This window comes from Shewanella sp. UCD-KL21 (assembly GCF_001957135.1).
GTDB lineage: Bacteria > Pseudomonadota > Gammaproteobacteria > Enterobacterales > Shewanellaceae > Shewanella.
Genome location: NZ_MPHK01000005.1, coordinates 57,672 through 115,342, shown reverse-complemented (window position 1 = coordinate 115,342; position 57,671 = coordinate 57,672). Strand labels below are relative to the sequence as shown.

Here is a 57,671-nt window from a genome sequence, read left to right as displayed (position 1 = left end):
CTAAAGGCATGGATATTGCCATTGTCGGCAATGTGCCACTGGGCGCAGGTATGTCGTCATCGGCTGCACTTGAGGTGGCCTTTGGCACTGCCATTAGCTACGCCAGTCAATTGCATTTATCGCCATTAGCCATTGCACAAATTGCCCAACGCGGTGAGCACAGGTTCATAAAATCAGAATCTGGCATTATGGATCAAACCATTAGCGCACTGGCAGTGGCCGATCACGCCTTATTGATTGACTGCTTAGAGTTAGACGGCCGCGCAATCGCGATACCTGACAGCTTAAGTTTACTGATTGTCGATCCTAGCATCGATCGCCAGCAGTTAATTAACCGCTTTGATGCCCGTAAACTGCAATGTAATCAAATTAATGAATTGCTTGGAGTTGAGTCACTCAGGGAAGTCAGCCTTGGCCAACTCAACACTGCTAAAGCCAGCTTAGGTGAGGAACTTTATCTACGAGCTAAGCATGTACTAACTGAAAACCAACGCACTGTGAATGCTGCCCGCGCCTTAGAGCAACAAGATACGGCCCGCTTCGGCCAATTAATGGCACAATCACAACAATCCATGTGCGATGATTTTGACATCAGCACCCCTGAGATTGATGCCTTAGTGAAAATAATTAAAGATATTATTGGCACCAAAGGCGGCGTCAGAATGAGTGATGGCTGTGTGGTAGCGCTTATTGATCATGAGCTAACGGATGCTGTGGTCAATGCCGTTGAGCAACAATATCCACAACAAACATCCTTAGAACCGATTATCTATTTATGCTCTGCCAGTGGCGGCGCAGGCAGAATTGAATAAGCAATTCTATTGCTATAAGAGGCATTAATGTTACAAATCACCACACTTGAACCATGGCAAGATCCTCGCGGAGGATGGGTAGAACGTATTCGAGTCGACAATGGCAAGGTTGCTATTGAAGTGTTAAGTCTAGGGGGAATTATTAATGCCTTATGGACTGAAGATAATCAAGGCCAGCGAGATAACATCGTTTTAGGTTGTGACAGCGTTAGTGACTACTTAAAACAGCCGGCTTATTTAGGCGCCATTGCTGGGCGATACTCTAATCGTATTGCTAACGGTAAATTGCAATATCAAGGCAATCACTATCAGCTCGATATAAACCAAGCGACCAACTGCTTACATGGCGGCGCTGAAGGCTTTCATTTAAAGCATTGGCATATGCAAGCCCTTGAAGACGGCGTGAGGTTAACCCTTGAAAGCCCTGATGGTGATATGGGCTTCCCCGGCAATTGTACGGTGCAATTAGATTATCGCTTGGCTGATAATAATTTGCTCATTGAAATGCAAGCAAGTGTCGATAAAGCCTGCCCTATTAGCCTCACCCAGCACAGTTATTTTAATTTAGAAGGCGCAGATAGCTTAACTAATGCTGAGCATGTGATCCAAGTGGATGCCAAGCAATATTTGCCGATGAATGAAGTGGGTATTCCAACTTCAATTGCAGCGACCACTGGCAGCGATTTAGATTTAGCCCAAGCCACCGCATTTGCAGTGCAAACTCAGCGACCGGCTCTTGCTGCCACCAATGGTTTTGATCATTGCTATGTGCTTAATAACGCCGAGCAAGTCAGCCGATTTGGTTGTCTTTCAAGCCCTAAAACTGGCCGCACCATGACGATTTACACCAATCAACCTGGGGTGCAGCTGTATGGCGCTAACTTCCTTGAAGGCGCAAAAGGCTTTGACGGCCGTATTTACCAGTCTCATCAAGCAGTATGTATTGAACCACAAATGCTGCCAGACTCACCTAATCAAGCCGATTTACCCGGTAAGCCTTGGGTAGAGCCAGGACAAGTTTATCGCCATGTGAGCCGTTATGAGTTTGGGGTTATTTAAGCCTAAGCGCTCACTGCAGGGCTGTTGATTCACTAACACTCAGCCAATAAAAATGGAGCTATGATTTATCATCATGCTCCATTTTTTATCTTTAGCGATTAGCTAAATTAGCCCTAAAAAATACCTAGCTGTGAGTGTTAGCGCTTAGGCTAATCGTCACTGTCATCACCGATACCGGCACCGAAGTCGGCATCAGCATCTTCAAATTCCATTTCACTGTCATCGACATCAATAATCTCATCCACCACTTCAACTTTTTTAGCTTTTGAGGCTGGCGCAGAGTCTGGCACAGAAGATAATTCGATATGCGCTTCATGTTTTGCCATAAACTCAGCTCTAGCAGCAAGCCATGCTGCTTCATGTTCAGCTTTGGCGGCTGTTAACTGCTGGGGTTCCAGCTCATGCAGGTTAACCTTAACGATATCCTCTACGTACTCGCCAATCGTGTTACGACTAACATTAAATAAGTAGATTCGACCAGGAGACGCATCGGGGAGTCGGTTGTCATGGACGACAATTGAGGTGCCACGTGGAGTACGAAGCTCACCATACCAAACTTGTTTTTTTGCAGTGTTATACATATATGCTAATGCCCTTAAATCAACACATACCTAACAAATGTGCGTTTTAACAGCACACAGTTTATTTACTAACCTCTACGCAGCGCGCATGATTATTGAGGATAATTAATCAAAAACTTATGAAAAAATCAATATATTATTAATTAACTTTTTCATATTTTTGCAATTTGTTGCGAGTGCCATATGGCCATAGTCTTTTGCTGTAAATCATCCAAGTTATGATTTTCCCAAGGCGTTATGCACCCAGTGTCATTTAGCGGCGCTGCAAGCTCTAATTTAGTTCAAATATGACAGCCTTCAAGTCAGCTATGATAAAAAGACTGTTTTGAATTTGATGCCTTACTATTGCCTAATTCTTGCTTAGGTTTTGTTTGTTTAAGCGTTGTTAGCTTAGGGCTTGTTTACTTAGACTTTGCTTATTGAGGTTTAAGCTTCGCCTAGCTGCAGAATAATCTTACCTCTATGCTGAGCTGACTCCATATAGTGATGCGCTTTTACCACCTCATCAAACGGGAACACTTTATCAACCCGGATCTGCACTTGTTTAGCATCCAGTAATGGCCATAGCTGAGCTAATAATCCAGCGGCGATGTCAGCCTTAGCCTCGACGCTTTGCGGCCTAAGCGTTGAGCCGGTCCATTGAATACGTTTGGCCATAATGCTAAAAATATTCACTTCTGCTTTAGCGCCGCGCTGGGTTGCCACTGACACCATGCGGCCATCAAAAGCCAATACCTTTAAATTACGGTTGATGAAATCACCACCCGCAATATCTAACACCACATCGACCCCTTTAGCGTGTGTTGCAGCAAGAATTGGCTCAACAAAATCATCTTTATGGTAGTTAACCGCCATACTCGCCCCTTGGTCGAGGCAATATTGGCATTTTTCATCGCTACCTGAGGTGACAAACACTTTAGCGCCTAGGGCTTTGGCAATTTGTATTGCTGTAGTGCCAATACCGCCAGAGCCGCCGTGGATCAATACGCTTTCACCGGCTTTCAGCTTGGCGCGATTAACCAAGTTTCCCCAAACCGTGAAACAGGTTTCCGGCAAGGCCGCCGCTTGCACAAAGCTGTAGCCTTTGGGAATAGGCAAGCAATGTGAGGCGTAAGTGATCACTTGCTCTGCATAGCCGCCACCTGGCACTAAGGCACAGATCTTATCGCCGATTTGCCATTGGCTGACATCTTTAGCCATGGCAATGACTTCCCCAGCCACTTCCAAGCCTAATATCGGGCTAGCACCTTTTGGCGGCGGGTATGCGCCTTCTCGCTGCTTAATGTCGGGGCCGTTCACACCGGCGGCGTGTACTTTTATGATCAGCTGCCCAGCTTTAAGCGTAGGTAATACTGAATGGCTAAAGTGCATCACTTCAGCGGCGCCGGTTTCATTGTAAGTCACATGCTTTATGCTGTTTACGCTCATTTGACTGTCCATATTATTTATTGCGTCACAAAAAAATTAACTTTTCGCTAGCAAACGGTCGTTTTAGGTTACTATATTTACTGCAAGTGGCTAGATTTAATTCAGCTAACTGAATTTAAGCAGGCGACTAGGTTTAACCAAGCCACTAGGTTTAAGTTAACCACTAGGTTTGAGCTAACCACTAGGTTTAAGTTAACCACTAGGCTTATTAACTGACCATAGTGCGGTGAAAACTAGCTAAGTAAGGCTGCGCCATTAGCAGTTATTCTATTGAGGCCAACGCTACCGTGAAATATATTATCTCTTTGCTACTACTGGTTTCTTCATCCCTTGCAGCTAAGCCTGTATTGATCGCATCAGATATTTGGTGCCCTTATATTTGCCAAGGCCACACCGGCTATGTCACTGAACTGACTCGGCGCTCATTTGAAGTCATGGATCAACAGGTGCACTTTATTGCTGTGCCGTTTAATCGCGCTTTGAAGGAGGTTCAAATTGGCAATATCGATGCCGTTCTTGCCGTTACGCCAACCCATATTGAACAATTTAATTTATATACCGACACACTGATTGTGGGTTATGCCAGCACCGATTTTTATACTCGCGCAGACGCTTCATGGTCATTTCAGCAATTAGACAGTATTGATGGTGTGCAAGTCGGGATTATCGGAGGTTATGACTACGGCGAGCAGCTCAATGATAAAATTAGCCGCTCAACCGACTTTTACGCCGCCACGGGGGAACAACCCATGATGTTGAACATTAAACGCCTCGCAAATGGTCGATTTGATGTGATACTGGGTAATAAAGTCGCCATTGAATATACTGCACACAAAAATGATTTAGCCGATCAAATCAAATACGCCGGATCATATGGTGAGCCAACGCCTTTATATGTCGGCTTTAATCCTAATCAAAGCCATGTCGCAGATTTGTATGCCCAAGGTATTGCTAAATTAAAGCGCTCTGGTGAGTTTCAACAAATTTTAGATAAATACCAAATTAAAGCACCTGAAAATATGCCGCCATTAAGCCTTTAATGATTAAGTTTAATCAAAGCCACTTTAAAAAACATACCATATAAACCATGCGCTTAGGTATTATCCAATAAGCATTTGGCTTATATTAGCCCGAGTAAATACCTGCCATGAGCCTCAACCATAGTCAGCTAATCAATTAGCGGTAACCGCGCTCAAGCTGTGGCCAACCTCCTATTCAACATTGAAAAATTTGATAATAGATTTTACTAATACTTTATATTGACCTATGGTATTTAATGAGTATTTGCTGTTAATGCCTGCTTATTTTCCGCGTATCAATGTTTATTAATGACCAACAGGCTAAAGTCACGTATCTGCTCAGCGTCATGCAGCTCAAGCCTGCATTTAAAACAGCTAGCAATAAAGGTATATAATAATGTTATGGATAATTATTGCTCTAATATGGTTTATCGCCCTTAGCGGCTTGTTATTATTCAATTTTCAAGCGTCAGCTAATCGAAAAAAAGAAAGCTATACCAATGTGCTGTTTAATGCCAAAAGCGGCAATGTCGCTATTCAACACTGCTTTTATTTAGCTGATGCCCAGCAAACAGCTAAACGCATCATTGGTGTTGATAGCGATTTAGTCAAAAATCCACAAAGCAGAAAAGCGTTTGCTGACTACGTGCAGACAAATTTTCAAATTGCAGATAACAACCAGCAATTACTGCCGCTTGAATACCTGAATTGTGAAATAAAAGGCCACTATCTATGGCTTTACCAACAAACCACGCTAGCCAAAAGCGTTATCGGCAACGACCCCAAGTCAGTGGGCTTCTACATAAAAATCGCCAATCAGTTAACATTGTGTCCCAGCCAATTGAACAATATTAATGTTGAGCACAACAAACAAGTCAAAGTCATGCATATTAGCGCCGATGATGAATGGCAACACTTAGCATTAGACACAGATGTCGCCTAAGTGAATCTGCTAGGCCTTATGCAGCACTCAACATTGACAAATTAATCGCTGATGAAAGAGACTTTATGGTCTCTTTTTTATTGGCAAAAAAGAAACTCTTTAACCTTAAAAACAGTTTATTACCCTTAAAAATTCCTTCAATAATACTCTCCTACTAGGATCTTTTTTAGACAAATTGATCTAGCTCAAAGATATTGTAACTTATGTTAATTTAATGTTGTTTTGCATTTGTAAACAGGCAAACTGGAACTAGCTAAAAACAATAAAGAAACCGTTTAGGCCAGCAAGTTAATACGCCGTTTGGCGGTTAGCATTTCGCCATCAAAGGAGAAGGAATGACAGGGTTAGTTAAGCTTTTACAATCCATGCTCGGCAGTTTTAAAGATCTTATTCCCATCATAGTCGTGGTGAGTTTCTTTGAAATATTTATCCTCCAACAAGCACCCGATAACTTATTTTCCATTCTTGTAGGCTTAGTATTTATTGTTCTTGGGCTAACCTTTTTTGTCTTTGGTTTAGAAATGGGGCTATTTCCCATTGGTGAATCATTGGCACACGCACTGGCCCGTAAAGGCAGTACCTTCTGGCTGGTGACCTTCTCCTTTTCATTAGGTTTCGGCACCACCTTAGCTGAACCCGCCTTAACCGCTGTCGCCGCTGAAGCAGCCCAAGTTGCAGCAGATGGTGGCGCTATCAAGGCCACTGAGGCTGCCATGGACAGCTATGCGATGGGACTGAGGTTAACCGTAGCGGTGTCGGTAGGTTTAGCGATTTTATTAGGGGTTATTCGCATTGTAAAAGGCTGGCCAATTCATTATTTGATCATTGGCGGCTACATCATAGTGATGGTGCTCACCAGCTTTGCCCCGGAGAATATTATTGGTATCGCCTATGACTCTGGCGGCGTAACCACCTCAACCATTACTGTGCCGCTGGTAACGGCTCTTGGCGTTGGCTTAGCCACAGTGATTAAAGGCCGTAATCCCATGCTTGATGGCTTTGGGCTGATTGCCTTTGCCAGTTTAACCCCGGTTATTTTTGTGCTGCTTTACGGAATGATCTTGTAATGGCATTGCTCTACAACCCTGTTTTAGCTGACGTTGTAATACATCAAAGCTGCGCCTACAAGGAGTATTATGGAGTGGATTAATCAGCTATTGGCAACCTTACTGCTTACCATGCGTGATGTGGTGCCAATTGCGACAATTTTATTTGGCTTTCAGCTGGGCGTACTCAAGCGCCCCATCGCTAATTGGAAAACCGTAGTCTTAGGTTTTGTGTATGTGATCTTAGGCTTAAGCTTTTTCCTTGTCGGCTTAGAGTTAGCGCTATTTCCCATTGGTGAAAACTTAGCGGATCAACTCACCTCCCCCAGTATTTTGCACCCTGATGGCTCCGCAGGGCCGTTTATTTGGCAAGATTACCTGTGGGTTTATGTGTTTGCAGCAGCCATTGGCTTTAGTACCACCATTGCAGAGCCGTCATTAATTGCAGTCGCGATAAAAGCCAATGAAGTCTCTGGTGGCACCATTAGTATTCAAGGCTTAAGAATTTCTGTGGCCATTGGGGTCGCTTTTGGGATCTCGCTAGGTTGTTTTCGTATTGTGGTTGGTGATCCTATTCATTACTACATCATGGCAGGCTATGTGATAGTGGTAATTCAAACCTTTTTTGCGCCGAAATCGATTATTCCTTTAGCTTATGATTCCGGCGGCGTCACCACTTCTACCGTAACAGTGCCGCTTGTGGCGGCGCTCGGTTTAGGGCTTGCCTCTAATGTTGAAGGCCGTAACCCTCTTATTGATGGCTTTGGCTTAATTGCCTTTGCCAGCTTGTTTCCCATCATTGCCGTCATGAGCTACGCCCAAATTGTAGCCTTTCTTGACCAACGAAAATCCGCCAAGGAGTAACCCATGCGATTTAAATTAATTGTCGCTTTTGTTGATGATATTAGTACCGAAGCGGTACTGGATGCCGCCAGAGAAGCTGGCGCCACTGGTGCCACTGTAATTAACCATGCACGCGGTGAAGGGCTAACTAAAAAGAAAACCTTCATGGGGCTGGGCTTAGATGTACAACGAGACGTCATTTTATGGCTGGTTGAAGAGCATATGAGCCGACATATTTTAGAAACGATCTGTGAGGTGGGCGGCTTTAATACCCATCCAGGTCAAGGAATAGCTATTCAAATTGATGTTGAAGATGCCGTTGGTGTTGCTCACCAAGTTGCAAAACTCACTGATGATATAAAGGATCAAATATGAAACCATCAACGCCAATAAAAAACCGTGATATTTTGATGAATGATTACGCCATGATTGATGGCCTGCTTACCGTCAGTGAAGCCATTAATATTGCAGTGGCAAAAAACGTCACTATTTTAGTGATTAACAAACGCCATGAGCATGATGAATACGGCATATTGTTACTCAGTGATATTGCCAGAAAAGTATTAGCCACTGATAAGTCACCAGAGCGGGTTAATGTTTATGAAATCATGATAAAGCCTGTAATGTCAGTATGCCCAGATATGGATATTCGCTATACCGCCCGCTTATTTGATCAATTCCAGATCAACAAAGCTCCTGTCATTGAACAAGGCAATATTATTGGCTTTGTCACCTATAACAATATTGTCTTAAAAGGCATGGTTAACAATGCCAGTTGATCGCAGTTTGTCATGACGACGGATGATTGCCACTAACGTAAATCGATTCCATAACCAATAAAAAACCCAGCAAATATGCTGGGTTTATAGTTTAATCTACATTCAAAATTTACTGTGAATTAAAACGGGATATCATCATCCCAATCGCCGCCTAAATCAGGTGTAGTATTTTGTGGCTGTGGCGTTGGCGCAGGGCGCTGTGCTGGAGCTGGTTGTTGAAAACCACCTTGCTGCGGTGCAGGAGCCGCTTGCTGATATCCACCCTGTGCAGGTTGCTGAGCTGGCGCTTGTTGGAAGCCACCTTGTGCTTGTTGAGCAGGCTGCTGAACTGGCGCTTGAGGCTTAGGCGTATAAGCAGGCTTTTGCGCTTGAGCTGGTTGTTGGAAACCACCTTGAGCTTGTTGCTGCTGACCATAACCCCCTTGTGCTTGCTGAGGAGCACTTTGTTGCGGCGCGTTACCGTAACCTTGGTTCATGCCACCTTGCTGACCACCACCTTGACCGCGGCTATCAAGCATTTGCATTTCCATCGCATTGATTTCAGTTTTATAGCGATCTTGACCTGTAGTCTGATCTTGCCATTTACTGGTTTGCAATTTGCCTTCTAAATAAACTTTAGAACCTTTCTTTAGGTATTCGCCTGCAACTTCAGCTAAACGACGGTACATGACGATATTGTGCCACTCGGTGCGCTCTTGCTGCTGACCCTGTTGGTCTTTCCAAGTTTCACTTGTAGCTACAGTAAAGTTGGCTACGGCATTACCGTTTGGCATGTAACGAACTTCAGGATCTTTACCTAAATTACCAACCAAAATTACTTTATTTACACCACGACTGGCCATCGAAAATCTCCTGCGATTTTATCTATTATCTAATCTAAATTACAAAACTGAGCGATCAAAACGATCTAATTGACAGAGCCTAACACAGCTCGCGCTTCACTCAAATCGAATTGATCATCAACTTTCAAATAAGCTGCTTTCTCTTCCATGACGACAATGGCTTCTGCTACCCCAGATAGCTGTGATAGCTGGGTTGCCATATCTTTGGCATGACTTCTATCTTTAACTTGTGCCTCAAGGGTATAGCTTTTTAGCAGTACGGGTTTTTCCATGCCTATGGTTAATAATAACCAAATAAACATCAGTCCAAGTGCCACATAAAATACCCCTGCAGCGCCAACCAGCTGATAAGCTCCGCCACCTAGCATACCGCCACAAAATGCCCCTAAAAATTGGCTAGTGGAATAAACGCCCATGGCTGAGCCTTTATCGCCCACCGGACAAAATTTAGCAATTAAACTGGGCAGTGACGCTTCAAGATAATTAAATCCAGTAAAAAATAACACCACAGCGGCGCTTAATACCCATAGGTTATCAGCATAAGATCCCATAGCTGCTAATGCCAGCATCATGATCATTAGTGATATTTGGAACATGGTTTTGGTGTTGTTACGTTTAACGCCAATAATAATTAACGGCACCATTAAGAAAAACGCCCCGATAAAGGCAGGGAAATACAGCATCCAGTGTTTTTCTTTGACTAAACCAGCGTCGACCAAATCCAGTGGCAAGGCCACAAACACCGCAGTCAGCACTAAATGCAGAATAAAAATCCCCGCATCGAGCCTGAACAGTTGCGGGTCCATTAACATCCGCTTTAATTTAGTGGGCGTAGCAACAGTATCGCCTTTAGGCGCTTGTGATACTGGGTTAGGCACCAACACCTGCACAATGATCATGCCTACCACCGCTAAGATAGCGGTTAAAAAGAATAGCCCTTCTAAGCCTGCATATTGGGCAACTATCGGCCCAGCAAGCAATGACAATGCAAACGAGAAACCAATACACATGCCAATAATGGCCATCACTTTAGTGCGTTGCTCATCACGGGTTAAGTCGGCGGCCAGCGCTAACACTGCTGCGGCAATGGCGCCCATCCCTTGAATGGCTCGGCCAAGCACAACGCCATAAATATGATCTGACATGGCAGCAACCACGCTGCCTATAGCAAACACCACCAGCCCAGCCAAAATAATCGGCTTACGGCCATATTTATCTGACAACATGCCCATGGGAATTTGTAACACCGCTTGGGTCAAGCCATAAGCACCGATAGCGATACCCACCCATAAAGGTGAAAAACCCTCTAAATGTTGGCCGTAAAGCGCGAATACGGGCATGATCATGAATAAGCCCATCATTCGTAAACCAAACACGCTGGCTAACGAAAACGCGACTTTCTTCTCAATGCCTGATAATCCATTGTTGGCCATTCAGTTGCCCTTAAATTGTGTATCTATAGAAAAATGCGAGTTGCGCATATTATCACAGCGTTCTAATTTAGCTCAAAAGGAATAATGAACCAAGATGCAACTGTTTGTCGTATTTGTTAATAAGGTTAAACAAACAGGTTATAATGTGTTTTATATCCCAGTCGTTTTATGTGGTTTCAGCTGCTAATAATCTGGCGTCCTGCGTACATTCAGTACCATTAACACTGTATAAAACACTGTATAAAACACTGTATAAAATACTGTATAAGCCAGTTGATTAACGATACACTAACGGCTATTTACTAAGCTAACTCAAATTTTGCTACTTTGACAAGGTAGCTAAAACAACCTGTAGAGTGATGAATGGATACCATTGAAATTCGCGGTGCACGAACCCACAATCTTAAAAACTTTGATTTAACCATCCCCCGAGACAAGCTTATTGTCATTACCGGTCTATCTGGCTCAGGTAAGTCTTCGTTAGCCTTTGATACCTTATATGCCGAAGGCCAGCGCCGTTATGTTGAGTCATTATCAGCCTATGCGCGCCAGTTTTTAAGTTTGATGGAAAAGCCTGATGTGGATCATATCGAAGGCTTAAGTCCTGCTATTTCAATTGAGCAAAAATCCACGTCCCATAATCCACGTTCAACCGTGGGTACCATCACTGAGATTTATGATTATCTTAGGCTGCTATTTGCCCGTGTTGGTGAGCCACGCTGCCCAACCCATGGTCAGGCGTTAACCGCACAAACGGTCAGCCAAATGGTAGATAAAGTATTGGAACTGCCTGAAGGCAGTCGCCAAATGCTATTGGCACCCGTGGTCAAAGCCCGTAAAGGTGAACATGTAAAATTACTCGAAAGTCTGGCTGCCCAAGGTTATGTGCGCGCCAGAATTGACGGTGAGGTTTGTGATTTATCCGATCCGCCAACCCTTGAGCTACATGTTAAGCACACCATTGAAGTGGTGGTCGATCGCTTTAAAGTGCGTGATGATTTAAAACAGCGCTTAGCAGAATCTTTTGAAACAACCTTAGAGTTATCAGGCGGTATTGCCATTATTGCCGACATGGCCGGAGAAGCCGACGAGCTGATGTTCTCGGCGAACTTTGCCTGTCCATATTGTGGCTACTCCATGGCAGAGCTTGAGCCACGTATTTTCTCATTCAATAATCCCGCTGGCGCTTGTCAAACCTGCGATGGTTTAGGTGTGCAGCAATACTTTGATGCAGAAAGAGTGATTGCCAATAGCGAGCTGTCATTAGCAGGCGGCGCCATTAGAGGCTGGGATAAACGTAATTTCTATTACTTCCAAATGCTCAGCTCCTTAGCTGAACATTATAAATTTGATGTCGAAACCCCCTTTGAACAGTTAAGCGCTAAAGTACAAAAAATTATTCTATCTGGCTCAGGTAAGCAAAATATTGCCTTTAAGTACATTAACGATCGTGGTGATGTGGTTATTCGTAATCACCCTTTTGAAGGCATCCTCAATAATATGGATCGCCGCTACCGCGAAACAGAAAGTAACTCGGTACGTGAAGAGCTATCAAAGTTTATTAATACCCAATCCTGTAAAAGCTGTGACGGCTCGCGTTTACGTGAAGAAGCCCGCAACGTATTTATTGGCGAGTTAAACTTACCGCAGCTGACTCAGTGGTCCATCGGTGAAGCCATGAGCTACTTCACTGAGATTAAATTCGAAGGGCAAAAAGCCCAGATCGCTGAAAAAATTCTTAAAGAAGTTGGCGATCGTTTAGGCTTCTTGGTCAATGTCGGCCTTAACTACCTAAGCTTAGATCGCTCAGCCGATACCTTATCAGGTGGTGAAGCTCAGCGTATTCGCTTAGCCAGCCAAATTGGCGCTGGCCTTGTGGGCGTGATGTACGTGCTGGATGAGCCTTCAATTGGCTTGCATCAGCGCGATAACGAACGTTTATTGCAAACGCTAATTCACCTGCGTGATCTCGGTAATACCGTGATTGTGGTTGAGCACGATGAAGATGCCATTCGCATGGCTGATCATGTGATTGATATTGGCCCCGGCGCAGGCGTTCACGGCGGCGAAATCATTTGTTCCGGCGATCTGCAATCGATTTTAGATTGTGAAGAATCCATCACCGGACAATACATTTCCGGTAAAAAACAAATTCATATCAGTGATAAACGCACCCCAATGGATCCCAAAAAAGTCATTGAGCTGTGCGGCGCCACGGGTAATAACCTCAAAAATGTCGACTTAACCATTCCTATTGGTTTATTTACCTGTGTTACTGGGGTGTCTGGTTCGGGTAAATCAACCTTAATTAACGACACCTTTTATAAAATTGCCCACAGAATGCTAAACGGCGCCACCATTGATGAACCCGCAGCCCATAAAAGCATTACCGGCATGGAGCAATGCGATAAGGTGGTTGATATTGATCAAAGCCCGATCGGGCGAACGCCGCGTTCAAACCCTGCCACTTACACCGGCATCTTTACTCCTATTCGTGAGTTATTTGCTGCAACGCAAGAGTCTCGTAGCCGCGGTTACTTACCGGGTCGTTTCTCGTTTAACGTTAAAGGCGGTCGCTGTGAAGCCTGTCAGGGTGATGGCTTAATTAAGGTTGAGATGCACTTTTTACCTGATGTGTATGTGCCTTGTGACTCCTGTAAAGGTAAGCGTTATAACCGCGAGACCTTGGATGTGAAATACAAGGGCAAAAATATTCACGAAGTGCTGCAAATGACCATTGAAGAAGCAAGGGTGTTCTTTGATCCGATCCCTGCTATCGCCAGAAAACTGCAAACCTTAGTGGATGTGGGCTTGGCATATATTTGTTTAGGCCAAAGTGCAACAACACTGTCCGGCGGTGAGGCCCAGCGGGTGAAACTGGCAAAAGAGCTATCAAAGCGTGACACAGGTAAAACCCTCTACATTCTTGATGAGCCCACTACTGGTTTGCACTTTGCTGATATTCAACTGCTACTCGATGTGCTGCATCGCTTAAAAGCCAAAGGCAACACCATAGTGGTCATTGAGCATAATCTTGATGTGATTAAAACGGCAGATTGGCTGGTGGATTTAGGCCCTGAAGGCGGCTCAGGTGGCGGCACTATTTTGGCAAGCGGAACCCCTGAAGAGGTGGCAAAACATAAAACCTCCCATACGGCGAGCTTTTTAAAGCCGCTATTGACCAAGAAGGCTGTTGCTAAAAAAGAGCTCGCTAATAAAAGTGGCGTGAAGAAAAGTCCACCAAAGAAGGCCACTAACGCCAAATAGCGATTACACTGTTAGTCATTGCACTATCCGTAGCTAATCTATTCGTCATTGCGCTATTTGTCATTGCACAGATAGCACCAACAGCGGTATTCGCACCATTGAGTTAGTTTACTCATCAAGCCAGAGGGATATAAATGGAATTTTACCAAAATACTCTGGCTTATCTATCCTCGGTAATAAAATCATTTCTGCAAAAATGTCATTTTCAAAAACCACCCTGTTTCACTGTATCCATGAGATTGACGCCTGTGGCATTGTGCTTATTGCTAAGCGGCTGCGCCTCGCAAAACTGTGGTAATGATACTTCCAGTCAATGGGCTGATAAAAATCAGCTCATCGAGGATATTCGCACATTAACCAGTGATGATTTTGCTGGCCGTAAAACCAATACCATAGGCGTAGAAAAAACCCGCCAATACCTAAGTGCGCGCTTTATTGAACTGGGGTTATCACCTTGGCAAAACGACTTTGCGGTGCCATTTATTTATCGGCAAAACTTTGCTGATAAACAGGGAATAAACCTCATTGCCACTATCCAATCAAAGCAAGCATCCCAGCGCTGGCGCATTATTACCGCCCACTATGACCATTTAGGCAGTCGTGGCAGCAAAGTCTATGCAGGTGCTGATGATAACGCTTCAGGCATTGCCGCCATGCTCGCGATTGCAAAGCAATGGCAGCAAGATGGCGATCCGGCGGTTAATTTAATGCTAGTGGCCACCGATGCTGAAGAACCGGGGTTATTTGGCTCATACGCGCTAGTTCAGCAACTGTTAAAACTGCCCGATATGCAGCTAGAAATGTCGCTAAACCTAGACATGATTGGCCACCCTTCTAGGCCCAAAGCCATCTATATTGAAGGTGAGCAAAATCTATCTCAATTTACGCAGATAAAACACCAACTCCAAAACGACAATAATCTATGTGTGAGGCAGAGTCGTTCAAGGCTAAATGATGGCAGTATGCTCAAAATTAATTGGCTGCGGGCATCAGATCATTACCCGTTTCACAAAGCCGGTATTCCTTGGCTCTATTTAGGCGTGCCAACCCACAAGCAATACCACACTGCAGAAGACACCATAGAGACTATCGATTTTGACTTTTTAGCCGCTGTCACTGAAACGGCATTCACGCTAGTTAAACTGGATAAACAGCGCATCATTACAAAGCGCTAGAAATTGAGCTCAGGGCGATTGCCGCCACAGCATTTTCGAAAAAGGCTTGTTTATCGGCGATAATATATCGATTAAATGAATCACGGCCATGAATAACCGGTTCTGGTTAATTACCTCAAAAATAACTTAGTTAATCGCTCAATAAGCACTACAATAATCAGGCCAATTTTAGTTATTTGTTAAAATTAGATAGTCAACGAGGCCAAAGCTTGCTATAATATCGCCCCTTTGACGCGGGAAATCGACACGGGGTTGATTTTCTGTCTGTGAAACTCTAGTACGAATGCCAATAACTTCGTACGCATCCACAAGGCTACAACTCAATGTCATCCGATGAAAGAACTTTCCGCGAACTTGGTTTATCCGAGAATTTGCTTCGTGCCCTTGACGATCTAGGTTACGAAAAACCAACTCCAATTCAGTCTGCTAGTATCGATCCTTTAATGGAAGGTAAAGATATTTTAGGCCAAGCTCAAACAGGTACAGGTAAAACAGGTGCTTTCGCACTGCCTTTACTGAGTAATGTTGACCAAAAGCTGAATGCTCCTCAAATCCTAGTGCTTGCACCAACACGTGAACTTGCTGTTCAGGTTGCTGAAGCATTTGGAAGCTACGCTAAACACATGAAAGGCTTCCATGTACTACCTATTTACGGTGGTCAAAGCATGCATCAACAATTAAGTGCGCTACGTCGTGGCCCACAAGTTGTTGTTGGTACGCCGGGTCGTGTTATGGACCACATGCGTCGTGGCACTCTTAAACTTGATGCACTACAAGCACTTGTTCTTGATGAAGCTGATGAAATGCTAAAAATGGGCTTCATCGATGATATCGAATGGGTTCTTGAGCACAAACCAAAAGACAGCCAACTTGCGCTTTTCTCTGCGACTATGCCAGAGCAAATCAAGCGCGTTGCGAACAAGCACTTAAACGACCCTGTTCATATTAGTATTGCAGCTAGCCATACTACTGTTGAGTCAATTGATCAGCGTTATGTTCAAGTATCACAACACAACAAACTTGAAGCGTTAGTACGTGTTTTAGAAGTTGAAAATACTGAAGGTATTATCATCTTCGTACGTACCCGTAACAGCTGTGTTGAACTTGCTGAAAAACTTGAAGCTCGCGGCTATGCATCTTCACCATTACACGGTGATATGAACCAACAAGCCCGTGAACGTGCTGTTGACCAGCTTAAACGCGGCAAGTTAGACATCCTAATTGCTACTGACGTTGCGGCCCGTGGTCTTGACGTTGAACGTATTGGTCACGTAGTTAACTACGATATCCCATATGATTCAGAAGCTTATGTACACCGTATTGGCCGTACAGGTCGTGCTGGTCGTACTGGTATGGCAATTCTTTTCGTTACCAACCGTGAAATGCGTATGCTTCGCACTATCGAACGTGCAACGAACAGCCGTATCTCGCCAATGAAAGTACCTAGCCCAGAAACTGTTGCTGAGCGTCGTTTATCACGCTTAGGTGAGCAAATCCAAGAAACCGTTAACGGTGACTTAGATTTCATGAAAAATGCAGTGGCTCAGTTATGTCAGCAGCTTGAAATTGACACAGACTTACTTGCAGCAGCATTACTTCAACAAGTACAGGCTGAGCGTCCATTACAACTTCCTGCGATTCAAGAGCGTCAACGTGATTCACGTGACCGTGATGATCGTGGTCCTCGCGACGCTGGTCGTGAGCGTCCTCGTCGTGATTCACGCGGCAGCCGTCCATTGCCAACAAGCTTTGGTAGCGCTGAAGGCCTGAAAGATAAGCCTGACGTTAAAATGTGTCGTTACGTAATCGATGTAGGTCGTGATAACGGTGTTGGTGTTGGTAATATCGTTGGCGCTATCGCTAACGAAGCAAACATTGACAGCCAGTTCATTGGTCAAATTCAATTATTTGATCAAGTTACTTCAATTGACTTGCCAGACGGCATGCCAAAAGATGTACTAGGCCATTTAAGAAAAGTACGTGTTTGTGGTAAAGCATTAAACATTCGTGAAGCGAGTGATGCCTCTTTCCCAGCTGAAGCACCACGTCGTCCACGTAGTGACCGTGCTCGTAGCGACCGCCCTCGTGGTGATCGTCCACGTAGTGACCGTCCTCGTAGCGACCGTCCACGTAAGCCACGCGACAGCGAGTAAATACTTGCAGTCCAACTAACGTTGGTTTGACGCATAAAAATGGAGCCTTGTGGCTCCATTTTTTATGGCTGAAAGAAAACTCACCCTATAAAGACTAATAACTCAAAAGCTATCACCATATAAGCTTTAGTCGTAAACGCTTTTCTCTCAAACGCTTTCACCTTCAACACGGGCTTGCCGCTTTCGCTTGTCGGCCACATACAAGGGCCATAGCTGCATGGTAAACACAGCGCCAACAATCAATACAATCCCCAGCAGCGACCACAGATCCATCACATCAGCCTTAAACACTGCAGGCCACCAGCCTAAATACACCACTAACGCGTTAACGCTAAAACTGAGCACTGGCGTCAGCGCGAGCATGGCGCTCACCTGCGCCGTCGGCCAATACTTCATCGCCTGACCAAAACAGCCATAAGCAATTAGGGTATTGATGGCACAAAAACCGACGATTAACCAATGGCTGCTATCCATAACCTCAAAGTGGCTAAACTCGCTAAACGGCGCCATCACAAAGATCCCTAAGCCATAAATACATAGCAACACATTATTGGGCGATAGCTTAGTGAACAGTGACTTTTGCAATAAGGCATAGCTCGTCCACGACAACACTGAAAACTGCACAATCAGCACCCCAAATAGAATTTGACTGCTATTTTCTGCCGATACATCAAGGCTGGGATGAAAGAACAGCAACACCCCTAATGCCAGTGCAGCAAAGCAACTTAACTGCACCGCCGTGAGCCGCTCTTTAAAAAACAGCGCGCCACCAAAGGCTAAAAAGAACGGCGCAGTTTGAAAGTTAAGTTGCGCAGTACCTGGGGATAAATAATCCAGTGAATACACAAAAGAGGTGTAATTGAACATCAGTAAAATGCCTGCAGCAGCAAGCTTTAGCCAATCAAGACCCTGCAGTTGACTAAATTGCTTTAAATTACCAAAGCGCCATAACAGGATAAATGTCACCCCAAAGGCCACTAAAAACCTAAACCAAGTTAAGGTCACCGGATCAATAAACCCTCCTGATAACTTAAGCGCTATGGGTAATATCCCCCAAAACACAATGGCAACGCTGACAAACATAAGACCTAAACGGGTATGGCTCACAAGTGATTCACTCTTTAATGGTAAACGTGCAGAAAATTCATTCTAAAGAGCTATGCCATTAAAGCCAATGGCTAATAGCGAGTTTAATTTGCCTCAGTATTCGCTATACAGGATTAAGAGTTTAGCCGCCTGATAAGCATGGAAATCTGCCTTAATACAGGTAAAATAGCCGCCATAAAAATACCTAACTATCCTTATCAATAAAGGATATCTCCCTACACTCAATTTCTTAAGGAATACTGGCCATGAGTCTTGCTGATTCAGTTCTCGCTATCAATAACGATTTGCCGATCCGAACCGATAAGCCAGTACACAGCGGTAAAGTTCGCAGTGTATATTGGTTAACTGAGGCTGATAGCCGCCGCTTGATTGCTGATAAAGGCTATAACGTGCCAGCTGACACCCCATTAGCGATAATGGTGATCAGCGATCGCATTTCAGCATTTGATTGTATTTTTCATGGTGAAGGTAATTTACAAGGCATCCCTGGTAAAGGAGCTGCCCTTAACGCTATCTCTAATCATTGGTTTAAGTTGTTTGCTGAAAATGGTTTAGCTGATAGCCATATTCTTGATATTCCACACCCATTTGTATGGATTGTGCAAAAAGCTCGCCCTATTAAGGTTGAAGCAATTTGCCGTCAATACATTACCGGTTCAATGTGGCGCGCTTACGCCAAAGGCGAACGAGAATTTTGTGGTATTACCTTGCCTGAAGGGTTAACCAAAGATCAAAAATTGCCAGAGTTACTGATCACCCCTTCAACCAAAGGTATTTTAACCGGTATTCCAGGTGTGCCTGAGCAAGATGATGTCAATATCAGCCGCGCCGACATTGAAGCCAATTACCAAGCCTTTGGCTTTGAAAAAGCTGAAGATATCGACTTATATGAAGTGTTATTAAAGCAAGGCTTTAAGGTCATCTCAGATGCACTAGCCACTCATGACCAAATGTTTGTCGATACTAAATTTGAGTTTGGCTATGTCAATGACAAAGACGGTAACTCAAAACTGATTTACATGGATGAAGTGGGCACACCAGACTCGTCACGTATTTGGGATGGCGCTGCCTATCGTGATGGCAAGGTTGTTGAAAACTCCAAAGAAGGCTTTCGTCAATTTCTGCTCAATCATTTTGACGATGCCGATATTTTGCTTAACAAAGACAGAATGCCTGAGCGTGAAGCCCTCGCCCGTGATAACGACTTACCATTAGATGCGATGATGAATGTGTCACGCACCTACACTGGCGTGGCAGAAAAGGTAACCGGCACTAGCATCTCGCTAGCTGACAACCCAAAAGCGGATATTATTAAGGTGTTAGCCGAGCAATATGACTTAATCGACTAATACTAAGACTAATTCCACATATAAAACGAAAAAGGCGCTTAATGCGCCTTTTTAGTATCTACTGATTAACCACAAGATTTTGGTTAAGCTAGTGCCTAAAAATACTTAATCCAGCCCTGCTTGCTTTGATGCTTATACTGACTAAACCACTTGGTTGGAAAGTATAAAAGCAGCGCCAATATCACTGTCACTACCCACACCCAGCTTATATCGGCAAAGCCATATAAATCGCCATAGTTAGGCCCAATAACATTAACGGCAAAACGGTACATAAACAGTAATACATATAAATGCACAATATAGAAAAACATTGGCGCTGAACCAAAGGTTGACAGCACTTTACCATAGCGTGGGTTCAGCTTTTCAAGCGCCCGTAAACACAATAAAGTGCCGCCAATAGTCACCAGTAAAAAGTCCAATGAAGGTGGGTATTTCGTTAAGTTAAATACCGACTTTAATGTCATTACTAGGGTTTCACCTTGCTGCCAATCAAGCGTTTCGCCGTAAATATTAAAGCCACGTAAGACAGCAAAAATCGCGAAACTGCTTAAGCCAAGCCCAATGAGCAGATTATGACGTTTGTTATCATCAAAGCTTGCGCTGTAAATCGGTGCTATCACATAGCCTAACAAAATAACCCCAATCCAAGGCAGCACCGGATAACTGGCTCTAATACCGATAAAGTCATTAGGTAAGATATTACCGCGGTCATGCAATATGGCCCATAACGTATAACCCCACTCCCCTGGCGAGAAACTAATAGGCGTAAGCATGTTATGGCCAAATACGATCACCAAGCCAATGAGCCCAAGCCAAAATCTTGGTAAGCCGATTAATAACGCTAGCGCCAACATACTGATACCAATTGCCCACATGACTTGCAGCCAAATCATCTCGTAATTACCCATCCACTGAAACGTAATCACTGTGCACTCTAATGCGATAATAAACAGGCCACGCTTGATTAAAAATGACCTTGCTGAGCGCTCTGGCCCAAATTGCGGATGGCTATACAACCAAGCAGATACTCCGGTTAAAAACACAAAAGTCGGCGCACAAAAATGCGCTGCAAATCGGCTTAAAAATAATCCGGTACTGGTGCTATCCAGTGTCATCGGATCGGTGACTTGCTCATGAAAGAAAAACCGTTCTCTCACATGATCCAGCAGCATGATGAGCATCACAATGCCACGCATAATATCGATACTATCAATGCGCTTTTTTAACATTGGCGCGGTTACGGTATTCAACTTTTCTACTCTCTTTAACACTTAAAAAACACAGCCAATTAATGGGGCAATTACTAGTATGACACTATAACAGGCGGTTTTTTTATCGCGGTGATTTAAAGTAAATTGCCTGCAAAGCAAGCACAAAGCGTAATAAAATACGCTCAAAAAATTTACAAACCACCACCGATTTTAAATGATAATGATTTCTATTAAATAATAGGTCAATTAGCTTTTACGGCGCAGGCCTAAAGCTGACAACAGTAATAAGCCTAAGTAACCTAAGCTGGCGCCATCATCTTTGGCTGTCGTTATAGACTCTGCATTTTTAGTATCCTGTACTGCGGGATATGCCAGTGCAATGATCACCGGATCGTGATCTGATGATGAATAGCCATTGTCAGACTTAGCTAAGTCGCCGGTGTATTTGCTACTGTATTCAAACAAGCTCGATTCAACCGCATTGATATGCCAGTCTTCAATCGCCACTAGCCGAGCCGCTAAGCTGCTATTACCTAAAGCGTGGTCTAAATTACCCAACTCACCAGCATAACTGTAGGAGTAAGTAGCCGCTCCATGTGCTTGGGTGTTTAAGTTAATTAGCCCATAGCCCTTATCAATCACACCTCCTTGTACATCATAGTCGGCGCCATTTAAACTGGTGTGTGAGGCGGTTTTTATTACATGTTCACTCAGGCTGGCATCATAGTCAGTGAGCACTGCTAACGGATCTTCTTTGCCATAGGCATTTAAATCGCCGATCACCAGCACATCACCGTCTAAGGCTGTTACCGACTCGCCGATCACCTTGGCGGCAGAAACCCGAAACGCATTACACTTGCCCTGTAAATCCTCTGGCTCTGAATCTTCATTAAAGCTTAACCAATCTTCGATACAACCTGAGCCTTTAGATTTAAAGTGATTAACCACAATCGTCAGCTTTTGACCATTAATGCTAAAGCTTTGCATTAGACTGTGGCGCTGATATTTATGGTAGCCAGGGTTTGTTTCTGTAACGCCCTCATTGATTCGGGTTAGCGCTCCTTCTGCCACGTGTTGCTCAGGGGTCGCGATGATTTGAGCTGCGTCAGCTAAAGCGACAACGGCGGGTCGATATAATATGCCAACCGCGATGGCATCAGTGCCGATGAAACCGTCATTGTCAGTGACTTCAACAAATTGATAAACCTGCTCAGGTGCCAGCTTGGCATTAAGGGCATCAACTAGATTTTGAATGGCACTTAACTTACCAAAGCCATTATTTTCAACTTCCATTAAGCCAATAATATCGGCATTCATCGCCGCCATCGCATTCACGATTTTTGTGCGCTGCAGCAGCATTTCTGACTCAAGCTTTGCCCCGCGGTTGTGGCCTAATGGATTTTTATCACCGCCAAACTCACTATTAAAGAAGTTCAGTACATTAAAACTTGCTACCCGTAAGTCACCTTGGTTAGCTACCGCTGGCGCCGCGGTGCGATCATGATGGCGAATAAAATCACTGGCATTAATGTCATTGGTTGGCATAAAGCGATATTGCTCATAACTATAGCCAATCACACCTTCAATATTGGTTAACTGATCGCCAACCCGAATATAGCCGTTATCGGCATTAAAACTTGGGAAGTACGGCACCTCACCATGTTCAGCTTTATAGTCTGACTCAACCACCAGCTGATTGGCGATATTGGCTTTGTTTAATGCTATCGCTGCTGCTGATAATGGCGCGTAAACCTGCGTGGCTTTCATCAATGGCGCTTGATGTGATAACACCATGTTGTTGCGATATGAGTCATAATCTAGGCTAAATGAACGGGTCACTTTCATATCACTGGCAGAGTCTAATACCACTTTCATGCCTTCAACACGCTCAAGCGCTTCGGCAAGTGATTGACCATCTGCAATACGTAACGGGGTTGCTGGCAACTCACCAACATAATTACCTAAGTGAAATTGTTGCTGCTCTTCAATATTAATTTGGGTAAAGCCGGCATATTGTTGCACTTTACCAGTGACGCAAATCTGCATCCCCGGGACGATTGCTGCTGGCGCAGTGTCTCCCCAATGAACAAAAATACCGTCAGATGCCAAAGGCGAGCCGTCACCTTGGGGATCTTGAATAAAAAAACCTTTATATAATCGTTCTGCCCGCGCAGTGACCACACCTTTAGTGGTCACTTCAAGAATGGATTCATCAGCGCCTGCAGCGATCAATGGACTCGTCGCACCAGCGCCTTGGATCTCATAGATAGGAATAGTGCTTTTGCCTTCACATGAAAACTCACTCGCGCTAGCGCCTTGTGACGTTACTGCTTTGGCCTGTGCCAGCATCGGCATAACCAATGTGATGGCTAACGATATTGCAGATAACTTGCTTACTCTCATTTAACACTCCAACTTATTCTTCTTTTTATTATTCTTAGTATGCTGATTGAAGCCATATTACAACGGATCATTTAATCGCTAATCCGTTGAATTATATTCTTAAAATCCCATTTTGCACGCAGCAATGTATTCGCATTCTTTATGCTGATTTTTATATCGAAAAAGGAGCCGTAGCTCCTTTTTAATCAATAGCTCAGCCGCCTAAAATCAGTGCGACTTTGCTACTTTTAAACATTAGCAGTTAATATTTTGCTGCCACATCGCCTTTTGGCAAACTGTTCTTAATAAACTCACGTAAGTCTTGATTCGATTGCTTTAAGTCTTCGGCACGTAAATACATCATATGGCCGCTGCGGTAGCCTTTAAAGCTAAGGCGTTGTTTCATTTTGCTGCTCGGATCTAGTTGCCACATGCTGTATTTGGCATCGAAGTAGTTCGTCGCGCCGTCATAGTAACCCGCTTGAAATAACACATTTAAATATGGGTTTTGCGCCATCGCTTGACGTAGGTTTTCACCGGTTTTATTTTCAGTGCGATCCCACGGATGCACATCACCCAGCATGTAATATTTCACATCGGTTTTGTAATTTAGCTCTTCACGCATGTAAGCATTAATTGCTGGGGTAAAGGAGTGCAACCAAGACATAAGCTCAGCGTTAAAGTCTGGGCTATCGCCAACGTCTTGCTTATCAATGCCGATATAACGTGAGTCTAAACGGCCAATGGTTTGACCGCGCTCACGCAGTAACTCTTTCCAAAAATAGCGAGTTGATACATCAAGGTTTGATTTCAAAATAACATCAACACTGAGGCCTGAATACAGCGCCACTTTCTCTGCAATTTTTTGCTTATGATCTGGAGCGATAAAGCCGCCCATGGCCAATGCAGGGATATATTCATTAATGGTAAAGGCTTCAACTTCAGGTAAAAATTCAGCAAGGTCAGCTTGTTGAAGTTCAGGGCTTAAGGCTTTGTGGAACCAAGCCGCTGCCGCGAAATACGGTAAGCGATTAGCTGATTTAACCGGGCCTTTACGTTCAATACCCATGTCTGTCGGCGAAACTAAAATCACCCCATTCACATACATCCACTGGCGATTTTGGAGCTCTAACGCCAAGCCTGCAACTCGAGTGGTACCATAGCTTTCACCAATCAGATATTTAGGTGAGCGCCAGCGTTCATTACGACTGACAAAGGTATTGACCCATTCTGCTAAATATTTGATATCAGCGTTAACCCCAAAGAACATCTCTTGCTGCTCATCTTTACTTGGCATCTCGCCGCCTTTATTAGCTAGCACTCTTGAATAGCCAGTATTAACTGGGTTTACATATACAATGTCGGCAATATCTAAAATCGAGTATGGATTGGTTTTCACCCCATAAGGTTGTAGCGGGTAACCTTCATCATCGACATTAATTGCACGCGGGCCGGTATAACCAATATCCATCCACACAGAAGCAGAGCCTGGGCCACCGTTAAAAGAGATTAACAGCGGTCGTTTGGCGGTGTTTTTTATATTATCTCGTTGATAATAGGTATAACTTAAAGTGGCAACCGCCTCGCCTTTTTTGTTCCAAACTGGCTGAGTGCCGACCGTTGCGGTATAGGAGAAGCTATTACCGTTCACCTTGGTTTTATGGTTAGTCACCACAGTGCTATCCACTGCGATGTTACGGCCATAATCTGTTTTTTTGCTCACTGCGGGCTCTTCAGCAATCGCGGCACTGGAAACAGAGCAAAATAACAATGCGGCAAGAATGCCTGTTCGACTGGCGGTGTTCATAGCTTCTCTCTTATTATTAATGTTCTAGATTGAGGGCTTAGGATTTACGATTTTACTTTGCTGCACATCATTCGGTTTAAGCAGCAAAAAGCGAATAAATCTCATTATTGGAGCCTATTTAATTAACATATCAGCTAAAGTGCAACATCACAGTTGTGCCTTTTCGTTACAGCTAGCGTAATACATTGTTTATTAAGCGATTTGCCGTTTATATAAATCGTAACTAAACGTACACCTTTATTTAACTGCGACACATGCTACCCTAAAAACAAAACCCCATAACAATGAATAAGATAATGTCACCTTCCAGCCAGCCCACTGGCGCTGATTTAGCCATGCAATTAACCAATGAACTAGCCAATGAAATAACCACAGCTAAAGCAGCTGCGGCAAAGCAAACCTGGCAATTACCAGACTGGCCTAAGAGCGCCAATGCATGGGTTAAGTCTGTATTGTTAGCTAATAATATTGAGCCCATTGGCGAGCTAGTAGAAGTAAAATGCTGGGCTCTGGGTCAGGTGCTAAAACATGCCACCACTGAAGGTGATGTTTATTTTAAAGCCACTGCCCATTTGCCATTATTTTCTAACGAATCACAAGTTGCTCAACGGCTAAGCCAGCTTTTTCCTCAGCACTCGGCTACTGTCATTACCATTGATGCTGACAAGCAATGGTTACTGGCCAGCGACTTTGGTGCAGCCTTGGAGGAGACAGTGCCTTTATCGGTGTGGGCCGATGCTTTTAACGCCTTTGCCAAGTTGCAAATAGCTAGCTCCCAGCAGCTTGATGCTTTATCTGCATCAGGTTGTTTAACCCGCGATATCAGTCAACTGCCACAGCAGTTAAGCACTATTTTTAACGATAGCAGCATCATGTCACGCTTACCTGAGTCAATAACTGCCCAGCCACAGCATTGCCATTCCGCTTTGATAGCCTTACAACAAGCCATTAGCGCATTGCAGCAGTACCATTTACCCAATACCTTAGTGCACAGTGACCTACATATTGAAAATGTCGCTCAGGTAAATGGCGAGTATGTTTTCTTTGATTGGAGTGATGCCTGCATTAGCCACCCTTTTATTGATGGCACTTACCTTTTTAGAATGCCGCCCAGTGCAGATAAACAACAAGTTATTGAGGCATATTTAGCTCAATGGCGCCAATTTCAGCCACTGCCAAAGCTAAAACAAGCTTGGAGCATGGCCGAAGTGGTTTGTTATGCCCATCAAGCAGTCTCATACGCCCAGATGATTAATCGTTTGCCGCAGCAGCATATTAAAGACTTACAAGCCGCCTTTGAAAATGCCTTTAGGCGATTGTTTGATAAGGCGTTAATGGCAACTTAAACGACATAAGCAATTGCTGGTAAAACTCGCAACGTGACTCAAATTTAAAGAAAAATGCCGATAATATTTATCGGCATTTTATTGGTTTACTGTTTTTATTACTCTCAATAACTAAAGCTGTACCAAGTTATACCCAAAAGAGCTGCTGCTATCTGGCATTAATACAAAGCTGTAATTACTTTCACCGTCAAAGCTAATAAAATCAGATTGATATAATAAGGTTTGAGTACCGGTATCTGACTCATAAACCACATTAATTTCATAATCATCATGGAGTAATACTAAGCTGTCTTGATCGGTAAAATCCAAATCCTTGATGCTATATTCTGCCGACTCAATGGTCTCTGAGCTGCGAACAAAATACACGCTTAAATCATCATAATCTTGCGATAAATTGACGATATCAACGTTGTTTTCAAAGGCTCTTGGGCGCAAATCATGTTCAATGACCATGCCTTTAATTGTGTCATCTTGATATAGCAATAAGGTTCGCACATCATCTTGGTTAAAGGTCACTAGTACATTATCTAACAGTATTTCTGCAGTGGCTGAATCAGTGACACTGACGCCATAATCATTGAAACCGGTTTGCTGGTAATCGCTTACTGTAAAAGGGGCGATATCCAGTAAGTAATGCGACTCAGCTTTACTGATCACATCGACATCTAAACTACGTTGCTCTAGGCCGTTAAAAACCCGAAAATCAGCAGTGGCATCGATGTTAGTGTAAGACGTTGGCGTTGTGGTTGAATCGACACTGTCGATCACTACTTTTAAATCACCTGAACCAAAACTGTTCTAATCATAAATTTATAAACAGTTTCTGTGGTTAGGCTCATACTGCTAGTGGTATAGACCACATTATCTGTACCCTTGTCGGTGAGATAAACAATATAGTCATCAGTGTCGAGCATCAATTCTGAGGTAACCCCACGGTAATCAACACTGCCAATCATAGTGGCATCGGCGTATGAATCAGTGTCGAGGGAGATATAAGCATCAAATGCCATTTCCTCTGCAGTCACATTGGCAACCAGAACCTGCATTTTACTGTATTCATTATCTTCATCGCTATTGAGGTCATCTATATCCGAGCGGTCATAAATAACTTTCAGTAGCTCCGGCGAGTGATAATCACCATAAAGTACAAATAAATGATTCTCTTCTTTATCTAAATCCATGTCCTCAGAATAAATACTGATTGAATCACCATTTTCATCTGAACCATAGATCTCCATGGTGACACTGCCAGTAGCGTAACTATAACGGGGCATACTGTCGCTAAACGCCACCGAAGTGTATTCATACTCGTCCATCACCAACGATGTGGCTGTGCTGTTAGCCGACGCATTATAAAACTGGATATAAGCACTATCAGTTTCACTGTCATCATCACTATCGGAAGAATCACAGCCCATTAGAGTTAAGGAGCTCAGTCCCAACATCATTAATCCACACATTTTCTTATCAAACATAACAACTCCATTAACGATTTAACTACATGTTAATGGATAGGACTAAGCTTGAGCGTAATCGATTGTCAAGAAGTGTAAAGCTCATAAAGGCTATGTAAATTAGAGGGTTCCATTACTCTTATAAAACAAAAAACACCGACAAGTCGGTGTTTTAAAGGTTAAGGCATTAAATGTATTACTGCAGTGTAGCGCTTAGCTACCAGCTATTTTCATTTCACTCAGTAAGATACCGCCAGTGCGAATAGATGAACGTAAATCTCTATCCTTAGCCACACCTTGAATGCCCATGAACATATCTCTTAAATTACCAGCGATAGTAATTTCTTCTACTGGGAACTGAATTTCACCGTTCTCAACATAAAAACCAGCAGCGCCGCGAGAGTAATCGCCCGTGACCATATTGACGCCTTGACCCATCACTTCTGTGACGATAAGGCCTGTACCCATGGCTTTAACCAATTCATCAAAGGTTTGGCCGCTATGACTTAAGGTCCAGTTATAAATGCCGCCAGCATGACCAGTATTGACTAAATCTAACTTGCGCGCAGAATAACTGGTTAGCAGGTAAGTGGATAAATGGCCAGCATCGATAATATTACGCTGCTGGGTAGCCACACCTTCACTATCATAGTTTGCACTAGCTAGAGCGCCGATAAGATGTGGGTTTTCCTCGATGTTAAACCACTCAGGAAACAGCTGCGTGTTAATCGAACCTTGTAAAAAGCTCGATTTGCGGTACAGACTACTACCACTTATGGCACCAATCAAATGCCCCATTAAACCAGTGGCGATTTCAGGCGAAAATAGTACTGGCAGCTTAGCCGTTGGAATTTTACGAGCATTTAGACGACTCGCCGTTTTGTTAGCGGCTAAAATCCCCACCGACTCAGGCGTCATTAACTCATTATATTTACGTGCAATGGTGTAATCATAATCACGCTGCATGTTGCCATCGTCTTCTTCACCGATCACCACACAACTTAAGCTATAGCGTGAGCTGCAATAGCCTTTTAAAAATCCGTGACTATTGCCATAAACCTTGGCCGCAGTATGAGCATTAGCGGTCGCGCCATCTGAATGCTGCACCCGACTGTCTACTGACAAACTGGCCTCTTCGGCGCGAATGGCTAACTGAGCTAGTTCATCAGGGCTAATATCTTGAGGATGGTATAAATCTAAATCGCGGATGGTTTGCGCCATTAATGCTTTATCAGCCAGGCCACTAAAAGGATCTGATGAGGTATAACGGGCAATATCATCAGCGGCTTTAACGGCAACAGCAATAGCTTCAGGGCTAAGGTCAGAAGTTGAAGAACTGCCCTTACAACCATCACGGTAAACCGTAATACCTAAAGCACCATCTTTATTAAATTCAACGGTTTCAACTTCTTTTTCACGGGTTGAAACCGACAAACCTTGTTGTTTGCTAATGGCAACTTCAGCCGCACTCGTGCCTAACTTTTTTGCATGCTCTAATGCGACAGCAACGGCATCTTGTAACGCCGTTAATTCAGTATCAATATTATTGGTAGACACAAATTTACTCTTTAGTTTCCATTGTTAGGCTTAGCATATCAAATTCAAAACTGTATTGATAACCATCAAAACAAGGATTTACCCACCACAATGGCGCTAAATAAACTAACCTTAAGTTAATCAGTGAGTATCATATTGAATTCTCGCAGATTGATTCTATGCAGCTGGTTGATAAATCGGTCTCTACAGGCATGCTCTTTTGGCAAGCTGAAGACGATGGTAAGCATCAAAGATTGACCAGCCTTAACATATTTAAAAAATATTCATCGGCTTAAGCTTGAAAACCCGTTATACAGTGGCCTACACCACCCTGAAAGTGCTATTATTCGCCGATATTTATGAGAGGTTTATTACTATGAAAATTGTCGGCGATTCAGATCACTTTAAACAGCCATATGACAATGACGATGAATACGTCAGCAGAACAGAATTTAAAAAAGAAAGCGAAGAAGCTCAAGAGCTTGGCATGCGCTTAATTGCATTAAGTAAAACGCAGCTTGATAAAGTCGAGCTAGAAGAGTTTTTATACGATGCAGTATTAAAAGCCAAAAATATTAAGCAAAAAACAGAAGCCTATCGTCGTCACTTACAATACATTGGCAAACTAATGCGTGGCTATGATCATGAGCCAATCATTAAATCAATCGATAATGTATTGAATAAAAACAATAATGAATCTGCACAGGTTCATAAAATTGAAAAGTTACGTGCCCGCTTATTAGAAAATCCAAACGAAGAAGTTGAAGTTTTACTGGCTGAATATCCGCTTTTTGAACGTCAAAAATTGCGTCAATTAATCAGACAAACCACTAAAGAACTCGCTAAAGGCCCTGAGTCAAAAGCGTTTATCGAATTATTTAAATATTTACGAGCTGGAATAACCGAATAAACACCACTTACAAGGATGTTGCTGATGCCACTAAAAACAATAATACGTGCGCTGCCTTTTTCTATTGCTTCACTATTTTTAATGACCGCTTGTAATGGGCCTTCTGATGATAACGATAATGGCAATGGAGGCGAAGGCAGTTACAGCATTAGCTTAAGCTACCAAAGTGTTGTTAATGGCCAATGTGCTGAAACCACTGATGAATTACGCTTTGATGTAACTGAGAGCTTTTGCGCAGTCGCCCAGTTAACACAATCCAATAGCAACGTCAGTGGCGCCATTGTCAGCTTCGCGCCAAGTTTTGGTCAAGCAAGCGTTGATAGCACCTTAACAAACAGCAGCGGTATCGCCAGCGTATTCATCAGCACCACAGATAATACTGTCGGCGCAGGTACCTTAGTGGTGTCTCATACCCCGACAGATAGTGAAACTGATGACAGTGTTTCTGCCTCACGTAATTTTGAATTTATAAACTCAGCGACCACGCCAACACCTGAAACTATCACAGTCAATGCCAGTATTACTCAGGCAGGGCAAACGGTAACCCGTTTTAAGATTGATCAAGCCGTATTGCTTACAGCAGCAGTTTTAGATGGCAGCAATCAACCAATAGCGGATCAATTAGTGAGCTTCCAGGCTGGCAGCGCCAGTTTATCGCCAAATACCGCCTTAACCTCTACTGATGGTATTGCGACTGTTAGCTACACCCCAAACAGCAGTGAACTTGGCGCTTATAGCTTAATTGCCACTACTGACTTTGATGGCACCACGGTTTCAGGTACGAGTGCTTATGAAGTGCTAAGTGGTGATGAAGTGATCCCTGAAGGTACAATTAAGTTTGGTTATATTGTTGACCCTGACACATTCATTGAAAGTAAGCTTGGTTCAACCTTAACTGCCATTAATGACACCTACACCATCGGTGCTGGGGCAAGTTTTGGCGTTTATGCTGATGTGATTGTTGAAGCAGCTGACGGTACATTCGAGCCATTACAAACACCTGTAAGTGTTTCGTTTAGTGCTGATTGCGTCGCCAATGGCGATGCGAGTCTTGATACTCCGGTTACGACATCCTCAGGCAGAGCCGACTCAACCTTTCAAGATAGCAGTTGCAGTGGCAACAGTATCCGCAGTCAACGAATTATCGCTGCAGCCGTTATTGGTAATGATACTTACAACGCCAGCTTCGATTTCTCTTTAGATCGCCAAACACTGGGGAGCTTAGGTTTTGTCTCAGCAGAGCCAACTCAAATCAGAATTAAAGGCGCTGGCGGTACAGGTTCTACTGAAAGCTCATTAGTAACTTTCTTAATCAGCAGCGCTAATGGTCAACCTGCAGCGCAGCAAAAGGTGACCTTTGGTTTAGATACCGTTATCGGCGGCTTAAAGTTTGCCAATGGTGATGAGGCTATTAGTAATGCCAACGGATTAGTCAGCGTTACGGTGCAATCGGGCACAGTGCCTACGCCAGTAAGAGTGTCAGCATCTGCAGAAGATGCAGATTCGGGCACCATCATTACCACACAATCAGAGCAGTTAACCGTTAATACTGGCCTGCCCCAACAACTGGGCTTTACGATTTCTCCATCTTTGTTTAACCCAGAAGCCGCTGATGTTAACGGTGTTGAAGTTACCATGACCGTTTTGGCCTCTGATAGCTTTGGCAACCCAGCACCTGATGACACCACCATTAACTTCACCGCAGAAGGTGGCCAAATTCAGCCGTCATGTTCAACTATCAATGGCAGCTGTTCAGTGGTTTGGACTTCAACCGCCCCTCGCCCTACAGATCATCGCGTCACTGTATTGGCTTATGCATTAGGTCATGAGACCTTCTTTGATACCAACGGTAATAATATTTATGATGAAGAATTTGATGGTGGCGCAATCGCTGAGGCATGTTTAAAACCAAATGGTGACAAAACCGTATGTACCGGCAATGGTATGGATATTGAAACTTATCATCAAGGTGGGTTTAGTGATTTAGGCGATGCCTTTAGGGATGATGATGAGTCAGGTGTTCGCCGTGAAGGTGAACCTTACTTCAACACCTCAGGTAAAGACTATAATAAAGACGGTGATACATTGTTTAACGGCCCACAATGTGAAGGCAGTAATTGCGGCACATTACAAGAGCAAAACAATAAAACCTACATTCGCGCTGCGACGGTATTAACGCTATCAGGCTCAACTGCAACTATTATTACTTCTGATGATAACGGTGCATTTGGTGATTCACCCATCTCACCTGAGAGCATGACAAAAGTGAAAGTTGAACTGTATGACAGTGCCAATCAAATGATGCCAGCAGGTTCAACTTTAACGGTTGCGGCAGTCAATGGCTCTATCACCTTTAATGGCTACACAGTTCCAAATACGACTTGTTTCAAATATAAGGATATTACTCCTAGGCTATCATGTGATATCGAAGCTGCAGATTTTTATTACACCGCAGCAGATGAAGCCGGTGAAGATGTGATTACTTTAACCGTCACCACTCCGCGCGGAATTAAGACTGAAGAATCAGTTAAGGTTACAGTGCAATAGTACTGCCTAACCCAGTAACTAGCTGAAACTATTAAGGCCTGCCAATGCAGGCCTTATTTTTTGGCCTTATTCAAGAAAAGTCACTACATCAAGCTAACGCACCAAATAAGTGCACAAAAAAGCACTATTGGTAACGGCAATTAAGAATTAAACTTTTAAGCAACTGTTTTATTTATGATATTTAGTTGGTCTAGTCTTTGCTTAGCCTGCATCGACTTTAGTAAAAAGGATTTTAAATGCTACCTTTACATACCTCATTACGAGGTTTGCGTTGTTTTTGTGTTGCAGCCGAATGTCTCAGTTTTAAAGAGACTGCTCAAAAATTATTTCTCACCCCTTCAGCGGTGAGCCATCAAATTAAACAGCTAGAAGAAAACCTGCAACAGCAATTATTTATTCGTCAAACTCGCTCAATTACTTTGACAGAAACCGGCATGCGCTTTTATCAACAAATTACCCCGTTAATGCTGCAGCTGACCGAAACAGTCAATAACTTCAATAATGCCCACACCATGCATGAAGTCAGTATTTCTATGCCGGAATTTTTTGCCAGTGAGTTATTTGTACCGCAACTGGTGGGTTGGTCAAACGAGTACCCCAATATTAATTTAAAGCTCGAAACTGTTAAAACCCGCGCCAAGCAAACTGCCAATACAGATCTGTCGATCGTGTTATCTGGCAGTCGCCAAGACCCTGATAAATCCCATGATTTATTTCCGCTTAATTATGTTCCAGCCTGTAACCCAGCACTGTTTAACAGACTTGAACATAAAGGCTTTAACGCCCTGCTAGAAGTCCCGTTAATCATGCATCAAGCAAGACCTTATGCATGGCATCAATGGGCAGAAAGTGTTGGCCTTGATCATTTTAAACCCAAGCAAATAATCCAATTAGACAGTATGTTTAGCGTCGCAAGAGCGGCTGAGCAAGGTTTAGGCATCGCATTAATCCCGCGGCCTATCAGTAAATCATGGTTTGAAAACAATCAGTTAATTTCATTGTTTGAGCAATCCTTAACCAGTCATGACCGCTACTATCTGAGCAACCATAATAATGTCACCAAACCAGAAGTGCAGTTACTCATTGACTGGATTGTTGCCCGCTTCCATTTTTAAATCAGCTCAGAGGGCTGACTTACGAGCTAACTTCATGGGTGAATAAATCTCACTTATCGAATTGATTTATCTCGTTTGTCAGCCTGAGGCTTTTTTCCTAAATTAGCCATGTAGCAACTAGCTACCACCTATAAAGGAATATAACCATGAACAAATCAACACTCTCTATCATCACCGCAGCTGGTTTATTATTATCAAGCTCTGCTGTCATGGCCAATGCCATCGAAACGAGCAAATATAAAATGGTGCTTATTGAAGACACGCCTGGAGTTGATGCCATTCAATCTGGTGACATCAGTGAAGGTATCGCCCTAACTGAAGCTGCAACCGCCACAGCCATTGATAAATACACTCGCAGTTTAAGTCTTTGTGTTGGCTACACTAAGCTGTCAAAGTTTGATATTGCTGAAACAGCTTGTACTGAAGCGGTAGAAATGGCCAATAAGGCAGCTAAGTTACCCTCAATGCAAATGCGAGCTTATGCCTACAATAACCGCGGCGTAATGAAGTTAATGGCTAATGATAATCTAGGCGCACTGGCTGACTTTAAGAAAGCTGCAAAAGCCAACCATGAGCCAATTTACCAACATAACTTAAGTCGCTTAGAAGCGGAATTAAGTACCTCTGAAACAGGAACTTTATAATTTGGAAGACGATCAACAGCGACAGCAAAGCTTAATGATTAAGCTCAAAGACATGAAAAACAAAATAGGTATATTTCATCTGAATATACCTATTTTTATTTATCTACATAATATCACTGGATAATTAAGCTCAATACACAGTGATTAACCAGCTAATTCTCAGCTGCTAAATAACCGCCGTTTTACCCCAATAAAGGCCAGTAAACCAAACAGTAAAAATAAGCCCCACATTTGCAGCCACATTGGCATGATGGCATTCCATGAGGCGCCCATTTGATTTAACTGCAACATCCCCATAATGGCAGGTACAGCAGGGATAATTTGCGAAACTTGCACTAAGGGCTCAGGAATTAATGCCAGCGGCCATACAAAGCCTGAGACGAATAAAATCGGCATTGAGACCAATAATAATACCTGAGTGGGCAAGTCACGCCTGACAAACAAACAGCTTAATGCAACCCCGCACGCCGCGGTAGATAATATAAATGGCACCATAAACAGCAACACTTGGCCTAAACTCGCTTGCACACTAACGTCGTAAAAGTAGTAGCAGTAGCCCAAATAAAAACATGAAAAAAAGCTATAAATTAAACTGAAAACGGCTATTCGTGCGGTGATCAACGCCAGTGGCGATACCTGCTGCCAATAGCCCTGTTTACGCCATTGGCCTGCCCCTAAAATACTGGCACCGATCAATAGGGTTTGATGCAAGATGAGTAAAAATAATCCCGGCACCACATAAGGGGTGTAACCCAAACTTGGATTAAATGCCGGTACACTATTTAAATTGACTGAATTAAGATCTTGTTGTATTTGCTGTGGGTTTTCGCCCCGCGCCAGTAAACCTATCATTTGCACCTGCCGACTGGCATCCATGCCTGCTGCCACTAAGCCTTCTGCGACCGCAGAATAAATTAAGAAGTAACTGGCATCACCGCCGTAACTTAAGGTTGCCCCTTTACCCAATAGCAGGTTACGTCTAAAGCCTTCAGGAATAACCAATAATCCAAAGGCATCACCGTTTGAAATCCACTGCTGCGCCTTATTAATACTGGCCACTTGGCTGACTATTTTGATTTTGGGGCTGGCATCGGCATGGCGCACTAACTGCCTGCTCAATGAGGAATTGTCCTGATCAACCACAACAATTTTTTGCTCGGTAGGCACTTGATGTAAATAAGGCAGTGGGTATAACACCGAATAAAATAACAAACCGCCAAACACCGTTAGTACAATATCTTTATCAGTTAATAACGCTTTAAAGTCAGCGACCACAAGTTGCAACCAATTCATCGTGCCTCCTGCTGTTGACTTGCTACAGCTAATGGCTCAGCAGACTTAACGGACGCTTGTTTTTGACGAATGATTTTTACCAATAGCCAAGCAATAGGCAGTAACAGGAGAAAATATAACAAAGAGCTTGATTGCCGTAATACCTGCCCAGCCTCGGCGCCATAGCTAACCACAATCACATGGGTATCCATATAATGACTTGAAGGCATTAATAATCGCCACCACTGCGCCAGTTGCGGCATATCATTAACCGGAAATGTAATCCCCATAAAGGCAAATGCTGGCGCAAACATCGCCGAGCCCATACTGACACTGCCTGCAGGCTCGCGCATAATCACCACAATCAATATAACCAGCAGCCATAAGGCTGCTAGCATCATTGCCTGAGTCAGTACTAACAAGCCTAAGCTGCCAGCAATGGGTAAGCCTAAATAGCCATATAACCAAACTAAAATAAAGCCGCCATGGAGCAACATGATTGGCGTGTAGAGCATGACTTTAGTGGCCACTAATTGCCAAAAATTATCAGGCAATAAACATTTTCCTTCACCTTTGAGCAAACTGGCATTTAATGCGTTAACGAACACCATCATCGATAATAACTGCAGCAATGCAATTAATACTGGCGGCACTAAAAAACCGACGTAGTTATTATTACGATTGAATAAAGCTGTGGTTTGGCTGGTCACTGGCGATAAATTTACCGCGACAGATGCTTTATTGGCACCGCCTAAAAGTTGTTTTAACCCCGCCACTTGCATTAGCCCTGAGCCAAGACTTAATTGTAATTGGCTTGAGAGTAACTTACCGACTAATAAGAATTGGCTGTTATATCGAATATCTATGGTAGGGCTAGCGCCAGTTAATAAGCCATGCTTAAACTGGTGGGGATACACAACCAATGCATAGACTTCAGCAGTGCTCATGGCTTCTTGAGCCAGTGCCAGATTAGGATAAGTTTTAGGACTGATAACGGAGTTAGCACTGAGGTTGCGAGTCAATGTTCGCGTCAATTGACTGTTATCTAAATCAACCACTGCTACAGGTAATTGTCGTGGTAATCCAGCACTAAATAACCACCATAAACACAACATGCTGATGATGGGAATGTAGCTCACCAAGGCTAATTGCCAAGGTGAGTTCCATAGTGTCTTGAGTTCTTTCTGCAATAAAGCTCCCATGAGCGCCTCTAGCCTCTACAGGCCTGTAAATGCTGAGATTAGTCTAATGTCAGTAAGACTGACATTCCCACTCTAAGATCATCAATGTCTTCATTAGGGCGCAGCTCGACTTGAAAAGTACGCATATCAAAATCATGGCCACTTTCGGTCGATCTCCAGGTAGCAAAACTGCCCATCACACTGATGTGCGCCACAGTAAAGTCAGTCGTCAGTTTCAGTGCCGGAATGGTTAGCGACACGACATTGCCCACTTTAAACTCAGCCAATTGGTCTTCACGTAATTGCAATACTGCCCACGCATCTGACATATCAATTAAACTGACCACAGGAAAGCCACTTGGGGCTAGCTCGCCAGCTTGCAGTAACACTTCACTGACTTCGGCCACTTTAGGTGAGCGCATTTGACTGTCGGCTAAAATGGCATTTACTTCTTTAACTGCGCCTTCAGCCATACGGGCATTACCCGCAGCAGCAGCTTTGGTCTCGACTCGGGCGCCTTCATCAGCCATTTCATACATAGCTAATGCCGCTTGCTGGGTGTATTTGGCAGCTTGCCATTGGGTAAAGGCTTCATCACGCTTTTGTCTGGCTACCACACCTTCATCAAACAAGTTTTCAACTCGCTGATAGGTGGTTTGCATTAACTCTGTTGCGGCTTTGGCTTTTAACCATTGCTCTTTTGCTGCGGTGACTTGCTGCTGTCTTGCACCATTATCGGCTTCCTGTTGCATGGCGTTAGCGGCATCACGACCGCCCTCAGCTTGCATTAATTTAGCGTCTAATTCAGGGCTATTAATGGCAAATAATAAGTCACCAATAGCCACCTTGTCGCCACGCCTAACCATGACTTGCTCAACGCGGCCGGGCACTTTTGATGAAATATTGTATTCTCTGGCCTCGATTTGGCCCTGCAATACACTCGGTTTAGGCTCAAAAGCCAATCTCAAGCCGTTAGCTAATATGCCCACCAAAAAAATAATGGCGATAACTGCAATAATCTTATTAGCCCGCATGTTGGCTCTCCTGTAATTGGGTTCGACCGATAAATTCATCCACTTGACCACTAATGGCCATTAATCTGGCATAAGCTTGCACATAGCGATATTGCGCCCCCAGCTGTTGGGTTTTAACGGCGCTAAGTTTAAGCTCTGCATCAACCCGATCAATTGAGGTTGATAAGCCTTGGTTAAAGGCAAGTTCACGTAATCTAAGATTTTCAGTGGCTAGGGCTAAGGAAGCATTAAGGGCGTTCACTTCTTCATCTGCTTGCTGTAGTTGGCGATAGCTTTGATCCACCAGCAGACTTAAATCTTGTTGAGTTTGCGCCTTGGTATGCTTGGCTTGTAGCAAGGCACTTTGCGCCGCTTTAACTTTCCCGCTGCGGCCATCACGACTGAATATCGGCACGTTAACCCCTACGCCAACCATCCAATCAGGTTCAATTTGTGAGAATAGGCTGTCATCTTCATACAGGGTGTAATTACCGTATAAAAATACGGTGGGATGATACTTGCCCTTTTCGAGTTTAATTAATCCATTAGCTTGATCTTCTTTAGCTGTAAGGAGTTTTAATGCCGGGTGTTGGGTAATGGTTAACTGACTTAGGCGCGGTAATGAAGGCGGCTGAGCCAGTGAGAATAGCCCTGATGTTGGGTTAGCATTACTCAGCTGCAACATTCTCGATAAAGCAATGGTCGACATTTCATATTGGCGTTTAGAGCTACCTAAATTTACTTTAGCGTTTTCTAATGCCACTTGGGCATTTAAACGCTCAACTTTGGCAATCTGCCCTTCACGTTCTAACTTCTGTGCGTGCGATGCATGTTCGGTTAATGAATCCACCAACTGTTGATTGGTTTGTACTAAGGTTTTGGTAACTGCCACGGCAAAATAACGGTCCACCAGTTGGGTAAATAGTTCGCGGCTAACTAAGGCATACTGATGCTTTTTTTCTTCGACTTGGGCGGCATGAATACCTTGAGCGGCGGTAATTTGACCACCGGTATAAATAGGCCACATGGCTTTCAAACTGGCTCGAAAAACGTCTTGCTCGGTAAACGGGGTCACAAACAGTGAGCCGGGGATCGCGCCAATGATATTACCAAGTGCAGGCGGCAGAGCGGCAGGATCGATTGATGCAATAGGATTAAGGTCCCGCAAATCAAGTTCAATGGGTTTTTCTAAGCGGGTATAACTACCTGATAGGTCTAATGAGGGTAAGCTTAAGTCTTCACCTGCATCTTGCTCGGCTTCAGCGCGACTAACCTCTTGGGATTGCGCCTTTAACTTATCACTGACGGTTAGCAGTTGTTGCCAGGCCTGATTAAAAGCCAAGGGTTCAGCTTGAACAGGGGCGATGACACTGACCCCAAAAGCCAAAAGCACTGATAAACTGCACCACATATTACGATTACAAACGACCAAATAGCCCATTACACCACCCGAGTTAGAGTTTTTACTCTAGATTAATAGCAGATTATAACTAACTTTACTTTTTACATCCACAACAGATAGTTAAGTGTAGTTAAATATCAAACAATGTCGATTTAAAATGACTAGAATGGCCTCAAATAAACAAGGTGCCATTTAGGCACCTTGGTTTAAATGTTAAGCTGTACCACCAACAGTTAAACTGTCTAACTTCAAGGTAGGTTGTCCCACCCCAACAGGCACGCTTTGACCATCTTTACCGCACACGCCGACACCTTGATCTAATGCAAGATCATTACCCACCATCGAAATTTGACTCATGGCCTCTGGACCATTACCGATAAGCGTTGCCCCTTTAATCGCCTGAGTCACTTCGCCTTTTTCAATCAGGTAGGCTTCTGAGGCAGAGAACACAAATTTGCCTGAAGTAATATCCACTTGGCCACCACCAAAGTTAGGCGCATAAATACCTTTCTCTACTGACTTGATCATTTCTTCAGGGCTTGAAGTGCCAGCTTCCATATAGGTATTAGTCATACGTGGCATTGGCAGATGAGCATAAGATTCTCGACGACCATTACCCGTTGTCGGCTCGCCCATTAAGCGCGCATTAAGCTTATCTTGCATGTAGCCTTTTAAAATACCATTTTCGATTAAGGTGGTCTTTTGGGTTGGCACACCTTCATCATCAATACTTAATGAGCCGCGGCGATTTACAATGGTGCCGTCATCCACAACGGTCACTAATTCTGAGGCCACTTGCTGACCGACTTTACCACTAAAGGCACTGCTGCCTTTACGGTTAAAGTCACCTTCTAAACCATGACCTACTGCTTCATGCAGCAATACGCCAGGCCAGCCATTACCCAGTACTACGGCCATTTCACCTGCTGGGGCATCAATAGCATTGATATTCACTTGGGCTTGACGCACCGCTTCACGGGCAAAGTCAAAACACACAGGTAAACCGGCGTCATCGGTTGCCATGAATACGCTGTAATCGTGACGACCGCCGCCACCTGCACTGCCGCGCTCACGCTTACCGTTATCTTCTAAAATAACACTACAATTAAACCGTACTAATGGACGAATATCCGCCGCTAATGTGCCATCGCTGGCAGCCACTAATATTTCTTCATGCACACCTGATAAACTCACCACGACTTGGATAATGCGGCTATCAAGGCTACGAATATAGGCATCAGTTTGCTTGAGCAAATTGATTTTTGGCGCTTCTTCCATGGCCGCTATTGGGTCATCACTGCTGTAAAGCTTATGGGTGTCATGACGCTTAAACGCATGTACTTTGTGCTCTTGACCCGCCAAAGCAATGCCTCTTGCCGCTTCTGCTGCTGCGCGTAATGCCGCTGGATTAATTTCATCAGCATAGGCAAAACCGGTTTTCTCACCCGTAATGGCACGAACACCGACTCCGCGCTCAATATGAAAGCTACCCTCTTTGATAATGCCATCTTCAAGCGCCCACGTTTCATGGCGGCTCCCTTGAAAATATAAATCTGAAAAATCAATTTTATGTTGATGAATAATGTTCAGATAATCTTGTAGTCCATCAAGGGTAAGTGCGCCTTGTAACAAACTTTGTTCTACTTGAGCTAAAAATGGCATTAATTCTCTCTTTAAGCCCCATGGCTTGTATTTGGATTCTTGTCTCACCGAGCCTATTTATCTGCCCGGTATGTTTGCTAATTCAGTATTTATTTTAACTGGGGCGCGATAAAACGATTATGCGCCACCACTGGAATTTGTTGTCTTATGGTCGCTAAGGCGGTTAAATCAAGCTGGGCTTGCACCCAACCTAGACCGGTCTTTTTCTCAGCGATAATCCTGCCCCAAGGGTCTACTATCATACTTTGGCCCCAGGTTTCTCGGCTACCTTGGTTATGCTGACCCCATTGATCGGCTGCCAGAAAATAACACTGGGTTTCAATCGCCCTTGCTTGGATCAAGGTTTGCCAATGGGCGGCACCAGTCACCTTAGTAAACGCTGATGGCAAGGCAATAATTTCTGCCCCCGCTAAGCGTAATGCCCTGAATAAGTCAGCAAAACGTATATCGTAGCAAATGGCTAAGCCTATTTTGCCAAATGGCGTGTCGATTACAGTGATACGATCGCCTGGGCAAAAGGTATCACTTTCTCGATAGGATTGAGTTTTATCGGCAACCTCAACATCAAATAAGTGTAACTTATCATAGCTGCCTAATGTATTGCCTTCATCATCAAATAAGTAACTGCGACTATAGACCCTAGCTGCATCTGCAGAAATCGGGATGGTTCCGGCCACCATATAAACATGATGACGCTGAGCTAATGCGGCCAGTTGCTGTTTAAGTTTGCTGGATTCATCCACAGCCGCTACGGCCAATTGCTGTTGTTCGTGACCACCAAATAGCAAACTGCACTCAGGCAGTACTACCAGTTGCGGCTCGTTGGCCTTTCGCGGTAATACCCTAAGCTGCGAGTCGATAAAGGCCAGATTGGCTTTGACATCTCTGCTGCTTTGACATTGCAATAAGCTGACTTGCATTGGCGCCTCCTTGGCATTGTCGATGATAGTGGCTAAAGGACACGATATTGGCTGCAGCCTCTGTGGCAGCTTCATCTGCTTTTAGGTCTTTGTCAGTGGCATCTGCTTCATTAACACCAGCGTCATTAACACCAGCGTCATTAACATGTCCTTCATTAACATCTGCTTTATTAACATCAGTTGCATTCGGCTGATTTTCAGAGTGATTTACTTCTGCACTCACCGCTTCAGGGCTAACGTTTTCCGAGCTAACCATATCAGAATCGAGTTTATCAGGGCTGACTTGGGTTGTAGGCTTTCTTGGCAAAATTGATTCTGGAATTTCTATTTCTTTACTTTTTCGCTCTAACTCTTCCAATTGTGGATCACTCATAGTGCCTCCAAGACGGAAACGAATTTCAGAAATAATCTCAATCACAGGCTCTAACACCTTGGTCAATGCAAAGGCCCCTAGACCTAAGGTCCATGCGCTGGTACTAAGCAATACCACTGTCGGCACACTTGATGCCAATTGCGGAATAAAGCGAATATCATAATTTAAACTTTGGGTGGTTAAATCGGTATAACCACGTACTTTCATATTACCGGCAATAGCATCCATTTCGGTGTCGGTGGTTTTAACCACACCATTATCAATATTAAGCGAGCCGCCGAACGAGTCAAAGTGCAACCCTTTACCAAAGACATCTGAAAAATCTAAAGACAATTTACGTACAATAGAATCTAAGCTAAATAGCGAGAATATCCGCGCACCTTTGTCACTGATTTCAGATAAGTAGCCTTTGCCCATATCAAAACGTAATTTACCGTTTAGGGTGTCTAATGAGAACCCATAAGGTGGCCCCTGCCAAGAAAACTCGCCAACCATATCCAGTGGCGCGTCTTTTAATCCAGGATTAATGCCGAGGGCTTCTGACAATGCATCAAATTTACTGGCTGTTAATTTAACGTCAAACTTAGTCAGGTTTTTGCCGTCTTCAAAAGTCCAATCGCCAGTAGCTTGCAAGCTAACAATGGGCCGGGTGAGGGTCAATGTTTGAAAGCGATAACCGTCTTCATAAGGGATCCCTTGCAGCACTAAATGACCCAAACGCCTATCGTAGATGCCAAAATCATCAACATCCACAGCTAGTGGCGGCAAGTTATCAAGCATGCTATTAAGGCTATATACCGCTTCTTCTGCAGGTTTAACCGTCGGCGCTAAATGCAATTTACTGGCTACAATTTTTAAGCCTTGTTCACGCCAACTGGAATAAAAATCAATTCGTCCGTCAAATTCTTGTGACAAAACATCAAAACGCCATACATGCTCTAACGGCTTGGCGCTAAAACTCAGTTGATTAAAGTCTTGGGCTAAAATATCTAACTTACCCACCTTGGCATCAATTAACGTTAACGGTGGGAAAAAGCTAGCTTTTGGCGGCGTTAGGCTCGCTTCTGTGGTGCTAGGCTGGTTTTCAGTGGGCGCAGAGGTTTGCGCTGCATGGGCTGTCACAGTATCAACCACGGCAGAGTCAGCTGCAGGCTTATTGGCAAAAATACTGGCCATTTCCTCTTCAGTATTTACCAGTGCCGCAGCCGTGGTATCTGGAAGATCAATACTTGAGGTTGCCTTATCGGTAAATTGACTGATGATCGGCAGCCACTGGGTGAGCACCGCATCAGGTAAATCAATAATGATATGACCTTGGTCTTTGGCAAGCTTGTCGCCTAACTTAAACTGACGCCCCAAGATCAGATCATAATGGGCTAAATTATCACCACTTTGTTGATTAAAGCCGCCCCAAAACTCAGCTTGTTTCGCTAATTTAAGCCCCAATGAGGCCTGTTTATTATCGCCAATAAGCTCAGCACTTAACCGGGTAGGCGTAGCGGCAGCTTTTGTAAACGGCGCAGGTAAGGATAATTCAGCGCCAACTAAGTCTGAGTTAAGCTGTACTTGCAGGCTGTAACCTGTGGGATCAAATATCATAGTGACCCCGCCATCCCAATCCAGTTGACCGGAATAATAGTCAGATAAAGGGTTATCAATATAATCAGGTAGATTGTCTAAATCCCACAATCCTTTTAAACCAACGCTTAAAGCTAAATCATCAGCTGAGGTTTTGTTGGTGCCAAAATCAAATGTCAGTGGCTGCTCAAATAAATCTGCGTTGATTTGTTTGCCGTTAACTTCGGCATTAATAAATGCCACAGTGCCATTCACTTTTTCTAGATTAAGCCCTGGCGAGGCGATAAACACCTGATTATCGTTAAAATGAATTAAGCCTTTATTGTCAGCAACGCCGCCCTCATACAGCGGAATGGTCAAATCTAAATCACTGATAATATCCCCTGAAATTTGTACCACATCCAAGGTTGTCCCCACAGATGATTGCAAAGGCGAGTTATCAATAAGCGTTTTGGCAGCCGCTGCTGTTGCCGCGATTTCAGCTTCAATTTTTAAGGTGGTATCTTTACCCATAAAAGGAATATAAACATGGGCGCCAGCAGCATTTACGTCTAATAATTTGCCCTTATTAATCATGATATCCATGGCGGCATTTTCAAATAAAGCATATAAGCTCAAATCATCAACTTTCGGCCAATCAGGCTGAAACTCAAATGCGCCGTCATTTAGGTTAAATCCGGCTTGAAAAATACCTGAGCTGTCTTGATAAGGAAAACCGCTAAGATCTCCATGCCACACAACCTGCGCATCAGGAATATGACCTTTGAGGATCGCTTGATTAAGGTAGTCGACTAAACTATCACTCATGGTTTTAAGGGGGAAATAACGCCCGGCATTGGCTGCATTGCTGATAGCCACATTGGCATTTAACGCCAAGTGCGCTTGCGCAGCCATATCCAGCTGCATTGACGCGGCGAGATCAATATCATCATTATAAAAATGAATATTGGCTAAGCTCAGCCGTGATTTAGCTAAACTATACTGCGCTTTAAAAGCATCAGCCGATAATGTTAGCGGCGCTTCAAAACCATCTTGGAAATCTAGCTGATATTGCTGCGCAGGAAACTCGGCACTTAATAGATCGTTAGCCCAAGAAAGACTGCCATCAATGGGCTTACTGCCGGGAATATTTCCCGCAGCTTGCCATTGCAGCTGTTTAATATCAGTTTTAAACAATAACGGTTTATCGGCAACTTTGAGTAATTGCAGCGGCCCAATACTGCCCTGAGGTTGCAATTTACTCCATTGCTCAACCCCTTTAAGGCCCATAGACGGGATTAACGGCAATAATGGTGTCAGCATTTCTGGGGCGATTTGATTAACGCTCACCGACAAGTCACTGTAGTTAGTTTTTAAAGACAGCTGTAACTCAGGCCAAGCTTGCTGATTAGATTTTAAATCAAGGTCATAGCTATTAATCTGCCAGCCATTATCATTGGGTTGCCAGGTTAACGCGCCGCCACCAATTTCAAACTTCTGCGATTCAGTGGCCCCATGCCATTGTAGCCAACTTGGCTCAAAGACTAATAAACCGGTATTAATGGTGCGATGCTCAAACCCGAGCCAAGCTTTTAAATTTACAATGCCTTCAAATTCAATGCTATCAAGCTTTAACTCTTTATCATGCTGTCTTGATGCCCATTCCCCTAAGTCCAACGACTCAGCCGAGATATACACTTGGCCCTTAAGATTATCGGGTTGATAACCACTGCCTTCTAAATCAACTCTTAACGCCAGTAATTCTTTTGCTGATGCTTGTTCATCTAGATGCACAAAACCTTTCGCTTTGTGCATGCCCGCCATATTATGCCAAGTTAAATTACTAATAAATATCGGCCGATAATCATGGCTGTTACTGAGTAATTGTAAGGTGCCATCACTGATTGAAAAGGTCTCTAGTTGCTCTAACAATAGCGCGTAGAGCCAATCAAGATCCGTGGCAGTAGTTGCTGTGGCCTCAGCGCTTGCAAGGGCATCCATGTTCAATGCCACATGAATGCCATCAAACTTGACCGTTTCAATTTGCGGGCTAAGACTAAGCAGGCTTTGCCAAAAATCCAGTTTTAAATGTACTTTGCTGGCAATCGCTGTCACAGGCAAAGCTTGTTGCGGCGGGATCACGATATTACTGACGGTTAAAGCGGGGCCATAGGCCTGCCACTCGGCAGACACCTCACCCACTTGAACCTCAAGCTGATATTGCTGATATAAATAATCAACAATTTCTGAACGCACTTCAGGTAAATGTGGCAGTAAACCGCGGATAAGACTGACCGCTAGCGCGAATAGTACCAAGACTACGGCTACTGATTGAAAGCATATTCTACAAGCTAATAGGGTTTTACTCTTGGGCACTACACCATCACCACGTCATACTTGTTTTGGGTATATAAGGTTTCATTTTGCAGTCGAATACGTTTACCTATGTACACTTCAAGCTCAGCTAATAAATGGCCTTCCTCATTGCTTAGGCTTTTATAAACCGCTGGCGAGCAATACAATAAAAACTCATCGGCTTGATAGGCACGATTTAAGCGAATGATTTCTCTAAACACTTCATAGGACACGGTTTCAACGGTTTTCATTGAGCCAGTACCTTGACAAGCTGGGCACTCACCGCAGACAACGTGCTCTAAACTTTCACGGGTGCGCTTACGGGTCATTTCCACTAAGCCTAAGCCCGAAAAACCACTGACACTGGTTTTAACTCTGTCGTACGCTAAAGCGCTATTTAAGCTGTCCAGCACCCGCTTTTTATGTTCATCATTGAGCATATCAATAAAGTCGATAATGATAATGCCACCTAAATTACGTAACCGCAGCTGCCTCGCAATCGCTTGAGTGGCTTCAAGATTAGTATTAAAAATGGTCTCTGCTAAGTTACGATGGCCCACAAAAGCGCCGGTATTTATATCGACCGTGGTCATGGCTTCGGTTTGATCAATAATTAAATAACCGCCAGATTTTAATTCGACTTTACGCCCCAATGCGCGCTGAATTTCATTTTCAACGTCATAGAGTTCAAAAATCGGGGCTGGCCCTGAGTAATGCTCAAGTTTTTCTGCAATTTCAGGCATGAATTCTTGGGCAAAGCCCTGCAGCTCAGCAAACGTGCGCCGAGAATCCACTTGAATGTGATCAAGTTCAGCACCAACAAAATCACGAATAATCCGTACCTGCAGCGCTAAGTCTTGATATAACAAGGTCGCGCCTTTACGCTTTCTACGTTCACAGACTTTTTTCCATACCCGACGCAAAAACGCCGCGTCTTGCGCCAGTTCATCATCGCCCACGCCTTCAGCAGCGGTGCGAATAATAAAGCCGCCATCTTCATCGACATAAGGTTCGGTAATCGCTTTTAAGCGAGCCCGCTCAGTCTCTTCTTCGATACGCTGAGAAACGCCTACATGGCTTGAACCGGGCATAAAGACTAAGTAGCGTGATGGCAAAGTGATATCTGTGGTGAGACGAGCACCTTTAGTGCCAAGAGGATCTTTGACGACTTGTACTATGATGTCCTGACCTTGCCTGACTAACTCGGCAATATCACGCACCACAAAGTTGCCTTTTTCAACATCGGCAACACATTCGGTATGGGGAACAATATCTGAAGCATGTAAAAATGCAGCTTTTTCCAGACCAATATCCACAAAAGCAGCTTGCATGCCAGGTAGAACCCGACTGATTTTTCCTTTGTAAATATTGCCCACTAAACCACGCTTCATGCGTCGTTCAATGTGAACTTCTTGCAAAACGCCATGCTCAACCAGCGCGACTCTCGCCTCTGTTGGCGTCACGTTAATCAGTAATTCAGAGCCTTTTTTACGTTGAGCTTTAGTTTGCATAAGCCACCTGTTTAACGTCTTGTTATACGATATGGGTTATCGAGCCAACGTCTGCAGCTCAGTGTCAAAGACAGATAACCTAAAGAAGTGTTATTTAATCAGATTCATTTCAGTTAGTAGCTCGCGAGTCTCTACTAACGGTAACCCGACCACGGCTGAATAACTGCCTGTAATTGCCTGTACAAAGCAGCCACCTAATCCTTGAATACCATAAGCTCCGGCTTTATCCATTGGCTCTTGGGTATCAATATAGGCATCAATCGTCTCGGCTGATAGCTCACAAAAGGTCACCGCCGTTTGGCAAAGCCTTGTTAGGGTTGTGGTGCCATTAGTCACAGCAACGGCGGTCATCACTTGATGGGTTTGCCCAGACAATGACGCTAAAATAGCCTGAGCATCTTGTCTGTCTACTGGCTTACCTAAAATCTGCTCACCTAGCACGACAATGGTATCTGAGCCCAATACTTTGGCATCGTCGATTTCAGTACATAAAGCTAAGCCTGCAGCGGCTTTTTCTTTAGCTAATCGCAGCACGAAATCGGCGGCTGACTCGCCAGCAATATGCGATTCATCAATATCAGGTGCCACCTGCACAAAAGAAAAGCCAGTATCTGAAAACCCAGCTTGGGCCAGTAACTCTTTACGGCGTGGTGATGTTGAAGCAAGAACCCAACTCATACTTAGCGAACCTTATAACGTCGACGAATGTTGCGTAACACCCAAAAAAACCACCACCACATAAAAATACTGGAGATCGCAGGTAAGAACATTGACCAATCAAAGCCAACCCCGTTAACCACAAATTCAACCCAATAAATAATAAAGTGATATAAACACACAAACAGCGCCACTAATATAGACTGCTGCCAACGGGTAAAGTTACGTAACCTTTGGGATTGGATCACAATAAGATAAATGACAATCGAAAACGCTAACGAGCGCACGCCTAAGGTCGCGCCAAGCATGACATCCAGCAGCACCCCAAGTACCCACGCAGTAAGCACACTATAACGATGAGGCAATGCCATCGCCCAATAAATCATCACCATTAACAACCAATCGGGTCGCCACGCTTCAACAATGGGTGGCAGCGGCATGATTTGAAACATCATGCTGACAAAGATGGTGATCAACACCACCATGCGGCCATTGGCAATATGCGCACTCATTGGCTCACCTCAGTTTCGGTCTCTAATTCAGCATCGGCCTCAAGGGGAGGAATATCGGAAACTAATGTTGGCTTGGGAGACTCAAGGTCTTCATCAGGCCAAATCAATAATACATAACGGATGCGATCTAAAGCCGCTAATGGCTGCGCAGAAATAACCGAGTAACTTTGGCCCGCATCACGTGAAATGTTCATCACACGTGCCACTGGGTAACCTTCAGGAAAACGCTTACCCAGACCCGATGTCACCAGTAAGTCACCCACTTTAACGTCGGTACTTTTGGCCACATGGCGTAATTCGATTTCATCAATATCACCGGTGCCTTGAGCAATGGCGCGCACGTCATTACGGGTAATTCGCACCGGAATACCATGGCTGGTATCGGTTAGTAATAATACTCGACTGGTAAGCTCACTCACTTCAACCACTTGGCCGACAACGCCTTTGGCATCGACAACCGACTGGCCGACAAACACCCCTGTGCGAGCGCCGTGGTTAAGTACCACATAATGCCTGAAAGGATCGCTTGCCACTTCCATCACTTCTGCAACCACTTTACGCGAGTCCATGTGCACCGGTGAGCCAAGTAAGGCTCTAAGACGCTCATTTTCTTGTCGCAGGTGTTCAAAACGTTGTAAACGCTCAGACATCAGTAATTGTTGGCGCATTAACTCTTTGTTTTGTATCGCCAACATATTGCGGGTAGCAATAGAGTCAGCTGACCAATCCAGCAACACACCGGGGACATTAGCTAAATATTGAAGCGGGCTTAAAACAGAGGAAATGGACTGACGGATAGGATCGAGGCGATCATTAGCGATAAGCAATACCACCGACAAGATAATTGCCAGTGTTAATCTAAATTGTTGCGATATACCACGAACAAAAATTGGTTTCATAATTATCAGGCGGTGACATTTTAGCTATAGAAGTCAAAATATACACCGCCATTGGTTCGCTCTTTAGTTCTCTTCTGAGAATAAGTCGCCACCGTGCATGTCGATCATCTCTAGCGCTTTACCGCCGCCACGAGCAACACAGGTTAACGGATCTTCAGCAACCATCACAGGAATTCCGGTTTCTTGCATTAATAAACGGTCAAGATCACGCAATAATGCGCCACCACCGGTTAATACCATGCCACGCTCAGAGATATCTGAAGCCAGCTCTGGTGGAGACTGCTCTAATGCAACCATGACCGCGCTGACAATACCTGATAACGGCTCTTGCAGTGCTTCTAAGATTTCATTGCTATTTAGGGTAAAGCTTCTTGGCACACCTTCAGCAAGGTTACGACCACGTACTTCAATTTCAAGTACTTCGTCGCCAGGATATGCAGTACCAATGGTGTGCTTAATGCGCTCAGCCGTTGCTTCACCAATTAAGCTACCGTAGTTACGGCGTACGTAGTTAATGATGGCATCGTCAAACTTATCACCACCAATACGTACTGATGACGAGTAAACCACACCGTTTAACGAGATAATCGCAACTTCAGTAGTACCACCACCAATATCAACAACCATTGAACCTGTAGCTTCTGATACTGGTAAACCAGCACCGATTGCAGCTGCCATTGGCTCTTCAATTAAGTAAACTTCACGCGCACCAGCGCCCATGGCTGATTCACGGATTGCACGACGCTCAACTTGCGTTGCCCCAACAGGCACACACACAAGTACACGCGGGCTTGGACGGAAAAAGCTATTGTTATGCACTTGCTTAATGAAGTGCTGTAGCATTTTTTCGGTCACGTAAAAGTCAGCAATTACGCCATCTTTCATTGGGCGAATTGCTTGAATATTTCCAGGAGTACGGCCTAGCATTTGCTTTGCATCTGTACCCACAGCAGCTACTGATTTTTGTCCGCTGCTGCCACGCTCGCCACGAATCGCGACCACCGATGGCTCGTTTAGCACGATCCCCTCGTCACGAACGTAAATTAATGTATTTGCCGTACCTAAATCGATCGATAGGTCATTTGAAAAAACGCCACGCAGCTTTTTGAACATGTATCTAGCCTGTATTCTGTATCGTCAGAAGAAAGAAAAATCAGGTAACTTTATCAATGCCGCTGGCTTTCCACAAGACCGAACAGGTTAACAATCGCTAATCTAGGGCTTTTTTTTCTATATTAGGCAAATTAATTAAATTTTGACTTAAAACAGCCCATAAACGCTGAAAAAAGCATCAAAAACTAACCCGCATGGAATCGCAATAACCAAGACTCACGACTTAACAGCAGTCAGTTTGGGTCAGCGTTAGCTCAAAAGTAGTATTAATAAAATTAAGGCAAATAACCTAAGGGCTAAAATCAGCAGCTAACGGACTTCACGCCAATAGATAATCCGATCATGACCGCGATAACGACCAAAAAAAGCACTGGCTCTTGGATCGTAAAGCGTAGTGGAAGATAAAGCGTCCCAATCCCAATACCACTGTAGCCAATCTGGCACAGTTAAAGGCGCGCTAACTTGGCCTCTATAATCATTAGGGCCTGTGATAAGTGCATTCCATAACAAGGTAAACTCACCATTAGCAAAACGGCTTGATTGACCCGTTCGCTCAATCGCTTGCCCAGACGTTAAAGCTGGCTCAAATTGATACCCCAATGCTGCATCATCGGTTTGACGACTCAGTGCTGGCGTAACCACACTGCAGCTATCTTCGATATTAGTTACCCAGTCACTACCATTCCAATATTCAGCGCGAATTGGCATTTTTAGGGTGTCATTTTCAGCGCCGTAGGTGTTATCCATCACCACTCGACCATGGCGAAAACGCTGGGTAGAAAGTAATTTAGCATCACAATTACTGCCACAAGTGCCCGAGGTGGCCGCGTTCATATCTGGGTCGGCCACAAAGGCAAGATTACCATCGTTGTCATCGACAATAACCCCGATATCAAAGCTGTCAAAAGGCCCGTCTTGATTAGGCGCTGCCAATCGGCTTAAGCTTGCCATATAACTGCTATCAACCGTTGCCACACCTTGCAACCATGAGCTTGCCGATATTGGCAAAGCAGTTAAACGATTACGTTTGTCGTCGCCATCATCACTATCCTCTCCCACCAATAGCGCGGTGGCTTTTGAGAAGTTGCCTTGATAGTTTTTAGTCACTTCATTGCCAATATTAAAGGCACTGATATTCATTGCCAGTGGGAATGGCTGATCCATATAACTAAATGCGCCACAGGCTGGCAGCACACTCACGCCACTAATGGTAAATCTATCAGGCACAAAGCGGCCTATATTGCCCGAGCTTGCCAGTGGGATATCGTAAAAACTTGAACCTTCATAAGTGGATGGCGACTTAACCGTAAACTCAAATACGCCTACTTCGCTGATAGACTGAGTAATGCTATTAACATTATTGGTTGCTGCAAGATGGTTGTAATCACTAAGGCTAAGGCTGCCTTGCTCACCAGGTATTGGCGACACCAACTCACTGGCCAAAGTCATCCCACTATGGATATAGTTAGGCGTAGTTAAGTTGTCACAAAAATCGATATCATTATCAGACTGCCAAGCCATGCCTTGAACCGTTAAATCAAACTCCTCACCGGCTTTTTTATACACATTGCAGCTGCTATCGCCCGCTGCGCAGCTGGCATTGGTATCAACAGGCTTAACGCATAAGCCGACAGGAAAGCTGACAAACGAGTCCGCGCCCACCATGACTAAACCCGCTTCGTCGCCACTGCCATCATATTGTGCATTTAATTGCACCTGACCCGCATCGGGGTAATTCACGCTAATATCCGCTTCGCCATTAGCATCAAAATCCAGTGATATCGGCGTGCGCGCGCCAATTGATGTCCCTATATTGGTTGCTTGGCCATTACCTGTTACCGCCACTTGCGCCCCAGATATAACTGAACTCGGCGAAACATAATCGCTCCAAAAGCCCACATTTGTTGTCACATCAGCAAATTGCGGCACACACGCTTGTGAGGCATCATCTTTTTTCACTGCTGAAACACTAATACCAGAGGCAGGTTTATTCGCCAGCTTGTCAGGTACGGTAAAAATAAAGCCGCTGTCAGCAAAATTAAAAGTACATTGCGCTGCTGTGGGCGTATTACCGGCAATGCTACATAAAGTGGTGCTAAAAGGTTTAGCGCCAGGCGAGGCTCCTGTTACATCAATGGTCACTGTGCTGGCGACATTATTGCGCAATTCTAGGTTGGTGCTACCGCCGCTAAAGCTCACAACATTACCGCCAACCCAACCACCGCCAGTAGCAAGGGATGTGGGGCTCAAAGTTGCGGTAACAAAATCAGGGATAGTTTGAGAACAATCAGCATTAGCACAAGCTTTGAGGGTCATAGGTTCTGCATTGCAAGTTAACGCTGCACCTGTATGAGTGAATTCAAAGTGATCAATCACAACTCCCACAGGTGAAGAATCAAGCGCACAAAACTCGACATCATCAACCGTATGAATGTTAGTAGAGCCACCAGTAGAGCCAGTTATTGAAAGTATAAAGTTCTCAGGAATGTCATCTTGAGTCGCAATATCTAGCACATCAAATAAGGGAATAATTTCCTCAAAGCCACTACCTGTATCGCGCGATACTGACACCCATGATTGACCAGAAACTCTCGAGTCAATAATAATTTTGTAGCGATGAGCGGGGCTGGTGTTGTTATCATCTACAGTTGGCGATAAACAGTTCCCTGAAGTGTTTGTAGTACCGTTATTACAAGTGCCTCGTAAATAAGGATAGCCACTGGTACCACTGCCAGAGCCGCGAATTGCAACACTTTGACGACGACGGCCTATATTGCTATCTCCTCCTTGTGCAGAGAAGTTACCATATTCATCAATACCAATACCGAGCCAACCACCAGCAAAGCCATTGGTGCCATTTTTGTAGCCATAACCTAAGGGTCCACCTGATGCTCCAGGTTGAGGCGTAATTGATGCGTCAGAAAACACCAATGCAATACCGTCAGCACCATTACCATTATATGCGGCATGGTCAAATTCAATTTCAATTAGATTATCTGCAGCAGGAAATAATCGTTGGTATGTCGTTGAAGTTGCCTGATTACCTGCAGCTTGAGTCAGCTGTAAACGGTTACTCACAATAGACGGTGTAAAACCGCCACTTGATCTCGCAGCAATCCAATCATCACCTAAACTACTTCGATTAAAATTATCAGTGAAACATTGAGTTAGTGGCTTTATTTTTTCTAATGCGACGAAACTATAACTTTCCCAAATATGACGGCGGTCTGTATCACGATAAGTATCTTCATCAACCACCATACTGACACTATCATTAGTCAACTTACATCGACGCAGCCAGCCACCATCACCACCATTTCGACTAGTTTTTCCTGAAACTAAGACTGGATCGTTGCTAAAGCCCGTTAAACTCGTGGTGAAGTTACACTGATAATCTAAGTCCTGAATATTTGCTGCCGTAAAGGTCTGCGCATTCCCAAAGTGAAAGTTGGTATTTTCACCATTTAACTCAATCGATCCGTCACCAGCCTTTAATGACATATAGGCTACGGTTTCTGATTGAAGCTCATTGTTATCTATACGGCCTTCCATACACCTATTCGGATTTGTCACCCTAACCTCAGATGCTTCTAAAGCAACTTCAGCCCCAGTAGCCGTAAATTGCGAGGTGGTGGTAAGCCAACAATTATTAACCTGAGTTTGTATTTGGTGCAAAAAGATATCTTGGCTGTCGGGTAATGTCACATCGGTATAAGGTGAGTTTGATCCTATTAGCGCATCATCAACAGCCACGGTACCGGCAATAAGCTGAGTCCCATTTGATAAAGCATGGGTCCCCTCCGTCACCGCTATCCAATGAATTTCAGGCATATTTTTAGAATCAACCTGACGCCATATGGGTGAAGGCGATTCTTGTTGCTGCCAACTAAAACCTGCAGTGGTGACACTATTTTTCTCTAAAAAAACTGAAGCGGGGCCATCACCATTTGCATCAGTTTCAGAAATGGTCGGCATTAAGAAGATTAGCGGTGTAGAACCTGCTGGAAATGGCGTCTCAAATACTACATCTGTTGAGGTCGCTTTACCGTATTGGATGTGGAATGGAGTCGTTGGTGGCAATGATACAGCGTTTATTTTAGAATTATTTGTCATATTCAAAACTTTAGCGGTAACACGACCGTTGATAATTGACTGGTTCGTCATTTCTAATGCTTTATCGACATATAGCAAGCCATTAATGACTGACTCGCTGGATAATGTTAACGAATTATATGTAATTAACTGCAGTTCAAATTTATTACCTTCATTCAATTTTACCCTATCACTCCAAGTAGCAGACTGGTCGACAAAAATTCTCACATCGCCAAGTAACTCTATGACCGAGCCACTACCTAAAACGAATTCTTCAACCCAATAATCCCCTGGGGCTAAAATCAAAGTACTGCTGTTTGTCACCTCTAATTTTTTAAAACGATATTCGTTGAAATCATTCGTGACAGTCGCAGTGCAAGTGCTCAACTTAATACTCGAAAATTCATTTTGACCACCATTACCTATGCTTGTTTGGCTATTAGCACAAGCCGTAATACCAATGCGGTTAGTTGCTTTAAAAGCATTAGTGCCGTTCATACCTAGCCCACGAATATCTCTACCGGTAATACTACAAGTGCGGTCACCACCAGTAGCCGTATCGCAACTTTCGCCACTACCATTACCGATGCTGCTGGAGCAAAACTGTAAATCTATACCATTGGTACCATTTATACGGCTTTGGTTATTCATAAATAACTGTGCATCAGAAGCACACTTAGAATTATTATCGTCTCCACGGTGCCCTTGAGCCACAGCAGCCCAAATATCACTTTGATCAATAACTTCAAAAGCATAAGCTGGCATCATTAAAAAACAACACATAACTAACGCTGTGACACTACGTTTTAGCAATCTATTCACCACGGGCTTCTACCTCAACTTGTCGATTAACCCGTAGGCAATCTGTTGTTGCAGCATCACCACTACAATTACCGGTTTCACAAACTGCATAGCTAAGAATGCTGTATTGGGTCACGCCGTTAGCCACTGTCGGGGTGCAAATCACTGAAACGCTACAGCCGTGAAAACCCACTGTTGATGGCGCTATCCAATCGTGGCGAACTGAATTACAAATACCAATACCACCAGCAACCGGAAATAAACTGGCTAATTCAGCATCTGCGCCGCTATTGGCTGCAAATAAGGCTCTGGCGCCCCACACTTCAAGATTGACAGCATCATCGCTATCTTCCAGCATCCGAATTAATGTGCCCGCCAGTAAAAACATGACAATTAAGACAAAAATAGCAATCACCAAGGCACTGCCTCGTTGACGTTTTGCTATTAAGCCACTAGAGCTTAGTGCCTTGTTTAAAGGGTTATGGAACATTCGTCACCTTAACTTGATGCTGATATTTGAACGTTTCGCCATTAACACTAAATCTGGGTTCAATATGGACTATGGCATTTCGCATTAGGTTTTGTTCAGTCAGTTTAATGGCAGGCTCTAGCAGCAGATTGTTACTGACATTCTCTGCCATCAATACCGCAGTGCCCATTTGCGATGGCGCGGGCTGACTCGCTATGTAGCCATAGTCAGCGTAACGATAAAGTTTTACCTCGCTAGTGCCAATAGGGCTTTCAAAACAATAACTAATAGGCTGACTGGCAAAGTAGATACGTTTAATGGGCGACTGCTCAGCAAATTGAGCTAGGCCAGTAAATGTTAACCTGAGGATATTGGCAGAGCTTGAACTTGATTGCAGTTCAAAGCGCTTATTTCTGCTGGCTTGATATACATCGTTAACGCCGCTGCTATTGCTCGCGAGTGGGTAAACCAGCGCATATTGCCCTGCATTAATGCTAATACCATTATCAATCACAGTACCTGTGGTTTCGGCATCATCAGGATAAATTGGCAGTTCAAGGTAACTGGTGCTGGAATCAATAGGCAATAGCTCAATACATTGGTAATTGCCCGCAGTTGCAGTGCGTAACCTGACACTGTTTGGCACTGCATTACGAATATCACGGGTCATGCGCTCAACTGCAAAGCGGCTTTGGCTAAGCACTTGATCAATCGAGCTTGATTCAACAAAAATACGCGTACCAAAAATAATAAAGCCACTGACTCCTACCACCAGTATGCCCAAAATCAAAATCACCGTAACCATTTCAATTAAGGTAAAACCGACCTGTCTAACGCCTAATTTCGACAAGCTTTTTGCCCGATGCTGTATGCCCATTAGTAATTACTCCTTACCGCTTGGTAAGTGATCACTTCACCAGTAGGTGTGGTGACATCCACAGTAATTAATTTCGCAGCTTGACCGTTAAGGTATGACACATCAACTTCCAAACCATAACCTAAATAGACTTCGGCATAGCTCTGGTTTGAATCTAGCATCAGGCTGTTAATATTCAAGCCTTTGTAATCGTCCACATCATTGAAATTATTTCGGC

Annotated in this window: 44 protein-coding genes (2 of these 44 cut by a window edge); 17 read left to right on the top strand and 27 right to left on the bottom strand. The window is 44.0% G+C overall.

From position 1 onward, the window contains the following. Nucleotides 1-812, top strand: partial view of a galactokinase gene (galK, locus tag BM739_RS06375; RefSeq protein ID WP_076538634.1) — the 3' portion only. Its footprint begins 331 nt before the window's first position; only the last 812 of its 1,143 coding nucleotides appear in the window; its start codon lies beyond the left edge, outside the window; its stop codon occupies nucleotides 810-812. A gap of 27 nt (nucleotides 813-839) precedes the next feature. Beyond that, nucleotides 840-1,871 carry an aldose epimerase family protein gene (locus BM739_RS06370; RefSeq protein WP_076538631.1) on the top strand — a complete coding sequence of 344 codons (1,032 nt, stop codon included), beginning with the start codon at nucleotides 840-842 and terminating at the stop codon, nucleotides 1,869-1,871. 149 nt (nucleotides 1,872-2,020) lie between these two features. Here BM739_RS06370 and BM739_RS06365 read toward each other — a convergent pair whose 3' ends face one another. Both BM739_RS06365 and BM739_RS06360 read right to left on the bottom strand, forming a co-directional pair. Then, nucleotides 2,021-2,452, bottom strand: a complete 432-nt coding sequence (locus BM739_RS06365) for a hypothetical protein (protein WP_076538628.1) — start codon at nucleotides 2,450-2,452, stop codon at nucleotides 2,021-2,023. 426 nt (nucleotides 2,453-2,878) lie between these two features. Then, nucleotides 2,879-3,880, bottom strand: a complete 1,002-nt coding sequence (locus tag BM739_RS06360; protein WP_076538625.1) for an NAD(P)H-quinone oxidoreductase — start codon at nucleotides 3,878-3,880, stop codon at nucleotides 2,879-2,881. Between the two features lie 287 nt (nucleotides 3,881-4,167). Here BM739_RS06360 and BM739_RS06355 point away from each other — a divergent pair, with 287 nt between their 5' ends. From BM739_RS06355 to BM739_RS06330, 6 genes are all read left to right on the top strand, one after another. After that, on the top strand, nucleotides 4,168-4,920 hold the full coding sequence (locus BM739_RS06355; RefSeq protein WP_076538623.1) for an ABC transporter substrate-binding protein: 753 nt from the start codon (nucleotides 4,168-4,170) through the stop codon (nucleotides 4,918-4,920). A gap of 376 nt (nucleotides 4,921-5,296) precedes the next feature. Continuing rightward, a complete protein-coding gene (locus tag BM739_RS06350; RefSeq protein ID WP_076538620.1) occupies nucleotides 5,297-5,842 on the top strand; it encodes a DUF6702 family protein in 546 nt (181 codons plus the stop codon). Nucleotides 5,843-6,177: 335 nt separating this feature from the next. After that, nucleotides 6,178-6,909: a DUF1538 domain-containing protein gene (locus BM739_RS06345; protein ID WP_076538618.1), complete on the top strand. Its 732-nt coding sequence runs from the start codon at nucleotides 6,178-6,180 to the stop codon at nucleotides 6,907-6,909. Nucleotides 6,910-6,978: 69 nt separating this feature from the next. Continuing rightward, nucleotides 6,979-7,752, top strand: a complete 774-nt coding sequence (locus BM739_RS06340) for a DUF1538 domain-containing protein (protein WP_076538615.1) — start codon at nucleotides 6,979-6,981, stop codon at nucleotides 7,750-7,752. Nucleotides 7,753-7,755: 3 nt separating this feature from the next. After that, nucleotides 7,756-8,106, top strand: coding sequence for a P-II family nitrogen regulator (locus BM739_RS06335; RefSeq protein WP_076538613.1), 351 nt, complete (start codon nucleotides 7,756-7,758; stop codon nucleotides 8,104-8,106). Further along, nucleotides 8,103-8,510, top strand: a complete 408-nt coding sequence (locus BM739_RS06330) for a CBS domain-containing protein (protein WP_076538610.1) — start codon at nucleotides 8,103-8,105, stop codon at nucleotides 8,508-8,510. Before BM739_RS06335 ends, BM739_RS06330 begins: the two co-directional genes overlap by 4 nt. A 119-nt stretch (nucleotides 8,511-8,629) precedes the next feature. Here BM739_RS06330 and ssb read toward each other — a convergent pair whose 3' ends face one another. Together ssb and BM739_RS06320 are read right to left on the bottom strand one after the other, a co-directional pair. Further along, nucleotides 8,630-9,352, bottom strand: a complete 723-nt coding sequence (gene ssb / locus BM739_RS06325; RefSeq protein ID WP_076538608.1) for a single-stranded DNA-binding protein — start codon at nucleotides 9,350-9,352, stop codon at nucleotides 8,630-8,632. Between the two features lie 65 nt (nucleotides 9,353-9,417). After that, a complete protein-coding gene (locus tag BM739_RS06320) occupies nucleotides 9,418-10,785 on the bottom strand; it encodes an MFS transporter (RefSeq protein ID WP_076538606.1) in 1,368 nt (455 codons plus the stop codon). A 363-nt stretch (nucleotides 10,786-11,148) separates the two neighbouring features. Between BM739_RS06320 and uvrA the strand changes: the two genes are divergently transcribed. From uvrA to BM739_RS06305, 3 genes are all read left to right on the top strand, one after another. After that, a complete protein-coding gene (gene uvrA / locus BM739_RS06315) occupies nucleotides 11,149-14,052 on the top strand; it encodes an excinuclease ABC subunit UvrA (RefSeq protein ID WP_076538604.1) in 2,904 nt (967 codons plus the stop codon). A 233-nt stretch (nucleotides 14,053-14,285) separates the two neighbouring features. After that, complete coding sequence (locus BM739_RS06310; RefSeq protein ID WP_083698089.1) at nucleotides 14,286-15,227, top strand: M20/M25/M40 family metallo-hydrolase; 942 nt, start codon at nucleotides 14,286-14,288, stop codon at nucleotides 15,225-15,227. Nucleotides 15,228-15,550: 323 nt separating this feature from the next. After that, complete coding sequence (locus BM739_RS06305; RefSeq protein WP_076538601.1) at nucleotides 15,551-17,380, top strand: DEAD/DEAH box helicase; 1,830 nt, start codon at nucleotides 15,551-15,553, stop codon at nucleotides 17,378-17,380. Between the two features lie 147 nt (nucleotides 17,381-17,527). Here the strand turns inward: BM739_RS06305 and BM739_RS06300 are convergent, their stop codons facing one another. Further along, nucleotides 17,528-18,463 carry a DMT family transporter gene (locus BM739_RS06300; protein ID WP_076538924.1) on the bottom strand — a complete coding sequence of 312 codons (936 nt, stop codon included), beginning with the start codon at nucleotides 18,461-18,463 and terminating at the stop codon, nucleotides 17,528-17,530. Between the two features lie 269 nt (nucleotides 18,464-18,732). Here BM739_RS06300 and BM739_RS06295 point away from each other — a divergent pair, with 269 nt between their 5' ends. Next, nucleotides 18,733-19,836 (top strand): phosphoribosylaminoimidazolesuccinocarboxamide synthase, encoded by a 1,104-nt coding sequence (locus tag BM739_RS06295; protein ID WP_076538599.1) that lies wholly within the window; start codon nucleotides 18,733-18,735, stop codon nucleotides 19,834-19,836. A 95-nt stretch (nucleotides 19,837-19,931) separates the two neighbouring features. On the opposite strand, the gene BM739_RS06290 is transcribed toward BM739_RS06295, so the two are convergent. The 3 genes from BM739_RS06290 to BM739_RS06280 form a co-directional block, all read right to left on the bottom strand. Further along, nucleotides 19,932-21,065, bottom strand: a complete 1,134-nt coding sequence (locus BM739_RS06290) for a DUF1624 domain-containing protein (RefSeq protein WP_076538596.1) — start codon at nucleotides 21,063-21,065, stop codon at nucleotides 19,932-19,934. A 228-nt stretch (nucleotides 21,066-21,293) separates the two neighbouring features. Continuing rightward, nucleotides 21,294-23,402, bottom strand: coding sequence for an ExeM/NucH family extracellular endonuclease (locus BM739_RS06285; protein ID WP_254843486.1), 2,109 nt, complete (start codon nucleotides 23,400-23,402; stop codon nucleotides 21,294-21,296). A 289-nt stretch (nucleotides 23,403-23,691) separates the two neighbouring features. After that, complete coding sequence (locus BM739_RS06280) at nucleotides 23,692-25,236, bottom strand: S10 family peptidase (RefSeq protein ID WP_076538592.1); 1,545 nt, start codon at nucleotides 25,234-25,236, stop codon at nucleotides 23,692-23,694. A 296-nt stretch (nucleotides 25,237-25,532) separates the two neighbouring features. Between BM739_RS06280 and BM739_RS06275 the strand changes: the two genes are divergently transcribed. Then, on the top strand, nucleotides 25,533-26,582 hold the full coding sequence (locus tag BM739_RS06275; RefSeq protein WP_076538590.1) for a phosphotransferase family protein: 1,050 nt from the start codon (nucleotides 25,533-25,535) through the stop codon (nucleotides 26,580-26,582). 111 nt (nucleotides 26,583-26,693) lie between these two features. Here the strand turns inward: BM739_RS06275 and BM739_RS20445 are convergent, their stop codons facing one another. The 3 genes from BM739_RS20445 to pmbA form a co-directional block, all read right to left on the bottom strand. Then, complete coding sequence (locus BM739_RS20445) at nucleotides 26,694-27,350, bottom strand: hypothetical protein (RefSeq protein WP_254843476.1); 657 nt, start codon at nucleotides 27,348-27,350, stop codon at nucleotides 26,694-26,696. A gap of 5 nt (nucleotides 27,351-27,355) precedes the next feature. Next, nucleotides 27,356-28,057, bottom strand: a complete 702-nt coding sequence (locus BM739_RS20440) for a hypothetical protein (RefSeq protein WP_254843475.1) — start codon at nucleotides 28,055-28,057, stop codon at nucleotides 27,356-27,358. Between the two features lie 192 nt (nucleotides 28,058-28,249). After that, nucleotides 28,250-29,593 carry a metalloprotease PmbA gene (gene pmbA, locus BM739_RS06265; RefSeq protein WP_076538588.1) on the bottom strand — a complete coding sequence of 448 codons (1,344 nt, stop codon included), beginning with the start codon at nucleotides 29,591-29,593 and terminating at the stop codon, nucleotides 28,250-28,252. 355 nt (nucleotides 29,594-29,948) lie between these two features. On the opposite strand from pmbA, the gene yjgA reads away from it, so the two are divergent. From yjgA to BM739_RS06245, 4 genes are all read left to right on the top strand, one after another. Continuing rightward, nucleotides 29,949-30,482, top strand: coding sequence for a ribosome biogenesis factor YjgA (yjgA, locus tag BM739_RS06260; RefSeq protein WP_076538922.1), 534 nt, complete (start codon nucleotides 29,949-29,951; stop codon nucleotides 30,480-30,482). A gap of 24 nt (nucleotides 30,483-30,506) precedes the next feature. After that, nucleotides 30,507-33,029, top strand: coding sequence for an Ig-like domain-containing protein (locus BM739_RS06255; protein WP_076538585.1), 2,523 nt, complete (start codon nucleotides 30,507-30,509; stop codon nucleotides 33,027-33,029). Nucleotides 33,030-33,265: 236 nt separating this feature from the next. After that, nucleotides 33,266-34,144, top strand: a complete 879-nt coding sequence (locus BM739_RS06250) for a LysR substrate-binding domain-containing protein (RefSeq protein ID WP_076538582.1) — start codon at nucleotides 33,266-33,268, stop codon at nucleotides 34,142-34,144. Between the two features lie 146 nt (nucleotides 34,145-34,290). Next, a complete protein-coding gene (locus BM739_RS06245; protein WP_076538580.1) occupies nucleotides 34,291-34,788 on the top strand; it encodes a hypothetical protein in 498 nt (165 codons plus the stop codon). Between the two features lie 159 nt (nucleotides 34,789-34,947). Here the strand turns inward: BM739_RS06245 and BM739_RS06240 are convergent, their stop codons facing one another. The 16 genes from BM739_RS06240 to BM739_RS06165 form a co-directional block, all read right to left on the bottom strand. Then, complete coding sequence (locus BM739_RS06240; protein ID WP_076538578.1) at nucleotides 34,948-36,081, bottom strand: ABC transporter permease; 1,134 nt, start codon at nucleotides 36,079-36,081, stop codon at nucleotides 34,948-34,950. Continuing rightward, entirely contained in the window at nucleotides 36,078-37,262 is a 1,185-nt protein-coding gene (locus BM739_RS06235; protein ID WP_076538576.1) for an ABC transporter permease, read from the bottom strand. Before BM739_RS06235 ends, BM739_RS06240 begins: the two co-directional genes overlap by 4 nt. 38 nt (nucleotides 37,263-37,300) lie before the next feature. Then, complete coding sequence (locus tag BM739_RS06230; RefSeq protein ID WP_076538574.1) at nucleotides 37,301-38,275, bottom strand: HlyD family secretion protein; 975 nt, start codon at nucleotides 38,273-38,275, stop codon at nucleotides 37,301-37,303. Beyond that, the gene (locus BM739_RS06225; protein ID WP_076538918.1) at nucleotides 38,265-39,665 is read right to left on the bottom strand and encodes a TolC family protein; all 1,401 of its coding nucleotides are present in this window, start codon (nucleotides 39,663-39,665) and stop codon (nucleotides 38,265-38,267) included. The genes BM739_RS06230 and BM739_RS06225 overlap by 11 nt, the downstream gene beginning before the upstream one ends. A gap of 204 nt (nucleotides 39,666-39,869) precedes the next feature. Then, nucleotides 39,870-41,318: a metalloprotease TldD gene (gene tldD, locus BM739_RS06220; RefSeq protein WP_076538571.1), complete on the bottom strand. Its 1,449-nt coding sequence runs from the start codon at nucleotides 41,316-41,318 to the stop codon at nucleotides 39,870-39,872. Nucleotides 41,319-41,407: 89 nt separating this feature from the next. Next, nucleotides 41,408-42,238, bottom strand: a complete 831-nt coding sequence (locus tag BM739_RS06215; RefSeq protein ID WP_076538569.1) for a carbon-nitrogen hydrolase family protein — start codon at nucleotides 42,236-42,238, stop codon at nucleotides 41,408-41,410. Continuing rightward, nucleotides 42,162-46,544 carry a YhdP family protein gene (locus tag BM739_RS06210; protein ID WP_076538566.1) on the bottom strand — a complete coding sequence of 1,461 codons (4,383 nt, stop codon included), beginning with the start codon at nucleotides 46,542-46,544 and terminating at the stop codon, nucleotides 42,162-42,164. Before BM739_RS06210 ends, BM739_RS06215 begins: the two co-directional genes overlap by 77 nt. After that, entirely contained in the window at nucleotides 46,544-48,034 is a 1,491-nt protein-coding gene (gene rng / locus BM739_RS06205) for a ribonuclease G (protein ID WP_076538564.1), read from the bottom strand. The genes BM739_RS06210 and rng overlap by 1 nt, the downstream gene beginning before the upstream one ends. A 90-nt stretch (nucleotides 48,035-48,124) precedes the next feature. Further along, complete coding sequence (locus tag BM739_RS06200; protein ID WP_076538562.1) at nucleotides 48,125-48,712, bottom strand: nucleoside triphosphate pyrophosphatase; 588 nt, start codon at nucleotides 48,710-48,712, stop codon at nucleotides 48,125-48,127. A 2-nt stretch (nucleotides 48,713-48,714) separates the two neighbouring features. Beyond that, nucleotides 48,715-49,203 (bottom strand): rod shape-determining protein MreD, encoded by a 489-nt coding sequence (mreD, locus tag BM739_RS06195; protein ID WP_076538560.1) that lies wholly within the window; start codon nucleotides 49,201-49,203, stop codon nucleotides 48,715-48,717. Beyond that, complete coding sequence (gene mreC, locus BM739_RS06190; RefSeq protein ID WP_076538558.1) at nucleotides 49,200-50,102, bottom strand: rod shape-determining protein MreC; 903 nt, start codon at nucleotides 50,100-50,102, stop codon at nucleotides 49,200-49,202. Before mreC ends, mreD begins: the two co-directional genes overlap by 4 nt. Nucleotides 50,103-50,165: 63 nt before the next feature. Next, nucleotides 50,166-51,215, bottom strand: a complete 1,050-nt coding sequence (locus BM739_RS06185; RefSeq protein WP_076538556.1) for a rod shape-determining protein — start codon at nucleotides 51,213-51,215, stop codon at nucleotides 50,166-50,168. Nucleotides 51,216-51,524: 309 nt separating this feature from the next. Then, the gene (locus BM739_RS06180; RefSeq protein WP_254843474.1) at nucleotides 51,525-56,132 is read right to left on the bottom strand and encodes a DUF6701 domain-containing protein; all 4,608 of its coding nucleotides are present in this window, start codon (nucleotides 56,130-56,132) and stop codon (nucleotides 51,525-51,527) included. Then, nucleotides 56,122-56,598 carry an MSHA biogenesis protein MshP gene (locus BM739_RS06175; protein ID WP_076538553.1) on the bottom strand — a complete coding sequence of 159 codons (477 nt, stop codon included), beginning with the start codon at nucleotides 56,596-56,598 and terminating at the stop codon, nucleotides 56,122-56,124. Before BM739_RS06175 ends, BM739_RS06180 begins: the two co-directional genes overlap by 11 nt. Then, a complete protein-coding gene (locus BM739_RS06170) occupies nucleotides 56,588-57,454 on the bottom strand; it encodes a PilW family protein (protein WP_076538551.1) in 867 nt (288 codons plus the stop codon). Before BM739_RS06170 ends, BM739_RS06175 begins: the two co-directional genes overlap by 11 nt. Further along, nucleotides 57,454-57,671, bottom strand: partial view of a prepilin-type N-terminal cleavage/methylation domain-containing protein gene (locus BM739_RS06165; RefSeq protein ID WP_076538549.1) — the final stretch only. 310 nt of this gene lie beyond the right edge of the window; only the last 218 of its 528 coding nucleotides appear in the window; its start codon lies off the right edge, out of view — the gene reads right to left on this strand; its stop codon occupies nucleotides 57,454-57,456. Before BM739_RS06165 ends, BM739_RS06170 begins: the two co-directional genes overlap by 1 nt.

Bases quoted from the DNA above. Each gene is read 5' to 3' on its own strand.
- BM739_RS06350 (WP_076538620.1), top strand. From the start codon at position 5,297: ATGTTATGGATAATTATTGCTCTAATATGGTTTATCGCCCTTAGCGGC.
- BM739_RS06335 (WP_076538613.1), top strand. From the start codon at position 7,756: ATGCGATTTAAATTAATTGTCGCTTTTGTTGATGATATTAGTACCGAA.
- BM739_RS06285 (WP_254843486.1), bottom strand. From the start codon at position 23,402: ATGCCGATGCTGGCACAGGCCAAAGCAGTAACGTCACAAGGCGCTAGC.
- BM739_RS06175 (WP_076538553.1), bottom strand. From the start codon at position 56,598: ATGTTCCATAACCCTTTAAACAAGGCACTAAGCTCTAGTGGCTTAATA.
- BM739_RS06185 (WP_076538556.1), bottom strand. From the start codon at position 51,215: ATGTTCAAAAAGCTGCGTGGCGTTTTTTCAAATGACCTATCGATCGAT.
- BM739_RS20440 (WP_254843475.1), bottom strand. From the start codon at position 28,057: ATGTTTGATAAGAAAATGTGTGGATTAATGATGTTGGGACTGAGCTCC.
- BM739_RS06345 (WP_076538618.1), top strand. From the start codon at position 6,178: ATGACAGGGTTAGTTAAGCTTTTACAATCCATGCTCGGCAGTTTTAAA.
- BM739_RS06170 (WP_076538551.1), bottom strand. From the start codon at position 57,454: ATGGGCATACAGCATCGGGCAAAAAGCTTGTCGAAATTAGGCGTTAGA.
- BM739_RS06320 (WP_076538606.1), bottom strand. From the start codon at position 10,785: ATGGCCAACAATGGATTATCAGGCATTGAGAAGAAAGTCGCGTTTTCG.
- BM739_RS06235 (WP_076538576.1), bottom strand. From the start codon at position 37,262: ATGGGAGCTTTATTGCAGAAAGAACTCAAGACACTATGGAACTCACCT.
- BM739_RS06340 (WP_076538615.1), top strand. From the start codon at position 6,979: ATGGAGTGGATTAATCAGCTATTGGCAACCTTACTGCTTACCATGCGT.
- tldD (WP_076538571.1), bottom strand. From the start codon at position 41,318: ATGCCATTTTTAGCTCAAGTAGAACAAAGTTTGTTACAAGGCGCACTT.
- BM739_RS06360 (WP_076538625.1), bottom strand. From the start codon at position 3,880: ATGAGCGTAAACAGCATAAAGCATGTGACTTACAATGAAACCGGCGCC.
- BM739_RS06250 (WP_076538582.1), top strand. From the start codon at position 33,266: ATGCTACCTTTACATACCTCATTACGAGGTTTGCGTTGTTTTTGTGTT.
- BM739_RS06290 (WP_076538596.1), bottom strand. From the start codon at position 21,065: ATGTTAAAAAAGCGCATTGATAGTATCGATATTATGCGTGGCATTGTG.
- BM739_RS06280 (WP_076538592.1), bottom strand. From the start codon at position 25,236: ATGAACACCGCCAGTCGAACAGGCATTCTTGCCGCATTGTTATTTTGC.
- BM739_RS06275 (WP_076538590.1), top strand. From the start codon at position 25,533: ATGTCACCTTCCAGCCAGCCCACTGGCGCTGATTTAGCCATGCAATTA.
- BM739_RS06300 (WP_076538924.1), bottom strand. From the start codon at position 18,463: ATGTTTGTCAGCGTTGCCATTGTGTTTTGGGGGATATTACCCATAGCG.
- BM739_RS06330 (WP_076538610.1), top strand. From the start codon at position 8,103: ATGAAACCATCAACGCCAATAAAAAACCGTGATATTTTGATGAATGAT.
- BM739_RS06370 (WP_076538631.1), top strand. From the start codon at position 840: ATGTTACAAATCACCACACTTGAACCATGGCAAGATCCTCGCGGAGGA.
- BM739_RS06305 (WP_076538601.1), top strand. From the start codon at position 15,551: ATGTCATCCGATGAAAGAACTTTCCGCGAACTTGGTTTATCCGAGAAT.
- BM739_RS06365 (WP_076538628.1), bottom strand. From the start codon at position 2,452: ATGTATAACACTGCAAAAAAACAAGTTTGGTATGGTGAGCTTCGTACT.
- BM739_RS06310 (WP_083698089.1), top strand. From the start codon at position 14,286: ATGAGATTGACGCCTGTGGCATTGTGCTTATTGCTAAGCGGCTGCGCC.
- BM739_RS06225 (WP_076538918.1), bottom strand. From the start codon at position 39,665: ATGTGGTGCAGTTTATCAGTGCTTTTGGCTTTTGGGGTCAGTGTCATC.
- BM739_RS06230 (WP_076538574.1), bottom strand. From the start codon at position 38,275: ATGCGGGCTAATAAGATTATTGCAGTTATCGCCATTATTTTTTTGGTG.
- BM739_RS06255 (WP_076538585.1), top strand. From the start codon at position 30,507: ATGCCACTAAAAACAATAATACGTGCGCTGCCTTTTTCTATTGCTTCA.
- uvrA (WP_076538604.1), top strand. From the start codon at position 11,149: ATGGATACCATTGAAATTCGCGGTGCACGAACCCACAATCTTAAAAAC.
- mreC (WP_076538558.1), bottom strand. From the start codon at position 50,102: ATGAAACCAATTTTTGTTCGTGGTATATCGCAACAATTTAGATTAACA.
- rng (WP_076538564.1), bottom strand. From the start codon at position 48,034: ATGCAAACTAAAGCTCAACGTAAAAAAGGCTCTGAATTACTGATTAAC.
- BM739_RS06295 (WP_076538599.1), top strand. From the start codon at position 18,733: ATGAGTCTTGCTGATTCAGTTCTCGCTATCAATAACGATTTGCCGATC.
- BM739_RS06245 (WP_076538580.1), top strand. From the start codon at position 34,291: ATGAACAAATCAACACTCTCTATCATCACCGCAGCTGGTTTATTATTA.
- yjgA (WP_076538922.1), top strand. From the start codon at position 29,949: ATGAAAATTGTCGGCGATTCAGATCACTTTAAACAGCCATATGACAAT.
- BM739_RS06240 (WP_076538578.1), bottom strand. From the start codon at position 36,081: ATGAATTGGTTGCAACTTGTGGTCGCTGACTTTAAAGCGTTATTAACT.
- BM739_RS06215 (WP_076538569.1), bottom strand. From the start codon at position 42,238: ATGCAAGTCAGCTTATTGCAATGTCAAAGCAGCAGAGATGTCAAAGCC.
- mreD (WP_076538560.1), bottom strand. From the start codon at position 49,203: ATGAGTGCGCATATTGCCAATGGCCGCATGGTGGTGTTGATCACCATC.
- ssb (WP_076538608.1), bottom strand. From the start codon at position 9,352: ATGGCCAGTCGTGGTGTAAATAAAGTAATTTTGGTTGGTAATTTAGGT.
- BM739_RS06200 (WP_076538562.1), bottom strand. From the start codon at position 48,712: ATGAGTTGGGTTCTTGCTTCAACATCACCACGCCGTAAAGAGTTACTG.